Here is a 56944-nt window from a genome sequence, read left to right on the forward strand (position 1 = left end):
TCGCTGGATTTGCCATTCGATCCGCAAGGGCCGGAGTTCCAGGAATATCAGAACAAGTTTCTCCAGCACTCGCTGCAACACAACAGCTTTACGCTGGATGAGCTCAGCAAGGATGCCAGCGTTCCTGCCGATGTTCTGAGCCTGAGCCTTGTGCTTTTGCAACTGTCGCGTGATGAGCGTGCAGATGATCAAGCCGTTGTCGATACAGTCAACGAACTCTATCAAGCAATGATCGAGCGCTTGCCGGCGTATCGCCTCATGCGTCATTTCGATGTAAGCAATACGGATCTGAACGCGCAACTGAGCTTGAAAGGCAAAAGTCTTGAGGCTTTGGAAGCTGATCACAGCAAGCTTGAAACGAGCCACGCAGAGTTAAAATCTGATTATTCCAAGTTGAGCGAGCATCGACGCTGGCTTGAGACTCAATATGACTCTTTGACATCGAAGCTTTCCGAGTCAGAGGGATCGGTGCATAGTCTTGAAGCTGACTTGCGTCGTCATGCTTCCGGGCGGTTTTTGCTCAAGTCACTGGTTTCGCATATTGCCGAGCGATTCGGCTTGCGGTATCGAGGTGATAATCCCGCCGAGAGCGAGCTGTTTGATGCCGATTATTATCTGAGCACCTACGAAGACGTTCGTGCCGCAGGTGTTAATCCTTTGCAGCACTATCTGGAGCAAGGTTGGCGCGAAGGTCGTGATCCTTCGGCAGGTTTTTCCACCAAGGGGTATCTGGATCACTATCCGGATGTACGACTGCGACGTGTCAACCCGCTGATCCACTACCTTCGCCACGGATATTATGAAGGTCGCTCGATTTACGATGTCAAAGGTCGTAACTATCACCTTTCCCGTAAGGTCAGCCGCCACCGCGTTGTCGTGCAGTTGTTGAATCTGGTGTCGCAACAGCCGGAGTTACTGGGGCGCTTTGTCCGTGAAGCACGACGTGGTGGATTGCGTCATGCCTTGGCGATTGCTGCCCGCAAGCTCAAGCGCAGTCAGAAGCGACTTGCCCTGAGCCAGGTTTCCAAACAACTTGGCGATGCTGCATTGACTGAGTACGAAGTACTGAAAGTCGTGCCTTACTATCTGGACCCTTATCTCCCCGAGGCTCCAAAAACTGCTCCCGCAATGGTTGCCGTTCACCTTCATTTGAGCAGTGAGCAAATGTCCGGGGACTGGCTGGGATACCTCAAGAATATCCCTGTCGAGTTCGATTTGTATGTGTCCCGCACTGGCAGTGACAATTCCAGGTTTGACGATAAACCGCTGCGTGCTGCCGTGCATCTGTTGCGCCAATTGGTTGTTGATGTCGTCCCTGAGCACGCCGGCGCTATTGCATCGCTGATTGTCCAGTTCGGTGATCGCCTCAAGGAATACGACGTTGTCGCGCACTTGCATGACGACGCCGGCAACGACGACGGTTCGGGTGTCAAAGAGCGTCTTGATCTCCTCTGCGGCTCGCCTGCCAATGTCGGGCAGATTCTGCAATTGCTCGGTGGCGACGCTAAAGTGGTTTATCCCGTCGACATCCGAGCTGAGTCTGCGGACTACCATCAGGCTGGCTGGAGTGATGCCGGAAACGTGATTGCCACGGTTCTGGAAAAGTACACGGAAGTGGACGCCAAGAGTTTCCCTGGCGCGCAATTCCCACGTGCGGGTCTTTTCTGGGCGCGGGTCGGCACGATCAGTGATCTGTTACAACTGCCATTGCAGTTTGAGCATTTCGCAAATGCCGGCGACGCTGTTGCGCCGGACATGTTGAGCCGTACGCTGCAGCGCTTGGTGCTGGTTAATACAACAATCAGTGAAGGGCGTAATTATCAGTTGGAAGCGCCGCAGATTTCTCACGAGCCGCGCGACTACTACGAGCCGCAGGTTGATTACTCGGCCAGCATCAAACACGACACGGTCAAAGTACTGGCGTACTACCTGCCTCAGTTTCACCCAACGCCTGAAAATGACGAATGGCACGGAACCGGGTTTACCGAGTGGCACAAAGTTCGTTCGGCCAATCCGCTGTTCTTTGGGCATTATCAGCAACACGTTCCGCACGAGGACATCGGGTACTACCACCTCGACGGCCCGGCGCAGTTGCAGCAACAGGCTGAAATGATGCAAAAGTCCGGTGTTCATGGCCTGATTTTCTATCATTACTGGTTCACCGGCCGAATGATCCTTGAGAAGCCAGCGCAGATGCTGGTGGCCAATCCCGAGATCAACATGCCGTTTGCCTTTTGCTGGGCGAATGAAAACTGGACTCGCCGTTGGGATGGCAACGAGCAGGAAATTCTGCTCGGTCAGGTTTACTCGAAAGAAGATGCGCGTGGCTTCATTCGCTATCTCATTCCGTTCTTCAAAGACGAGCGCTACATCAAAGTAGACGGGCGTCCGATGCTGCATGTGTATCGTCCGTCGTCGATCGAGCATATCGAAGAATACCTGGAAGTCTGGCGCGAAGAGTGTGAGAGCGCCGGCCTGAAGGCGCCTTACATGGTGGCGACATTGACGCGTGGCGCGACGCAGCCTCAAGACCACGGGATGGATGCTGCGGTTGAGCGGGTGCTGCACGACTGGACAGCTGACGCTGTACCAGATACTCGCAACCAGTTGCGTCCGTACTGGCCTCTGGAAGGTAACGTCATTAACTACGGTGAAGTTGCCGACCATTACATGGCACAAGATCTGGGCAAGGATTTCACCCTGTTCCGGTCTTTGGTTCCGACGTGGGATAACACCGCTCGTTACGGCAACAGAGCCTATGTGCTGAACAACTTCACTACGGAAAAATTCCAGACGTGGATGGAGTTTTTGGTCGACTATTCCGAGCAAAACCTGGCGGAAGATCGTCGATATGTTGTCGTCAACGCCTGGAATGAATGGGCCGAAGGCGCACACCTTGAACCGGATACGCGCTTCGGTTACGGCTACCTCAATTCCATCGGTCGCGCGTTGTCCGGTCAGCCGTTTGCAGCGATCAGCCATTGTGTTCCTGCCACCGATTTGAAGCTCAACGTGGCTTTGACACCCGAGGCCCAGGCTCGTCTGGACGCCGAGCCGGAATCGGCTCGCAAGTTCCTTGCTTGCCTGGCCAGTTCGAGCGTGCTGCACAACTGCTCCGTCACCGCCGACAATGCCCAGCTCCAGCAGGTGTTGCAGGCGCAAGGCGTGAATACTCACGGCCACCAGCCCGCTGATGCCGAGTTCACGTTGGTGTTCAGTGACATCTGCCTGTTTCCTGCGACAGCCATCGAGTCGTTGCTGAAAATGGCGAAACGACACAAGGGCTACTCGGTGTCGGCCAGTGTGCGAAATGATCCGCTGTTCGTGCAGGGGGAGGGGACTGTCAACCTCAGCATCGATGCAAGTCAGGTGGCTTGCATGGAATTGCAACTGACGGCTCCGGCAGTCGGTTACAAAGTATGTTGTGAGGCCGCCTGTTTCCGTCTTCTGCCGGAGAGCGGCGTCCAGGGCGCAGCGCTCGATACGGTATCGACTATCGTGCGTTATCACCGTCGTGGCGACCGCGCTTCGCTGATCAATGCGCTACTGTCGTTGGTTGCCCAGTCCGGTTGCCGAGTGCTGCCGGTGCTGGCTATTCAGGACATGGATGACGAAGAAATTGCGCTACTGCAGGCGCAACTCGATCAACTGCCGTGGAGCGAGCATTGCGCGCCGCTGATTCGTCGTTACTTCTCGACAGAGCAAGCCCCGGATCTGCGTTCGCTGATGCTGAACGATGCACTGAAAGCTGTTGGCAGTGGTTATGCGGCATTTCTTGATTACGACGACATGTTGTTTCCGTGGGCTTACAGCTCACAGATCGAGCAGCTCAAGTCCAGCGGCAAGAACGCAACCTTTGCGCGGGTTTACTCCACCATGGTGGATTCGGCGACCGGTTGCATTGTCAAGCGTGACAAAATTTATGACTACGGTGAAACCTATCGCGATTTCATCGAGCATAACCATGCACCGCTGCACAGTTTCCTGTTGGATCTGGATCAGTGCGATCTGCAAGCCATCACCTACTTCGATGATATGAAGTACATGGAAGACTACTATCTGACGATGCAGTTGTTTACTCGCGACGGCACCGATTGGGCGTCGCTGCGCACGTGTGACTTTATCGGTGATTACATTCACCGAATTGGCTGCGACACGCATACGCTTGCACTGACTGACGAGCAACAGCGTCTCGACTTGCTCAGTAGTGAGTCTTATCGCATTTGCGAGGCCCGCATCAAGGCCTTGCGTGATCGTCTACTGCCCCACGTGTAGTGCAGGAGGCCCGCCAGTTCGCTGGCGGGCCTTGATCGTCTGATTGGAATAAGGTTAATCGAATGAGTAAGGATCTGGTTTTTCACGCTACTGCTGTCAGCGCCTCGGCAAGAGCCCAGGTGAAGGGGCAAAAGCCTGCAGTGATTTGGCTCACGGGATTGAGCGGCGCCGGAAAGTCGACGATTGCCAACGCACTTGAGCAGGCGCTGGTCGCCAAGGGGCGGCATACGTTCCTGCTGGATGGTGACAACTTGCGGATGGGTTTGTGCAAGGATCTTGGCTTCAAGGATGCCGATCGTGTGGAAAATATTCGCCGAGTAGCGGAAGTTTCCAAGTTGCTCGTCGACGCAGGTTTGATCGTGATTACTGCTTTTATCTCGCCTTTCCACCGCGATCGCGCCATGGCGCGCGACGTGATCGGCAGCGGCGAGTTTGTTGAGGTTTTCATCGACACATCGCTTGAAGAGTGTGAGCGACGCGATCCTAAAGGGCTTTATGGCAAAGCCCGGGCCGGAGAAATCAAGAACTTCACTGGAATTGATTCGGCCTACGAGGCACCTACGGCTGCCGATATTCGTATCAATACAGTTGAGGAAGACCTGGCGGCGTCCATTGCCCGAGTTGTGGATTACTTGGATAACAGGTTCATCCAATGAAAACGGTCGTCATCATCGGAGCCGGTTTCAGTGGAGCGGTGACCGCCGCGCAATTACTGCGGCAGGGCTCCCCGGATGTCCGCATTGTTTTGATCAATCGTTCTGGCGCAATGGCTCGCGGACTCGCTTACGGCACGAACAGCCCACTGCATCTGCTGAATGTGCCTGCGGGCAACATGAGTGCTTATGTTGATGAACCAGAGCACTTTTTGCGTTTTTGCCAAGCTCGGGATTCTGCTTACTCCGCATCCTCTTTCGTTCCACGCAAGATGTATGGCGATTATCTGGCTTCGGTTCTGGATGAGGCTGAGCGCCATGGTTTCGGCGATGTAGAGCTGGAGCGCGTGATTTCGGAAGTTGATAGCCTGAGCCCGAATGGTGCCGGCGCCATTGTAAAACTGGCCAACGGACAGCAGATCATTGCGGATCAAGTTGTTCTAGCCTTCGGTAATTTTTCTCCGCTTGACCCACCGGGATTCAACTCATCGTTGGGAGTTGAGCAATACCAGGCAGACCCATGGTCCGGCGTTGCGGGCTCATCCGGTGGATTGGATAGTCCGGTGTTGTTGGTGGGTACCGGATTGACAGCGCTCGATGTTGCATTGGGATTGTTGCAGCAAGGTCATCGTGGCCCCATTCACATGGTTTCCAGGCGCGGGCTGCAGCCCTTGCCTCACCGCGCGCAGCGTTCGGCTCTGGAAGTGCCGCTCAATATTGTTGAAAAACTCCTGCAGTTGCCTCCTACGGTAGCTGGATACATGCGGTTGATTCGCCAGGAAATTGCGACCTCACAAGTACACGGCCTGGACTGGCGTGATGCGTTGGCGTTGTTGCGCTCGATTACACCGGATTTGTGGGTTCGCCTGCCGAGTATCGAGCGTCGCCGCTTCCTGCGCCATGTTCAGCCTTATTGGGATGTTCACCGGCATCGGGTGGCGCCGGCAGCTTATCAGCGCTTCGATGAGGCTCAGGCAGCCGGGCAAATTCATTCCATGGCCGGTCGTATAAAGAGTGTCACTCGCCATACCGGTAGCCTGACAGTTGAGCTTCAGCTACGGGCTACAGGGCGTTTGGAAGAAATCAGCGTCGGCCGGGTTATAAACTGTACGGGCCCCAATACAAATTTGAGTCGTGTGAATGATACGTTGATCACTCAACTCAGAGTGGATGGACTGGTAAAGCTCGATCCTCTCGGGCTTGGGCTAAGCGTTGACGATCAACTATCGGTCATCAATGCCAACGGCAATGCTGTTCCCTGGTTGCATTACATAGGACCGATGCTCAAAGCCGACTTTTGGGAAGCCACAGCGGTCCCGGAATTACGGCAATACGCGAAGGCGCTGGCGGTGCGACTATCCGATCAGCTTCGTTAGGCGTTGAGTCTTTCCATGAAAAAGGGCCCGAAAGGGCCCTTTTTTATGCGTGTGTCTATTTAACCGCTATCGTTTGTTCTTGATCAGTCAATTTGACCGATTCCGGGCGCTTAAGAAGTTTGGCTTTCAGTTTCAAGGCCGGTTTTTCAATAATGAACCAGCAGGCGAGGCAGATGGGAATCGACGCCAGAAGAACGAACCAGAACAGTTTGAAGCCCAAGGGAATGAGCCCCAGGAGAAAAGCCCTGACCAGGCAGTGCGTCAGATAAAGTGAATAGCTGATGTCGATCTTCAGCTCCGGAAATTTAGGGCCGGCGATAGCGAATACCAACATTGCCGCAAAAGAGAAAAAGTCGATATACAACGAACTCTGGCGAACGACTGCGTTATACGGCTCGTTGAACGAAGCGGCGATAGCGGCAAGAAATACAAGCGTGGCGAGGACAGGATTGACTTTTTGCTTGATCAGCTCTTTGTATTTGTAGGCGATATTGCCGAGGAGGAAGGATCCTGCCAACAAAGCCCACATCGTGATAAACGATTTTGGCAGATAGATCGATGCGGCAATACACAGAGCGCAGAGAACCATTGGCAGGTATTTTATTCTGTAAAGGCCGCAAGATACCGCGATAAAAAGCGCTACATAAAGCACTTCCTCATACATCAGAGACCAGACGACGGCGTTCTCCGGTGGTGTGCCGAATGGCCACAACCAGTAGAGAATAGTCCTGAACATTTCCTGGCTGTCCCAGATCAGCGCGACGGCAAAGAAAGAGACGAAGAGCAGCGGAAGAACGCGAAGTGCTCTGCTGATGAAGAAGTGGAGGGCAGGTCGCCGCTCAAGGCTGGCGAACACTACGAAGCCGCTGATTGCAATAAACGCCGGTACCGGGTTGATGAATACCGAAGACGCGATACCGGTATGAATGGCAACTACTTGAATGGCAAAAAAAGTCCGTAGCCAGTCAAAGCTATTGTACTTTTCAAATGTGTTACTACTGATGCGGGACATACTATTTCTCTGAGGGAGCGAGGTTTTTTCAGTGTTGAACCGCGTTAGCAACTGATGGCTTTCTTCAATACATCCACCACTCGCTCCTGTTGGCTTTCAGTCAAACCTACCCAGAGCGGCAATCGAATCAATCGCTCGGACTGGCGATCGGTAACCTCGAGACTGCCACTGGCTCTACCGTAACGTTTCCCGGCCGGCGACGAATGCAAAGGGACGTAGTGGAAAACCGACCAGATATCGTGGCGCTTCAGCTCTTCGAGAACTGCCTGACGGTCAATGCTCGGGGCCAGCAGCACGTAATACATATGTGCATTGTGCTCGCAGTCTGCCGGGATGATCGGCCGCCGCAAAATACCCGCAGCTTCCATTGGCTCCAACAGCTCATGATACGTCTGCCAACTGTTCAGGCGCTCCTGAGTAATGCGATCAGCCTCTTCCAGTTGCGCCCACAGGAAAGCGGCAATCAACTCGCCGGGCAGAAAAGACGAACCGACTTCCTGCCAAGTGTATTTATCGACCTCGCCACGAAAGAAGCGACTGCGATCAGTGCCCTTTTCCCGAATGATTTCAGCACGCAGCGACAACTCAGGGTCGTTGACCAGGAGTGCGCCGCCTTCACCTGAGATCACATTTTTTGTTTCGTGGAAGCTGTAAGCTCCCAGATCACCGATGCTCCCCAGCGACCGGCCTTTATAACTGGCCATCACGCCTTGCGCTGCGTCTTCGACAACCATTAACTGATGGCGTCTGGCAATGGACATGATCGTATCCATTTCACAGGCGACTCCGGCGTAGTGCACCGGCGCGATTGCCCGGGTGCGGGGTGTTATCGCCGCCTCGATCAGACGCTCATCCATATTGAGCGTGTCTTCCCGGATATCGATGAATACGGGAACTCCGCCACGTAAAACAAATGCATTTGCAGTTGAAACAAAGGTATACGACGGCATGATGATTTCATCGCCGGGCTGTATATCCAGGAGCAAGGCGGACATTTCCAGTGCCGCGGTACATGAGTGAGTCAGCAGGGCGGTGCTGCATTTTGTACGCTCTTCCAGCCAACGATGGCAGCGTTTGGTGAACGGTCCGTCACCCGCCAATCGACCATTGAAATGGGCCTCGGCGATGTAATACAGCTCTTTCCCTGTCATATGAGGCCAGTTGAACTGGATGCGATCACTCATTCTTGTTTTCTCCTTCAACAACGGATCGTTAGTGATGATCGTTGCGAGACGTCTGGTTTAAGGCGGTGCTGGATCGGCTGGCGATCAGCCTCTGGCGGCGATGACCGTTCCAAGCACGATAAGGGCAATGCCTAATATTTTCTGTATGGAAATCGGTTCACTTAACAACCAGCCGCTTAGAAATAATACGACAACGAAGTTCAAGCTCATGAAAGGGTAAGCATGGCTCAAGTCAAACTTTGTCATGGCGGCCATCCAGGCCAGCGATGCTAGAAATGCGGCAATAAAACCGGAGAAAATAATCGGGTCAAATAACAGCAGGATGACAAACTTGAGTTTTTCAAATGACTCCGATGGCAGTGCGCCAAATTTGCCGATTCGCCATTTAAGTATAAGTTGCCCATAAACGGTGAATCCGATGGTGGCGAGGATATAGAGGTAGTCAACCAGACGGCCCATCAAATCAGTCCTTCCAGAGAGTCAATCTTCCCACCGATGCGCGAGCCAATAGTCAGGTTTTCATAAAAATAAGGGGTGAAGCCGGCCATTTTCATTTTGTTCTGTATTTTTCCAATGTCATATTCGACTCGATGCAGTTCAAAGCCGCTACGGTTGAGTATCGCAAACGACGCTCGTGGGTCTCCGTCGCGCGGTTGTCCCACTGAACCTGGATTGCAATAGGCTTTATCGTCTCCGGTCCAGAGGCATGGAACATGGGTATGGCCTGAAGCAAAGTACCGCCCTTGATGACGAGAAAAGTACTCGGTACTGGGTACCATGTATTCATCGAGGGGATCTATCCATCCACCGTGCACAATGTTCAAGTCGTTAATGCAGGCTTCAGGCTTCAACGACTGTAACCACTCTTTATTGGTATCGCTGATTACACTTCGCTGGTAGTCCAGACAGACATTCACACTGTTGGACCGAGGGCAACTCTCGCCCGTGGCGAGATACCAATCGTGATTTCCCATCAGCGTGAAGATTTTTCGCGCTTGTAATGTTTCGCAGCATTCGTTTATTTCGCAATAGTAGCCGCCGACATCACCCAGACAAATGATTTCTGATACGTCCATCTCATCCAGGCGCGCAAGCACCGCTGCAAGGGCAACATGGTTGCCATGGATGTCAGAAATGATCCCGATCATAAACCACATAGTCCTCAATGAATCGCGTTGCGAATCCCGTCCTGATGGAGGGTTGCGCGGGAGTCATGCCGTTCAGATAGAAATCAACGCACATGGCGGCTTCGTTATAGCCAAACGCAGTCCGAATGGAACTGGTAGAGGACACTCTGGGGTTGATTTCCAGAAGCTTCCACTCGATACCATCCCGCCGGAACTGTAAATTTGTCGGGCCGATCGGCTTGAACAGCATGCAGAGGCGCTCTACGACCTCATCCAGACTGTCAATTTGCACAATTCTGGCAGTGGCTGTCGCACCTTCCTTTGAAAGGTAACGTTGCATGCTGATCGACGCGCATACACTTCCGGAGCCGTCGCCAAATACGCCGACGGTAAACTCATCGTCATCCGTGCCTATCAGCGGCTGCGCCAGAACATGCTCGCCCAGTAGAGCACTATGCGCCTTGAAATCAGTTTCATCTTTAACCCTGACCAAGCCTTTGGAAGCATAACTGCGGCGAGGTTTCAAAATGAAAGGTACCTCCAGCAACGCGCACAGATCTGGATAATTCCCGGCGATGTAGCTCGGAATTCTTGAGGGATCCTTAAAGTCCAGCAGTGCCTGATGCATTGCCCACTTGTCGCGCGACAGGTCGATAAGTCTTTGATTGTTGAGTACGAACTGGCAGTTGAATTCGGCGATTTTGTTGCGTTCGTCGGACAATCGGTGGACGTCTTGTTCGATGCCGGGAATCACCAGGTCAACCCTGTGTCGCTCAATGATCTCTTCCAGCCACTCCAGGTAGTCCGGGCTATTGGTGAGCGGCGCCCGTTCAAATGCATCGCACCAGGCTTGGCCTACTGCGGTGGGATATATATCCGTGCCCACCAGGCGTATTTGCGGGTGCGAGGCCCTTAAAGAGCGAAGCATTCCGTAGCCCATGATTGCGCCGACGCCGGTGATCATGACAGTCGTCAAGAGTAAGTCTCCCTGTGAAGCTTGATGCGTCTGTAACCTTCCTCTATGCCAACGCGAGGTTGGTATTGAATCCTGGAATACAAGTCGAAGTCATGAATAGGAGGTAAGTCGAGCAGGTCCTGTCTATCAGGCCAGAATACGACGTTTCCCTTATCTGCTGTATCAAACGCTCGATAGGCGGCACCTGCCATTTCACTCAGCTTTACAGACTGCGTATTCGCGCAGGTAAACACGCCTGCCACGCGTTCCTGCAATACCCGCTTGATGATTTCTGTAAGGTCCGACAGGTGAATGTAGTTGCGCAGGGCATCGTGCGAGCCATACACCTCTACGGATTGGCCTGCCTGAGCCTTGTCAGCAATCATATACAGGAACTCTTGATGTGGCCGGCAGAGTGCTGCGTCATCGTAGACTTGCGACGGCCGCAGTACAGTTAAATCCATTCCTCGCTCAGCGCAGTAATATTGAGCGGCTTCCTCGCTGTGCCGTTTAGTCAGCGCATAAATGCCGTAGTAGGGGTCCCGCGAGGAGTAAGTGGAAAATACAGAGGACAGCAATACAAAGTGCCTGGCCTTCACGCTGTGGGCTAACGAGCAGGCCGAAAAGGTGCCTGATGCGTTGACCATTTCGGCACGGATATAGTCTTGGTCAGTCGAGCCGCCGAAATCGGCAGCAACATGCACAACGGCATCAAATTGTTCGTTGATTGCCGGTGGGGCGTCCAGCACACTCAAATCGAAAAAGATATCTGCGTCGCGACGTCCTGCCAGCTTGACCTCCACCCCTTGGGACGTCAGGAACTCTGCGAGTGCTCTGCCAATGACAGAAGTGCTTCCGACAATCAAAATTTTCAATGAGTCTCTACCTGGGCTTCAAACAGCAACCCACAACTGAGTTCTGGGTAGTCGATCCCTACCTCGCACATGGCATGAACGATTGCCGGCTCCAGCTGCAATGACAATAATTGACTGGTGGTCATCGGCTTCAGGAAAATACCCTCCTTGCGAACAACATCGTAGCCACAGGATGTAAGCGCGGAGGAGAGACTGTTTACCGAATAGAGGCGCTCATGGCCAAGTGCGAGGTCACCCTCACCCAATGCCATCATATCCCCCAGCAGCCCGGCGGCATGACCAAAGCGACGGTGCAAAGATTCGCCGTTGGGGACCGACACAAAGCAGCGCCCGCCAGGCGCAAGAAATTGCTTGAAACGCTGGAGAATCGCTTCCGGGTCACTCACGTGCTCAAGGATAAAACCCAGCACAATCACATCGAACTGCTGACCTGGCTCGAACGTCTCGAAGTAGGACTCCACCACCGTTGCGTTACAGTCCGGATACTGCTGGTGAAATTGTTCGATAACGGATGCCGACCCATCCACCACCACATGTTGCGAGAAAAACTTGGAAAAACGCTGTGTGGTGTATCCATGGCCTATACCTAGTTCGAGCAAACGATCCGAGCTTTTGCATAGGCGCATGATCCGCTCCGGATACCAGTTCAACATAATATTATTGTCGAACTCGAAGCCGAAGCCTTTGCCATAAGCAGACAGATACGTATCAAGGCGATTAGTCATGACGATTTCCTTTATGGAAGTTTCGGACAATATAAAGCGGGCGGCGTTTTACTTCATGGAAGATCTTCGCCACGTAGAGCCCTAGAATCCCGAGAAATAGAATGATGGTGCCGCCCAAAAACCATAGAGACAACATGATCGACGTGAAACCCGAGAGTACGATGTCAGGGTTTACCAGCTTTTGAATGAGCAGATACAAGCCATACAGCAACGACCCCAGCCAGATGATCAGACCGGTCGAAAATATCAGCGACAGTGGTGCGACGCTAAAGGAGGAAAAAGAGTCGGCGACTTGCAGCAGTTTTCGAGAAAGGCTGTAAGTCGACTTATGAATCTTCGGACGCGGTATTTTCGTCAACGACAAGGGGGTTTGTGTGAATCCTGCCCATGCAAACACACCGGCAAGATAGAGCACACGGTCGCCCACGCTCAGAAGCGCGTCGACGTACTGGCGAGTCATCAGTCGGCACGTCATTGGGTTATGCGGAATGCGTACATTCGACATGATATTCAACGTTGACCAGAAGGACTGTCCAAGAAAGTTGGATACCGGTGATGACACTCTTTCAAGTTGGATCCCATAAACAACGTCGGCTTGGTTTTCCTTCATTTTTTCGGCAAACAACGCCAACCACTCCGGCTGTTCTTCAAGGTCGCAGTCAAGCAGAAAAACATGTCCGCCGCGGGTATGTTCCAGTCCGGCGACGATTGCGGCGTGATGGCCAAAGTTTCTCGACAAGTCCACTACCTGGACGTGCTCGTCACCGCTCTGCAACTGAAGAGCCACTTGCAGCGAGTGGTCGGGAGAACCATCATTAACGAGGATGATTTCGTAGTCATCACCTGCCATCAGGCGCGCGGCCGAAGTGACACGCTGATAGAAATCCTCCAGAAAGGGGGCGGATCGGTAGAGTGTAGAGACAATGGAGAGTTTCATGGGTGGACATACCTCGTATAACGGTGAGCGTCCCTGTCGCAGTTGAAAGGCAGGCCAAATACCCAACCATTATGGGTGAAGTCCTCCCATAACTGCAGATGCTCTGGGCAGTCACTGTAATAAAGACAGGCAAGCTGTATGCGTGCGTTAGTTAATACTTTCGCATCTATTGGTTGTGTCGCAGACCTTCCAGAGTTACCACTGAAAAGAGGCATGATTTGATTGCAAATGGGCAATTTTTTCATGGGTTTTCCTTCCTGGCCTTATAAATTTCGTAGGCTGGGGAAGGCGAGTCCGGCAATTTCTCGAAGTGGTCGGTTATGTACTTATAAATAAGCGGATAAGTATTTTTGAAGCGTAGATCATCCCTGCCATCCAGAGCGAAGTCGAAAACGAAAGCAAAGGCTGGAGCGCTCGCTTGTATCCTGGAGATTTCTTCTCGTTGAAACTCGACTGAGCGTGGCCATAGAGCATAGATACTCCACATGGGCGCCTTTCTATTCAGCAGTGCGTAGGCTCCCGGCCAAAATGGTGTCACCAGAATGTTTTGCCCGTTGGCCGCGTAGGTCGAAGTCAACGTTCTGAGCAGTTCGATATCGTTGGCGGTGTTGCTGTCAACGCTCAGCGAGCTGTCCGATATATCAATGCTCACGCACCGGGCTTGATCGAGGCACTGTGCGCCTGGCTGATAGGCTGACATGATCCAGAGGCTGGAAGCGGCCAGGGTAAGGACAAGTGGCCATTTCAAACGGGATGTCTGAACAGAAATGAGGGTCAGGCAGGCGAGCAGAAATGGGAACAAGCCTTGGGCCAAATGACCGATGTCGGCGCGCGAGTAAGCATAGTGCGCGTAGGGTAATGTGAGAAACGCAGACGCTACGAAGGCAGGAGGGACCGAGAGTTTTCGAAATCGTTGCACCGTTACCCACAAAACCGAGCCGAATCCGAATGCCGGAAGAAGTATGAAGAAAACTCCCACAAGTGCTTGGCGTACCGATTCGACGAATGAATTTGAGGAGAAATCAACTTTCCAGGGCCACGGCACAGGTAAGGAAATATTGGTTGTTTTCATTTCGAAAATTAACCGGACACTGTCCAGAAACGCTGTGCCAAAACCTGGGATAAACAATGCCATCATGTAAATCGGCGAAAATCCGACGACTACGCCCAGACCCCAATAAAGGCCTGACTGAATAAAACCTCTTACGCCCGTGGTGCTAAGACTTAGCCAGATCAGGCATCCCAGACTGCCGGCAATGCCGTAAAGGCCGTGGTTTCTTCCAAAGAACGCGACCAGACCGACACATAGGCCCGCGACGAAGTATCGACCATGGCTCGGCTTTGCTATCAGAAATGACAACGCTCCTGTAAGAAATACCGACAGGGACAAGTCGAATATTTTGTGTCGCGGAAACATCCAGAGCGCAAGGATTATTCCAGCCACGACTAGAAAGCCAAGTGAGTATTTTGCGTAAGGCTTCATTGTTCGGGAGATAAGTAACAGCCCGACAAATATTCCAAGTACCTGGAAGCAATCAATCGCCAGCCGAAGCGCCATGATGCCGCTGCTTCCAACGGCTGTCATGAAAGCCGCTGACCAGTAATATCGGCCAGGGTCATACGCCATGAAGTCCTGGATTGGCACTTCGCCAAGCATTACACGTTGGGCGCCATACCAGAGAAAACCCTCATCCCACAGACTGAACCCGGTATGACCCTGCCAGAGAAACGCAAAGAGCACGATCACGGCCGCCAGCATGAGGGCGATGAAAGGTTCACACCATGTGTTTTGTCGCGTCGCGAGTGTCATCGGGTTTTCTGCACAAAAAACGCGTATTTTAATCGGTATGACGCCCGCTCTGTAGCTTTTTTTCGCCCCCAAGTATTCAGAAGGCCATCTGGATGAAAGGCCTGAGATGCATCATGAGCGCTTGGATCTGCTAAAGGGCAGGGGGTATTTCGCTCGATTTGGAGATATAAAAAAACCAGTCGAATTGACTGGTTTTTAGTTGGCGAGGCACGTATTCCACGTCTACAGCTTATGGGGCTCGATGAGGGCGTGTTGATGCATCGCTTCTTTGAGTAACAGGCAGATTAGCATGAGGCTGATAACGTCACCTGCGAGCAACACCCGGAAACCGGATTCATAGGCTGTAGGGGAAAGCCCAACCAGCGTAGTCGACGCTGTGTGCAACAAAAGTAAAAATACAGCCAGGCAAAAGCTCGCATTGGATGAAAAAATGCGTCTGATTATGTAGGTCGCACTCACAAGGGAAAGAATTGTTAGCGTATAGGAAGCAAAATATTCAAGGCCGAGGCCTGAACTCAAATACCGGATTGAAAATGAGTCGTTATTTGCAGTGCTCAGCAGATAAGAAAACAGACTGCCTTGGAAAACCCCTGCGATAGCAAGCAGAAATGCTGTTCGCTTGAACTCGAATTGTTTATTCAGCGTCAAAAGCGCCAGCAGTAAGGCAATTATTTTTGGGTAAAGGTTGCTTGCGTCCGTGTAGTGCGCGTTGAAAACGTCAAAGCCCGTCAACACTTTTCGCACGAAGGAGTAGTCGCCGAACTCCGGCATATAGCGCATCTCTGACGCCAGTCTCAGATAGTTTCCCGGCGCTGAGACAAGCGTTGCGAATCCCGTCAGGGCCACGAGTAACAGGCAGACCCGGTAGGCAAACGTTGTATTTCTGTCCCAGAGCAAAGTGACCAGAAAAAAGCCGAGCATCGAAAAACCGACCTGCTCTGACTGCGAGGCGATAAAGGCAAGCGGAATGACCAAATTCTTTTCTATCGTCGAAAAGGCGGACGGGCGCGCGAACACTGCACAGGAAAAGAGGCCAGCAGAAACAGGCAGGAGATAATTATAAAAACCGGTAACGTAGAAGGCGGTAGTGTCGAGAATGGAGTGATTGATTAGCAGTAAAAAAAACAGGCATAAAGGAATGCCATAGCAATAGTGAAGCTTGTCTGCAAAAAACGATTTCCATGTGGCATAGGCACACAGTAGCAGGCAGGTAGGGATCGCGAGCTTCCACAGGGTCGGGATGGCGATCGTGATAAACATGATCCCCTCAATGGCTATACGTCCCGTCCATGTGTGATAGCGTTCTGATAAATAATCCAATGGGGACATGCCCGACGTCGCAGCAGCGAGGAATGTGGCGTCGTCTGAGAAGGCTTTTATATCAAGTGAGAAAAACAGGCTGGCGTAAAACAACACCAGGAAGAAACAAAAGCCAATCAGATTGTAGGTGTTGGAATTATTTCGCAGAGCAGACATTTTCACCTCCGTAATGCATGACACCTTTAGAGTCTTCAAGGTAAAGTTTTACTGAAGTTCCAAAGTTTTCCTGGAGCTTGTAGCGAATGCCGGAGGCAGAAAAACCGTGCAGATGGTAGTCGCTTTTGATCTTCAAAAAATCACTCACATCTTTACGGTACAGGCGGCGGGTGGTCAGTTTTATTGAGCCTGCGGGCCCAGTGGCGAACAAGTGGATCTTGATTGTGTTATCGGGTAGATCCAGCAGTGCCCATCCGCTGATTGACAGCCAGAGTGAATTGATTTCACATTTGTCGAAATTGGCTTTGATTTGCGGGATGTAGTTGTCCTGGAGTGGAAGCGCTGCTCGATGCGTGGTGTTGTTCGATATAAAGAGCGCGCCGCCGATGACAATAGAAAGCGCGATAGCCAGTCCATACAGTAATGGAGGGAAGCGCAAAGCTATTTCCTGGATTTTTTCGACCAATGCGTTTGACACTTTACTTTCCTGTGATTAATGGCAGGACTTGGAGGCTTGTTTTTTTTCTGAGAAAACGAATTTTTTATTAAGGATGTAGAAAATAACGGTGTACGTGATCATGGCGAAAATTTGCGCAATCTTTGGGTTGATACCAAGCCACTGATAGCCGATGAGAAGTACTAGCTGATTGGCTGCAAATGCTATGCAAAACGCGACAATGAATTTCGGGATGGTGCTACGGTTGGTTGTCGATTGGTTGAATACGAAAACCTTGTTCAGCAAAAATGCAGCAATCAGCGCAACACCGTAACCGACTGTATTTGCATACGCCGGGCTCATATTAAGTAATGTAACAAGTAGCAGGAATACACCGTACCCAATAGCGGTATTGGCAACGCCGGCGAAAAGGTATTTGAGCGGTTGCATTATTTACGCGATATCCTATGCCGAAGGCAGGTCTTTGGTTAATTGATCGAATACCTTCAGCCCTGTGGGTTTGTCAGCGTGAGCTTCCAGTAATGCCCAGTAGGCGAGCGTGCCCTTTAGCTGTTCCAGGTTTCTTGGGCCGATGACAATGCCGGAGAGAACCGGGTTGACATAGGACGCGGCGAGAGCAAGTTCGTTGAGTGTCGTGGGTCTTGGATTGAATTCATGTGGTGAATTAATAAACTCCACAAGTTTTTCAGTGAACAACTCAGAGATATTGATGTTGCGTAACGCTATCGAGCTGCCGGTTTTCGGCGCTTCGCTCTTCAATCCGCCAAGATTTATGCCGTAAGCAAGATATTTGGCGTTGGGGAACCAAGTCTGGTAGGCCTCCCGGGCCTTTTGGGTCATGAAGTTTTCTTTAACCTGAATTATCCATTTCTCTGCCAGTGTCGGTTCGGCCTTGAAATACAGTTCCGGGTATTTGATGCCTGACAGACCGATAGCCAATCCTGTTTGATTTAATCGTGACAGGGTCTGGACGGTCTGCGCGATGCTGTCGCGGGCCTCATCCGATCGGTTGTCCCAGTGAACTGAAATACAGCACAGCGTGTCTGCGAACTGTTCCTGCAAAGAGCGGACTGCGTGCTCAATATCATCGGTGGACAGTTTTATGTCGGGCGAGCCCATGTTGTCTCTGGAGCCGATCTTGACGATCAACTTCAGATTCGATTCCCGATTGGATTTGACCCAGTCTGCAATCCAGCGAACTGCTAACCCGAAATCCGCAGCTTGCTTGTTAATTGGGTAGTTGGTGGCGGTGTCGACGAATTGGCCACCCTGCGCCAGGAAGTACTCCAGCAGAGCGTAGGCTTCGCTGCGGTCTATCCCCCAACCCCAAAGGGCTGTGCCTAGAACAAGCTGCTTGTTGTCCGGGGTGAAGTTCGGCATGTTCATGGCTTTTGCTTGTCGCTGTTAAGGCGTTGGCGCAAGGCAAATATTGCCTTGAGGTATTCGATCGTCAATTTTATTACTTTGACCTTCGAGTTTGGGTCGTCTGTCCAGGTCACCGGAATGTCCAGCACTCGATACTTCAAGTGTTCACCGGTGATCAGTACTTCGGTGGCAAAAAACCAGCCATCACTCTGTGCGCCGGTTTTCATCAGCGAATCAAGAGTGCTGCGTTGGAGAAATTTGAACCCGCACATGCCGTCACTGAATGAGGTGCCGAATACTAACTTGACGATCAGGTTGAAACCGAAACTGGTGACATTGCGCAGCGGTTTTCTACCGATGACCTTGGCGCCTTTTGCCAGGCGGGAGCCTGTGACGATATCCGCTTTGTTGGTTTTCAATGCTTCGAGTGCGGGCCGCAAGTGGCGCAAGTCTGTCGCCAGATCAAGATCCATGTAGCCGACGATGTCCGCAGTTGATTGAGACCAGGATGCCTTGAGGGCGCGGCCGACACCTCGTTGTTCCAGACGAAGATACTTGACGCCAGGGAGGGTCTTTTCCAGTTCGAGGGCAATTTCCTGTGTTCTGTCAGTCGAGCCATTGTCAGCCAGCACGATGCGGATGGGCCCCAGATCACTCAGGTTGTTGCTGATGTAGTCACAGGTCTTTCTGACTTGTTCGGCGAGCGTGCCTTCTTCATTCAGAACTGGAATGGTGATTTCAATGGGTGTATTCATTTTGCATGCTCTGAAAGAGTGTCGTCCGAACGGGAAAGGTTTTCTGTTTCAAGCTTTTCCAGTACGTCATAAATGTTGTCGATCTTGCCGCCAAGGATGGAGTAGCAACCTGGCAGTGATTCGTGTTTTTCAAACAGAATCGGCCTGCCGTCGTCCCCTTCGTTCTTGGTCAGAATGGTTTTGACTTCAAACAAGGAGTCTGCGTAATTGGAGTCAAGTACGGAAGGCAAGTAGCGTCCGATGTCACGGATCATGCGATCGACACGGGTATCTCGCGGGTATTTATCCAGCTTCTGATATGGATTGGTCCCGGGTTCGTCCGTCCAGTGCATGTGCGGGGTATAACGCACGTGCGATACGGTGTGTAAATTACGAGCCGGGAAGGGCATGATTGAAAAGAATGGCCCATCCATCACAGTAATACCTAAGTCATTCAGCGCCGGTGGCATCTGCATCAATGCCATTTCGGTGATTTCCTGTTTCAACCCTGTGCGGGTGCCTGGAAAGTCTCCGCCGAACTGATTCAGGCCGCTGTAAGTGCAATTGAACACGTACCGGCTATTGATCAGTTCTTTTTCTTTGCCGTGGGGCGCCAGAATGACGTTCAGCGACTGGTCAGCGCCTTGGCAGATGTCGATTGCCTGGGTTTGCAGGCGAACGTTGACGGCGCTCTCCTGTAGTTCGCGAAGAGCCCACTGCGCAAGCTTGGTCGAGTCGAAAGCATACTCTTCAACCAGAAATACTTCTTCAATCAGGCGCGGTTCAAACAGTGCTCGAAGCGCAGGGCTTGCCAGTTCTATTTTTGCACCGATCTCTCGGTAGAAGCGCTCAAATTGATTCGCGGTAACTTTCGAGTTACGCCGGGCAATCGCATAAAGTTTGGTGAAATCCTGTTTCACAGCCTCTGGCCAGTCCAGGACAAATTTCGGCAGGTTGATCCGGCTGCGATAGGCTGTCGTATAGCTGCGAGGGTAGTGATAGCCGTTATGGACGCGGGCCTGGTTGTTATAGGAGGCGCGGGAAAGCAGTGAAGATTCACGTTCAATCAGAGTGACTTGCTTCATGCCTCGCTGTTTGGCGAGGTAGACCGCAATCGCTGCGCCGTAAAACCCTCCGCCAATTACGACGGCATCCTGCGCATTGGTCGTCGACATCAGGCAGTCCGACCCGACACAGAAGGCGAAGCCGTCTTTTCTGCGGAGGCCACTTCCTCGATGTTCAGCTTTTCCCGACGAGTGATCCGGGCGCTGGTGAACTCTTGGGCGATATGATAAAGCGGGCCTTCATTCGACAGGCTGGTCATGTGCAGGATGTACTCCCCCAGAACCATCAGAACCAGCGAGATCAGAAAAAACATACCTGACTGCTGCAGGGAGAGGCTGATCCAGCCAGGGGCAATGTCTGTTTTCAACAGTCCGCTGGCGACCACGTAGAACGAATACACCAAGTTAGCCACCGCGCCAAACATCGACAGTGACGTGACGAGGCGCATGGGGGCCCGAGTGGTGGAGACAAGCAGCAACATGCCGCGATCGATACTTTCGCGCAGGCGTTTTTTTTCAGTCACGCGAGGTGTTGAACTATAGCTGAGGTTGTCGCGCGCGAATCCGCCCGTTGCCGGAAGATGTCGATAGGTGACTGCAGGCTGCGGGTGCTGGAGGATGAAGTTGATCACTCGTTTGCTAAGCAATCGATATTGCGGTGCTTCCGTCGACAGGTGGATGCCATTGAACGACTTGTAGGCCTTGTTGAAAATGGCATAAGCGGTTTCGTAGGCGAGACTCTGCGCAGGTTTCTGCTTGTTATTGGCGAAAACCACGTCAGCACCACTGACGGCTTTGTCGAGCATTTCAGGCAAAAAAGCGATGTCGTCAGCCAAGGGATCGATCACGACGACAAAGTCACCCAAAGCGTTTTCCAGACCTGCCCAGGCCGCGGTGTCTGCGTCAACTTCTTTGGTCAAGGCATAAACTTGCAAGTTGGGAAGTCCATTTTCCGCTGTCAGACTTTTGAGTATGGATATGCTGTTATCGTCAGACGCGTTATCAACAACAATCAGCTCATAATCGCTGACCAGGGTGGACATTCGTTCGACGGCATCTGCCAAGATACTTCCAATATGGTTGGATTGATTGCGTACTATAAAAACAACCGAAAGAAATACCGGGAAAAATACCATTTAAAGTCCTCCAGACGCCTGCAGCCAGCCGGCGTCCATAAATTCGAAAAAAAGCCCGCAATCTTAATCTGCACAGTGGGTTGCGTCACCTTTTTCGTGCATGGCAATTTGCTTTCCGCGCTTTTAAAAAAAGCATTGCAGTACCACGCTGCGGTGATTTCGCGGGATCCGGCCGGCGTGCATGGTGTACTCTTTGCCGTTTTAATTCCTTGAGGTCCGGGGAGTTGCCCATGACCCTTTACGTTTCGGAGTGATGCGCTCAATGACATTCTGGTGGCTCATGCCTGCGGCCTGTGGCCTTTCTTTTGCCTTGACGGCGGCATTGCGCCGATATGCCTTGTCTCGCAGCATGCTCGATGTGCCGAATGATCGCAGTTCCCACACGGTGCCGACACCACGAGGCGGCGGTGTCTCGATTGTCATCACATTCGTGTTGTCGCTTTTGGGCATGTGGCTGGGGGGCGTTATCGATACCGGGTTTTTCACCGCAGTTGCAGGGGCCGGTCTGTTGATCGCCTTGATCGGATTCATGGATGACCATGGCCATATTGCTGCTCGGTGGCGTTTGCTCGGGCATTTCATTGCCGCCGGCTGGGTGCTCGCCTGGACGGGAGGACTCGCGCCTGTGCAGGTGTTAGGGGCCACCTTCAACCTCAGTTGGATAGGTCATTTCCTCGCGCTGTTTTACTTGGTCTGGTTACTGAACTTGTACAACTTCATGGATGGCATCGACGGCATTGCCAGTGTGGAAGCGATTAGCGTCTGTGCGGGCGTGGGCTTGCTTTACTGGGGCAGTGGTCATGCGAGTCTGGCTTGGGGGACGTCGTTGCTGGCATTGTCGGTGTTTGGCTTTCTGTTGTGGAATTTTCCTCCGGCGAAGATCTTCATGGGGGATGCCGGTAGCGGGTTCCTCGGGATCGTCCTGGGGGCTTTGTCACTTCAGGCAGCGTCTGTCGATCCTCGTTATTTTTGGGCCTGGTTGATTTTACTGGGGATATTTATCGTTGATGCCACGTTTACCCTGCTCCGGCGCTTACTGCGAGGCGACAAGGTTTATGAGGCTCATCGAAGCCATGCCTATCAATATGCGTCACGCCAGTATGGGCGACATTTGCCGGTGACCGTGGCCGCGGCCGTGATCAACCTGCTCTGGTTGTTTCCGGTGGCATATTGTGTCGTCGTGCTCGGGTTGGATGGCTTGCTGGGGGTTGCTGTCGCTTACACCCCGTTAGTACTTTTGGCGGTGAAGTTCCACGCTGGAGAACTTGAAGTCAAAACCGTTGCTCGGTGACAGATGGACAAATTCAGTACGTTTTCGGATTATTCCGTACAATGGTCGCGGAAATAGCGGGTTAACGCGCCGGGTCGGTTGAGGTTTATGGATAAATTACGCGCCTTTTTGCTGGGCTTGCCACGCAGGCAGAAACGACTGATTCAAGTAGCCACAGATGTTTTTCTGGTCTGGGGCTCGCTCTGGCTCGCCTTTATCGTCCGACTCGGCATCGACGATATGTATAACCCGCTGAGGGCGCATTTCTGGCTGTTTGTCAGCGCTCCAATTATCGCTATTCCTCTGTTTATTCGTTTCGGCATGTACCGTGCCGTCATGCGCTACTTCGGCAACGATGCGCTGATTGCGATTGTCAAAGCTGTCAGTCTCTCTTCGCTGATCCTGGCGCTGGTGGTCTATTGGTACAGCAATCATGAAGCGGTTGTTCCGCGATCGATCATTTTCAACTATTGGTGGCTCAGTCTCGTCATTATCGGCGGCTTGCGCCTGTGCATGCGCCAGTACTTCATGGGCGACTGGTTCACGGCGGCTCAGCATGTGCCCTTCACCAACCGTGAAGACGGGCTGACCAAAGTCGCCATTTACGGCGCGGGTGTTGCTGGCAATCAGCTCGTCGCAGCGTTGCGAATGGGGCGAGTAATGCGCCCGGTCGCGTTCATTGATGATGACGCGAGTATCGCCGATCGTTCGATTTCCGGCCTGCAGGTGTACAAACCCAAACACATCCAGCAAATGATCGATGTGACCGGTGCGCAGGAGATTCTTCTGGCGCTGCCGTCATCGACCCGCGCGCGTCGCCGCGAGATTCTGAATCTGCTGGAAGGCTTCCCGCTCCACGTACGCAGTGTTCCGAACTTCACTGATCTGGCCAGCGGCCGCGTCAGGGTTGAAGACATTCAGGAAGTCGATATTGCCGATTTGCTGGGGCGCGATGCCGTGCCGGCGCAACCTGATCTGCTGGCGCATTGCATCAAAGGCAAGGTCGTCATGGTCACAGGGGCTGGCGGCTCCATCGGCTCGGAATTGTGTCGGCAGATTTTTGCCTTGGGCCCGACCACGCTGATTCTGTTCGAACACAGTGAATTCAATCTCTACAGTATTTTGTCCGAGCTGGAACAACGCGGCAGCCGCGAGTCGGTGCCAGTGCGGTTGTTGCCGATTCTGGGGTCCATTCGCCATCAGGAAAAGCTCCTGGATGTGATGAAAACCTGGCAGGTCGATACCGTTTATCACGCTGCGGCCTATAAACATGTGCCGATGGTTGAGCACAATATTGCCGAAGGTGTGCTCAATAACGTAATCGGAACACTCAACACTGCTCAGGCTGCCTTGCAGTCCGGCGTGTCCAATTTCGTCTTGATTTCGACGGACAAGGCGGTTCGCCCGACCAACATCATGGGCAGCACCAAACGCCTGGCCGAGCTGACCCTTCAGGCGCTCAGCCGTGAGGTCGCCCCTGTGATGTTCGGTGACAAGGCCAATGTCTCACGCGTCAACAAAACCCGTTTCACCATGGTGCGGTTCGGCAATGTGCTGGGCTCGTCAGGCTCGGTCATTCCGTTATTTCACAGCCAGATCAAGTCCGGTGGCCCGCTGACGGTCACCCATCCGAAAATCACACGCTATTTCATGACCATTCCCGAAGCCGCGCAGCTGGTTATTCAAGCGGGCTCCATGGGGCAGGGCGGTGATGTGTTCGTCCTCGACATGGGCGAGCCGGTAAAAATCGTCGAACTGGCGGAGAAAATGATCCATCTGTCCGGTTTGAGCATTCGCTCCGAGCGCAATCCACAGGGTGATATTTCCATCGAGTTCACCGGATTGCGCCCTGGCGAGAAGCTCTATGAGGAGCTGCTGATCGGTGACAACGTCGCTGCGACGCCACACCCGATGATCATGACCGCCAATGAAGATCACCTGCCCTGGGATGTCTTGAAGGTCCGATTGAGCGAATTGCTCGCTGCCGTCGAGCGGGATGACTATTCGCGAGTACGCCAATTGCTGCGCGAAACTGTCAGCGGCTACACCCCCGATGGCGAAATCGTTGACTGGATCTATCAGCAACGCCGTCTCGAGCCCTGATTGTTTCACATCCTGTAACGATCGCATTTTTGACATGTGCCCCTCATGACCTACGTTTGGAGAGCAGCTTCGGAAAAGCTGCTTTCTCAAATGATGATGGAGCGTCACTTATGCGTACCGGTTATTTCTACTCGTTGATTTTTGCCTTGCTCACCAGCGCCTCGATAACGGCGATTGCAGCGCCTACTACCACGCCGGAGTTACCGAAGGCGCCTCTGGTGACTGACCTGGCCGCTACTTCCCAGGTCGCAAAAATCGATCTCAACGACGCCGACGCGGCAATGTTGCAGAAAGAGCTGTCCGGGGTCGGTGAAGCCAAGGCGAAAGCGATTGTTGCATATCGAGAAACAAATGGGCCGTTCGCATCCGTGGATGAATTGCTGGAAGTGAAGGGGATTGGCAAGGCGATCCTTGATCGCAATCGTGAAAAGCTGGAAGTGAACTAAGCTGATTTTTCCACGCCATGAGGCCGGTCATTGACCGGCCTTTTTTGTTGCAGCTGTTTGAAGCAGGTCGTAATGGGGCATGAAGACGTTCGTCGGACGATAAAAAATTACGACTATCATATCGGCTTTAGATTATGCCTATAATAAATTGTCGGCACAGATTGTCATGTCCTGTGCGGCTTTCTCATTTCGAGCATTTTCAGGAGTACTGGCATGAATTCCGCAAAATCCCAAGGCACGGCTGTGGTGACCGGCGCATCGTCCGGTATCGGTGCGATTTATGCCGAGCGACTGGCCGCACGTGGTTTTGATCTGCTGTTGGTGGCGCGTGATCAGGAGCGTCTGGATAAGGCTGCAAGCCAATTGCGCGAAGCCCATGGTGTGCAGGTCGAGGTGCTCAAAGCGGATCTGACGCAAAAGGACGATGTGCTCAAGGTCGAACAGCGTCTGCGTAGTGATTCGAGTATCAGCCTGTTGCTGAACAACGCCGGTGTTGCCGCCGACGGTCTGTTGGCCAACGCCGATCTGGATCAACTGGAGCGCTTGATCCAGTTGAATATCACCGCAGTCACGCGTCTGGCTTCTGCCGCTGCAGCCGCTTTCGCCAAGGCCGGGCGGGGCACGATTATTAACATCGCCTCGGTGGTGGCGCTGTTTCCGGAACGCTTTAACGCCACTTACAGTGCCAGCAAAGCCTACGTGCTGAGCCTCACCCAATCGCTGAACGCCGAGCTTGAGGGCACCGGGGTTCAGGTCCAGGCCGTATTGCCGGGGGTTACCCGCACTGAAATCTGGGAGCGCTCCGGAATCGACGCCAGTGGTATTCCGGCGGAAATGGTCATGGAAGCCGGTGAGATGGTTGATGCAGCGCTGACCGGCCTGGATCAGGGAGAGTTGATCACCATTCCGTCACTGCCCGATGCCGCTGATTGGGAGGCATTCGTCGCCGCGCGCCATGTCATGGCTCCGAACCTTTCGCATAGTTCGGCAGCCCAACGTTACAAGTAAGGCCAATCCATTGATCAGAGGACACCACGGTATGGATCAGCGTCGAGTAGTCGTCACGGGGATGGGCCTGGTTTCACCCTTGGGCAGTGATGTCGAAGTGGTCTGGCAACGACTGTTGGCCGGGCGCTCAGGTTTGCGTCATTTGCCGCAGGCAGTGGTCGCTGATCTGCCGACGCGCATTGGGGGCAGGGTGCTGAGCCTGGAAGAGGATGCCGAGGCGGGTTTCGATCCGGATCGCGCCACACCACCCAAAGAACAGAAAAAGATGGATCGTTTCATTCTGTTCGCCATGGAGGCGGCACGGCAGGCGCTGGAGCAGGCTGGCTGGCATCCCGCGCAAGCCAGTGAGCAGGAACGCACTGCAACGATTATCGGCTCCGGTGTCGGCGGCTTCGGTGCGATTGCCGACGCCGTGCGCACCACCGACAGTCGCGGTCCACGACGTTTGTCACCATTCACCATTCCATCGTTTCTGGTCAATCTGGCGGCCGGACACGTGTCGATCCAGCACGGTTTGAAAGGTCCCTTGGGCGCACCCGTGACGGCATGTGCCGCCGGGGTTCAGGCGATTGGCGATGCGGCACGGCTGATTCGCGCCGGCGAAGCGGATATTGCTGTGTGCGGCGGGGCAGAAGCGGCGATTGATCGGGTCAGCCTCGCCGGGTTCGCTGCCGCACGGGCGCTGTCCAGCGGCTACAACGACACCCCCGAACGTGCTTCACGCCCCTTTGATAGCGGGCGCGACGGTTTTGTCATGGGCGAGGGCGCCGGCCTGTTGGTCATCGAATCTCTGGAACATGCCTTGGCCCGGGGCGCTCGGCCTCTGGCTGAACTCGTCGGGTATGGCACCAGCGCTGACGCCTATCATCTGACCGCCGGGCCCGAAGATGGCAGCGGTGCGCGCCGGGCGATGGCGTTGGCATTGACTCAAGCCGGAGTAAACCCGGATCAGGTGCAACACCTCAACGCTCACGCCACTTCCACGCCGGTGGGTGATCTGGGGGAGTTGGCAGCGATCAAGAGTGTGTTTGGTCAGGACAACAAGATCGCCGTTACTTCGACCAAGTCAGCCACCGGGCATTTGCTCGGTGCTGCCGGCGGGCTGGAGGCGATCTTCACGTTGTTGGCGATTCGCGATCAAGTGGTGCCGCCGACGCTCAACTTCGACAACCCGGATCCGGCTACCGAGGGCGTGGACATTGTCCATGGTCAGGCAAGGCCGATGCCGATTGAATACGCGCTGTCCAACGGCTTCGGTTTCGGCGGTGTGAACGCCAGCGTACTGTTCAAGCGCTGGCCGGATCAGTCCTGATCCTGTTTCAGATGAGCGCGTGTGACGTCGAGAATCCGCTGGGCCAATTGCGGGTTCTCGACACTGCGTGCGAGCACCAGCGCGCCGACCAGGGTGGCCATTATGACGATGCTGCGATCGGCGGCGCTCTCGCCACCCAGAGTGTTTTGCACTTGTTCCAGGCGGGCGTTGAGCACGCCGTCGGTGGTCGGGCTTGGCTGACCGCGCAAGCCGAGCTCGGAAGACATGGTGGGCAGCGGACAGCCTTCATGAGGCGAGGTGTAGTGCCATTCGGACAGGTAACTGTCGATGAAGGCTTGCAGTGGCAGCGCTTCGGAAAACAACATCGCGCAGTGTGCATCAAGTTGTTCCCCTGCTTCCTGCAGGGCCTTCTCCACCAACTCGTCCTTGGACTTGAAGTGCGAATAGAAGCCGCCATGGGTCAGACCTAGCGCTTTCATCAAGGGTTGCAGGCCCGTGGCGCCAATTCCGTCCTTGCGAAATCGTGCCGAAGCCTCCTTGATGATGCGCTGATGAGTCTGGGCTTTATGGTCCTGCGAGTAACGCATCTGAAACTCTCTCCGCAACAAGGCCACCATCTTAACCACGGAAAATTAAATGGTGACTGTACTTCTACTTCTAAAAAGCATGCAGATAAGTCCAAAGCGTCGAAAAAACACAAACCCCGCCGATTGGGCGGGGTTTGTTTCAGCGGTCTTGCGCTTCTTTGGCATCCGCTTCGGCATTGCGCTCAGCGATGCGTTTGCGTTCTTCATCGGTCAGTTCGACCTTGTTGGCGGTGTCTCGCAACATCATCAGACCGCCAACGATCGAGCCGATTGCAACGACCAGAATCAACCAGGCATACCAGGGCATAACGGCTCTCCTTAATGGCAGATCGACCGACGAGGATTTCGTCGTGCGATGCTGCTTACCACTTTTGAGCGAAGCGACTTCGCAGTGGTTCCATTCTAGGCCCGATATCCCTGCTGCACCTTAATTCCCTGTAGGAGCTGCCGCAGGCTGCGATCTTTTGATCTTGTTTCTAAAAAAACAAAGTCAACAGATCGCAGCCTTCGGCAGCTCCTACATGAGGGGTTACTGGCCCGTGAGCATGGCGTCGGCCGGGGCGTTGGCGCGCAACTGGCCGGTGAGCAGGAAGTAGGCGAATCCCACGGCCATGAAGCCGAGGAAAATCAGCCCGATCAGGGCGTTGAACCACGCCATGGCGATCAGGCACACCACCGCCAGCACCAGCGCGATCAGCGGAATCAACGGATAGCACGGCGCGCGAAAGGTGCGCTCCAGGTTCGGTTCGGTTTTGCGCAATTTGAACAGGCTGAGCATGCTCATGATGTACATCACGATCGCGCCGAACACCGCCATGGTGATCATCGCGGCGGTGAGGGTCATGCCGCCGAGGTTGATCAGGCCGTCGCTGTAGATCGCGGCGATGCCAATGACGCCGCCGGCAATGATGGCGCGGTGTGGCGTCTGGAAGCGCGAGAGTTTCGCCAGTGAAGCCGGCAGGTAACCCGCGCGGGCGAGAGCGAAGAACTGGCGCGAGTAACCGAGAATGATCCCGTGGAAGCTCGCCACCAGGCCGAACAGGCCGATCCACACCAACATGTGCAGCCAGCCGGAGTTGTCGCCGACCACGGTTTTCATGGCCTGCGGCAGTGGGTCGTTGATGTTGGCCAAGGTGCGCCAGTCGCCGACGCCGCCGGCGAAGAACATCACACCCATCGCCAGTAAAACCAAAGTCAGAATGCCGCTGATGTAGGCCTTGGGGATCGTGCGTTTCGGGTCCTTGGCTTCTTCGGCAGCCATCGCTGCACCTTCGATGGCCAGGAAGAACCAGATCGCGAACGGAATCGCTGCGAACATCCCGGCGATCGCTGGCGCACCGAACACATCGGAACCGGCCCAGCCATTGAGGGCAAAGTTGCTGAAGCTGAAGGCCGGAGCCACCACGCCCATGAACACCAGCAATTCGGCGACGGCCAGCACGCAGACGATCAATTCGAAGGTGGCTGCCAGCTTCACCCCAAGGATGTTCAACCCCATGAACACGATGTACGCGCCGACCGCCGCGTGTTTCGGATCGAGTGCCGGAAATTGCACATTCAGGTACGCGCCGATGGCCAGCGCAATGGCCGGGGGCGCAAAGACGAACTCGATCAGCGTCGCCAGCCCGGCAATCAAACCACCTTTCTCACCGAAGGCACGGCGGCTGTAGGCAAACGGCCCGCCGGCGTGGGGAATTGCAGTGGTCAGTTCGGTAAAACTGAAAATGAAGCAGGTGTACATGGTCGCGACCATGAACGAGGTCACCAGGAAGCCCAGTGTGCCGGCGACGCCCCAGCCGTAACTCCAGCCGAAATACTCACCGGAAATCACCAGCCCGACGGCAATGCCCCACAGGTGCAACGTGCCCAGCGTGGGTTTGAGTTGTGTGTTCATGCGCTTGCTCCCTGAACGGTTTGGAAAGCTCGGGGGAGAGCGTGTGCAGTGGGCGTGCCATTGCGCTGAAACAAGTCGTAATGAGTTGAAAGCTGTCGTATCGGGGATGCTCAAGTCGCAGCGCCAACGAATCTGTGCGCCATCTAGGTGCGATGCCGATAGGGCCGCCGTCATCGCGGGCAAGCCCGCTCCCACAGTGATCTCGGTCGTTCACAAATATTGCGTACACCCCAGAAACCTGTGAGAGCTGGCTTGCCAGCGATGAGGCAGGTGCAAACACCGCCGTAAAGCCCGCATAAACCCACTCTTTACGCTTTCTTTATGCCTAGCCAACCCCCTCGGTCTCGTTCCTTTACAGCCTCCTTTCCGACAATCACTCCACACGCGGCAATACGCCGTAACACGGAGATCTTCCATGAGCGTTCTGGACGGGGTGTCACTGCTGCTGGCAGTGGGGCTGTTCATTTATCTGTTGGTTGCGCTGTTGCGCGCGGATCGGAACTAGGAGCGGCTATGCACAGTTATGACTATTGGCTGATCCTCGCGTTTTTCGCGGTGGTCTTGCTGCCAGCGCCGCTGCTCGGGCGCTTCTACTACAAAGTGATGGAAGGTCAGCGCACCTGGCTGACGCCGATTCTCGGCCCGGTCGAGCGCGGTTGCTACCGCATCGCCGGGGTCGATCCCGAGGTTGAACAGAGCTGGCAGAAATACACGCTGGCGCTGCTCGCGTTCAACCTTGCCGGTTTCCTGCTGCTGTTCGCGATCCTGTTATTCCAGGATCACTTGCCGCTCAATCCGCAGAACCTGCCGGGCCAGGAATGGACGCAGGCGTTCAACACCGCGGTCAGTTTCATGACCAACACCAACTGGCAGTCCTACAGCGGCGAAGCGACCCTCAGCTACCTGAGCCAGATGGTCGGCCTCACCGTGCAGAACTTCGTCAGCGCCGCCACCGGCCTCGCCGTACTGGTTGCGCTGTGCCGTGGCATCGGGCGCAAATCGACGAAAACCCTCGGCAACTTCTGGGTCGACATGACCCGCGCCACCCTCTACGGCTTGCTGCCGCTGTGCCTGTTGCTGGCGCTGTATCTGGTCTGGCAGGGCGTGCCGCAAACGTTCGCGCAGTACGTGAATGCCGTGACGATGCAGGGCGTTGATCAAGTCATTCCCCTGGGCCCGGCCGCGAGTCAGATTGCGATCAAGCAACTGGGCACTAACGGTGGCGGCTTCTTCGGCGTCAATTCAGCGCATCCATTCGAGAACCCGACCGCGTGGAGCAACCTGTTCGAAGTCACCTCGATCATTCTGATCCCGGTGGCGCTGGTGTTCACCTTCGGCCATTACGTCAAAGACCTGCGTCAGAGCCGCGCGATCATCGCCTGCATGCTGGCGCTGTTCCTGATCGGCGGCGCGACCTCGCTGTGGGCTGAATACCAACCGAATCCAACCCTGAACAATGCTGCTGTTGAGCAGACCGCTCCGCTGGAAGGCAAGGAAGTGCGCTTTGGCACCACCGCCACCGTGCTTTGGTCGGTGACCACCACAGCGGCGTCGAACGGTTCGGTCAACGGCATGCACGACAGCCTCAACCCGCTCAGCGGCATGGTCGCGCTGGTCAACATGATGGTTGGCGAGGTGATCTTCGGCGGCGTCGGTGCCGGGCTTTACGGCATGTTGCTCAACGTGCTGATCGCGGTGTTCCTCGCCGGTTTGATGATCGGACGTACCCCGGAATACCTCGGCAAGAAACTCCAGGCGCGTGAAGTGCAACTGCTGGTGGTGACATTGCTGGTGATGCCGGTCGGCGTGCTGGTGCTCGGCGCCATTGCCGCCACTTTGCCGGGCCCGGCGGCGACTATCAGCAACCCCGGCCCGCACGGCTTCAGCCAGTTGCTTTACGCCTACACCTCGGCAAGTGCCAACAACGGCTCGGCGTTCGGTGGTCTGAGCGCGAATACGCCATTTCACAACTTGATGTTGGGGCTGGGCATGTTGATCGGTCGCTTCGGTTACATCCTTCCAGTTCTGGCCTTGGCCGGCAGTCTGGCGATGAAGAAAACCGCACCGATCGGCCAGAACAGCTTCCCGACCCATGGCCCGCTGTTCGTGACCCTGTTAACCGTGACCATTTTGCTGGTGGGCGGCCTGACCTTCCTGCCAACCCTGGCGCTCGGCCCGATTGCCGAACACTTGAGCATGGGCTTCTAAGGAGCTGAATGATGAATATGCCCGCAATCAAACCCGCTGCCGTCAAGGCGCCGGAACAGGCGAAAACCGCGATCTCGGCCCTGTGGCGGCCGGCGCTGGTGCAAGCTTTCGTCAAGCTCGATCCGCGGCAATTGAAGCGTTCGCCGGTGATGCTGGTGGTCGAACTGACCGCGATTTTCACCACCGTGCTGTGCTTCATTCCGGATGCCGACGTGCCGACCTTCGTCGCCGCACAAATCGCTCTGTGGCTATGGTTCACCGTGCTGTTCGCCAACTTCGCCGAGGCCTTGGCCGAAGGTCGCGGCAAGGCCCGCGCCGACAGCCTCAAGGCTGGCAGCGAAGGCCTCAGCGCTCGACGCAAACAGGCCAATGGCAGCTTTCAGGTCGTGCCTGCGGCGAGTCTGCGCAAAGGTGATGTGGTGCGCGTCGAAGCCGGGGAAATGATCCCTGGTGACGGCGAAGTCATCGAAGGCATCGCCGCGGTCAACGAAGCGGCGATCACCGGTGAATCGGCGCCGGTGATTCGCGAGTCCGGCGGCGACCGTTCGGCTGTCACCGGTAACACCCGACTGGTGTCCGACTGGTTGTTGGTGAAGATCACCGTCAACCCGGGCGAGTCGACTCTGGATCGCATGATCGCCCTGGTCGAAGGCGCCAAACGCCAGAAAACCCCGAACGAAGTGGCGCTGGATATTCTGCTGATCGGCCTGACTCTGATCTTCCTGTTGGTGGTCGTGACCCTGCAACCGTTCGCCCATTTTGCCAACGGCAGCCTGCCGCTGGTGTTTCTGGTAGCGCTGCTGGTCACGCTGATTCCGACCACCATCGGCGGTCTGCTGTCGGCGATCGGTATCGCCGGCATGGACCGTCTGGTGCGCCTCAACGTGATCGCCAAATCCGGCCGCGCCGTGGAAGCAGCGGGCGACGTGCATGTGCTGCTGCTCGACAAGACCGGCACCATCACTTTCGGCAACCGTCGGTGCAGCGCGGTGTATGCCGCGCCCGGTGTGAACGGTCGTGAGTTGGCGGAAGGCGCGCTGTTCGCCTCGCTGGCGGATGACACGGCGGAAGGCAAATCCATTGTCGAGTACCTGCGCGGTCTGCATCCACAGGCTGAGCCGGCGCTGGAAACCCTGACTGCCGTGCCGTTCAGCGCTGAAACCCGCTTGTCCGGCGTCGACTATCAAGGTCGTGTGTATCGCAAAGGCGCGGTGGATTCGCTGCTGAGTTTCCTTGGCCAGAAACGCTCGGATCTGGCTCCGGAGCTGTCGCGGGAAATCGACAAAATCGCCCAGAGCGGCGGCACGCCGTTGCTGGTCTGTGCTGACGGCAAACTGCTCGGCGCGATCCACCTCAAGGACGTGGTCAAACCGGGTATCCGCGAACGTTTTGCCGAACTGCGCAAACTGGGAATTCGTACCGTGATGGTCACCGGCGACAACCCGCTGACGGCTGCCGCAATTGCTGCCGAAGCAGGCGTTGATGACGTTCTCGCTGAGGCGACTCCAGAGAAAAAACTCGCGCGCATTCGTCATGAGCAAAACGACGGGCGTCTGGTCGCCATGTGCGGTGATGGCGCCAACGATGCTCCGGCACTGGCCCAGGCTGACGTCGGTATGGCGATGAACGACGGTACACAAGCGGCGCGTGAAGCCGCGAACATGGTCGATCTCGACAGCGACCCGACCAAGCTGTTGGACGTGGTGCAGATCGGCAAGGAACTGCTGGTGACGCGCGGTGCCTTGACGACGTTTTCGATCGCCAATGACGTTGCCAAATACTTCGCGATCCTGCCGGCGCTGTTTGCCTCGATCTACCCGCAACTCGGGGTGCTGAACATCATGCACCTGAGCAGTCCGCAGAGCGCGATTCTCTCGGCCATCGTCTTTAACGCGTTGATCATTGTTGTGCTGATTCCGCTGGCCTTGCGCGGTGTACGCGTGCAGGCGGCGAGTGCGGCGGCGTTGTTGCGACGCAATCTTTTGATCTACGGGGTGGGCGGGATTCTGGTGCCGTTTGTGGGGATCAAGGCGATCGACATGTTGCTCACGGCGTTGCATTTGGTTTGATTCTTGAAGAGCCCCTCACCCTAACCCTCTCCCGGAGGGAGGGGGGACTGACCGAGTGGTTTGTGAGAGCTGCACCGACCTGAGCTATCGAGTCGAACTCAGGTCTCCAAGAGCACGAAGATCGGCTCCCTTTCCCCCTCGTCGCCTTGGGGAGAGGGCTGGGGTGAGGGGGAAACGATGCCCCTGACACCCCACAAAATTTTGCCCAACGAATTCGAGGATTTTGAAATGTCCACAATGATACGTCCCGCCCTCAGCCTGCTGGTGCTGATGACCCTGGTCACCGGCGTTGGCTATCCACTGGTGGTGACCGGTGTCGCGCAAGTCGCGTTCCCCGCTCAAGCCAACGGCAGTCTGGTTCACGATGCCGATGGCAAGGTGCGTGGCTCATCGCTGATCGCCCAGGATTTTGTCGGCGATGCGTGGTTCCATCCGCGTCCCTCCGCCGGTGCGTTTGCCACTGTTTCCAGCAGCGCGAGCAACCTCGCGCCGAGCAATCCGGCACTCGCCACGCGGGTGATCGACGATGCCAATAAATTGCAGGTTCCGGGGCAAGGTCCGGTGCCGCTGGCGCTGCTGACGACTTCGGGCAGCGGCCTCGATCCACACTTGCCACCGGCGGCAATTGCCTATCAACTGGCGCGTGTCGCGGCGGCGCGTAATCTGCCGGTCTCGACCTTGCAGCAACTGCTCGATGCGCACATCGAACAGCCGCTGGTGGGGCCGCCGGTGGTCAATGTGCTGGAGCTGAACATGGCACTGGAAAACCTGTAGAAGATGATCGTTCCCACGCTCTGCGTGGGAATGCATCAATGGACGCTCCGCGTCCGCTTTGGTGGGACGCAGAGCGTCCCGGGCTGCATTCCCACGCAGAGCGTGGGAACGATCATCAGGAAGAGAGAGCATCAAGCATGAGCGACTCCGGCCGCGCCGACGCACTGTTAGCAGACCTGCCCCGCGACGGCCGTGGCCGCCTCAAGGTGTTCCTCGGCGCCGCCCCCGGTGTCGGTAAAACCTACGCCATGCTCCAGGCCGCCCACACGCAACTGCGCCAGGGCGTGAAAGTCCTCGCCGGGGTCGTCGAAACCCACGGCCGCGCTGAAACCGAAGCGCTGCTCGGCGGCCTGCCGCAGCAACCGCTGGTGCGCTCGGAATACCGTGGCGTGATGCTCGAAGAAATGGACCTGGACGGCATTCTGGCGGCCCGACCGAAGCTTGTACTTGTCGATGAACTGGCCCACAGCAACGCCCCCGGCAGTCGTCACGCCAAGCGCTGGCAAGACATTCAGGAACTGCTCGCCGCCGGCATCGATGTGTTCACCACGGTCAACGTCCAGCACCTCGAAAGTCTCAACGACCAGGTGCGCGGCATCACCGGTGTGCAGGTGCGCGAAACCCTGCCGGACTGGGTGCTGCAAGAAGCCTACGAACTGCTGCTGATCGACCTGCCGCCGCGCGAATTGCTCGAGCGTTTGCGTGAAGGCAAGGTCTACGTCCCGGAGCAGGCACGCGCGGCCATCGACGCATTTTTTACCCAGACCAACCTCACGGCATTGCGCGAACTGGCGATGCAAACCGCCGCTGCGCAAGTCGATAACGATCTCGCTCAAGGCTATCGCCAGCTTGGTCAGGCAGCGCCGGCGGTGCGCGGTCGATTGTTGGTCGGCGTCGATGGCGATGCGCAGGCCGAACGTCTGGTGCGTCACGCCAGTCGCGTTGCCCAGCGTCGGCATCTGCCGTGGAGCCTGGTGCACGTCGACAACGGCAGCGTGCGCGACGAGCAATCACGCCTGCGCCTGCAAAGCGCGCAACAGTTGGCCGAACGCCTCGGCGGTGAAGTGGTGTTATTGCGCGCCGGTGAAGTGGCGAAAACCCTGATTCAGCACGCGACTGAACGCCGTGCGAGTCTGGTGCTGGTCGGCCAGTCGCGGCCAAGTTTGCGCCGTCGACTGTTCGGCGGTGGCTTGGCCGCGCGTCTGTTGCGTCAGGCCCATGGCCTGGAAATCAACGTCCTCGACAACGATCATGAACACCCGCAATCGCGTCCGCGAAACCCGCTGACACTGGTGTGGTTCGACTATGCGCTGGCGCTGGTCGCCACGCTGCTGGCCAGTGCCTTGGCGTGGGCGGTGTCGAGTGTGTTGCCGCTGCCGAACATCTCGCTGGTGTTCCTCGCCGCGGTGTTGCTGGTGGCGGTGCGCAGCAGTCTGGGCCCGGCCCTGGCGTGTGCGGCGCTGTCGTTTCTGACGTACGATTTTCTGTTCATTCCACCGAATTTTTCCTTCAGCATCCAGCGCGAAGAAGACGTACTGACACTGCTGTTTTTCCTCTTGATGGCGGCGCTCACCGGCAACCTCGCGGCGCGGCAGCGTCGGCAATTGCAGGCGTTGCGCGACACCCAGGAAGAAACCAGCGAGCTGCTCGATCTGTCGCGCAAACTTACCGCCGCGACCGATCGTCAAGCCGTGGTCAGTGCCGCCGCGCAGCACCTCAACGGCTGGAGCGATTTGCAACTGTGCCTGCTCAATCGTGACGGACAGGGCGGCTGGAAGGTTGAAACCGGCGGGCCGCTGCAGTTCACCGAGTCTGAGCGTGCCGCCGCTGACTGGGCCTGGCAACACGATCAACCGGCGGGTATGGGCACCGGCACATTACCGTTTGGGCGTTGGTGGTGGTGGCCGCTTTCCGTCGAGGACGGGCCGCTGGCGCTGCTCGGTGTCTGCGCTAAAGAGGGCCAGACCTTGAGCGGCCAGCGTCGGCGTTTGCTGACTGCGCTCAGTCAGCCGCTGGCGCAGGCACTGGCCCGCGCGCAACTGGCGGATGATCTGGAGGCGGCGCGCCTGCATGGCGAAACCGAACAATTGCGCAGTGCGCTGCTGGCATCGGTGTCCCACGACCTGCGCACACCGTTGACGGCCATGCGCGGCAGTATCGACAGCCTGTTGGCGCTCGGCGAAGCCATCCCGCTGGAAGATCGCCGCGAGCTGCTTGAAGGCACTCGCGATGAAGCCGAACGCCTCGACCGCTATATCCAGAATCTGCTCGACATGACCCGCCTCGGCCACGGTGCTTTAAAGCTTGCGCGGGACTGGGTGTCGCCGGCCGACATTGTCGGCAGTTCGCTCAACCGCCTGCGCGCGGTGCTGGCGCCGTTGCAGGTCAGCACCGAGGTGCCGGCCGAGTTGCCGTTACTGTTTGTGCACGCGGCGCTGATCGAACAGGCGCTGGTCAATGTGATGGAAAACGCTGCACGTTTCTCACCGCCTCACGGTCGTCTGGCGTTGCGCGCCGGGGCCGATGACAGCGAGATTTTCTTCTCGGTCAGCGACGAAGGGCCGGGCATTCCCGAAGACGAGCGGGCGAAGATTTTCGACACGTTCTACACCGCCGCGCGCGGTGATCGTGGCGGCCAGGGCACGGGCCTCGGCCTGGCGATTTGTCAGGGCATGGTCGGCGCGCATGGCGGGCGCATTACTGTTGCTGACGGCATCGAAGGACGCGGTACATGTATCACCTTACACCTGCCGCTGCAGGCGCAACCGGGGATGGACAATGAAGCCTGATGCCGACTGCGCTACTCTCTTGCCAATCTTTTGTATCGATGTGAATTCATGAGCCAGACCGCGACCATTCTGGTCATCGACGACGAACCGCAGATTCGTAAATTCCTGCGCATCAGCCTCGCCTCGCAAGGCTACAAAGTGCTGGAGGCCGGCACCGGTGCCGAGGGCCTGGCGCAGGCAGCGTTGAACAAACCCGACCTGCTGGTGCTCGACCTTGGCCTGCCGGACATGGACGGCCAGCAAGTGCTGCGCGAGTTTCGTGAATGGGCGACGGCACCAGTACTGGTGTTGTCGGTGCGCGCCAGCGAAGGGCAGAAAGTCGAGGCACTGGATGGCGGCGCCAACGACTATGTGACCAAACCATTCGGCATCCAGGAGTTTCTCGCACGGGTCCGCGCGTTGTTGCGTCAGGCACCTGCTGGCGAGGCGCAACAGGCAGCGTTGAATTTCGGCCCGTTGACTGTGGACCTGGCCTATCGGCGGGTGTTGCTCGACGGCGTTGAAGTGGCGCTGACCCGCAAGGAATACGCGGTGCTGGCGCAACTGGCGCGGCATCCGGGACGGGTGATCACTCAGCAGCAATTGCTCAAGGATATCTGGGGGCCGACACACACCGAGGACAGCCATTACCTGCGGATTGTGGTGGGGCATTTGCGGCAGAAACTGGCGGATGATCCGACGCGGCCACGGTTTATCGTGACCGAGGCGGGAGTGGGGTATCGGTTGTTGGAGGTGTGAGTGAAGGTCGACGCCAAGGCGCCGCCGTCTGTCGGGACTGTCATTTCTGTCAGGTGCTGCGGCGAAGTGGCTACTGTTAGTTTTCAAGCTCAACTTAGCCCCGAAGTGTCTGGAGAGCCTGATGTCTACGCACAATGATGGATACCAGCGGATTGATGCCGATACCTACAACAACTGCGCCCGCGAGGCGCAAACCCATGGTGGGTTGCCCACCCTGAGCGCCGCGCGCGAACTGCAGAAGCAATTCGCAGGTCAATGGAATGTCACCAGCGGTTACATCTGGACGACTGAAAAAGCTTCAAGGGTGCCCGATGAATCGCCGGCGCTTGGCCACGAGTCGGGGACCAGCTACGTGGTTATCGACATGCAGAATGGTGTTGAGAAGAAGTTTGACGGCAATATGCGGGTTCAAAGCTACTACAAGTCCGGCAGCTAAGATTCAAGCATCAAAGCCCTGCACCAATCGCTGGCGCAGGGTTGCAGTATCAACCCTGCTCACTTTCATACCGATCCAGCGTATCGCTGGCAATCTCGCGCCCCAACGCGATCAACTCCGGCGCCTTGTAGAACTCGAAAAACCGGCATACCCGCTTCGGCACGTTGATCAGGATATCCGGCGGATAACCGGCGATCTTGTACTGCGCCAGCGATGTCTGCATGACCTCGAAACTCTGGTTGATCAGGTCCAGCAACGAGGCCGGTCCGACGTTATCGATAATGAAGGAGCCGGTGGCGGATTTCGGTGCGCCTTCACGCTCGGGCGCGGCGGCCGGTTGCTGGTTTTCCGGTTCGACACCCTCCAGCCACGGGTTGATATCCGCCGCCTCGGCGCGCAGCGCTTCCTGTTCGAGCTTCAGCAACTGCTCGGCCTGTGTACGGCGAAACGGCATCTTCGAACCGAGCGAACTGATCAGGCTGTCAAAGCGTGAACGGAACGCGGCGGGGCGCTGGATCACCGGCAGTTTGTAATGGCGCTGGTTGGTCGAGTTGAGGTTGACCGCGATGATCAGGTCACAGTGGCTGGACACCACCGGCACAATCGGCAGTGGGTTGAGAATGCCGCCATCGACCAGCATGCGGTTGCCTTGCATCACCGGGGTGAACAGGCTGGGGATTGCCGCCGAGGCGCGCATGGCCTGATGCAGACAACCTTCCTGAAACCAGATTTCCTGCTGATTGGTGAGGTCGGCGGCGACGGCGGTGTAGGGGATGCGCAGGTCTTCGATGTTGATCTCGCCGACGATCTTGCGGATCTGCCCGAAGACCTTTTCGCCACGAATGGCACCCAGGCGAAAGCTCACATCCACCAGGCGCAACACGTCGAGGTAATCGAGGCTCTCGATCCAGTTTCGGTATTCGTCGAGCTTGCCGGCGGCATAGATCCCGCCGACCACTGCGCCCATCGAGCAACCGGCAATGCAGGCGATGTCGTAACCGCGTTTTTCAATCTCTTCAATCACCCCGATATGGGCATAGCCCCGGGCACCACCGGAGCCCAGCACCAGTGCGACACGCTTTTTCATCCAGCTTCCTCCCGACAAGGTTCCACAATGCACCCATCGACGGGCAGGCTCAATCGCCGAGGTCGTTCAGTGCGCCAGTGACGTCGTTTTTTCGCAACGGCGTGACCCTTCAGCGCTATCCTTTCGCCAACGCAGTTTCACATGCGGGCAAGGCACTTTTTCCCGGCCTGACCGTCTTACCTGCACGACTGATGACCTAACGTTGAGGTGTAAGTGATGAAAGCCTGGATCTGTGTGCCGTTGATGGCTTTGGCATTGGCCGGTTGCGCCGGCAAGACCGCGTACCGCGACAGCTGCGGCAGCCAGCTCGACGCCGCCTGGCATGAACTGGACCTGGCCAAGGCTGAAGGCTTTGCCGGCACCGTCAGCTATTCCAAGGCGCTGTCGTTGTTGACGGCGGCCAAGACCCAGCAGCAATTCGAGGGTTTTGAAGGTTGCAGCAGTAAAGCCGAGAAGGCGCGCTTCTACATTCGCGAATCCCGCGCCGGACGCTAAGCTGCTGACCTGAGGCAAGGATGCTGCGCGGTCGAACCGCCAGACTCATCCCCCAGGGCATTTGAATCAGGAGCATGTGATGTCTGCGTTGGTTGACCGTTTGGTGGCTCATGTCCTGAGCCTGGAGGTGCGACTGCTGGCTTGTCAGGCGCGGATGACGGCGCGCACTGATCCTGAGGCGCTGCACGATCTGCGCACCACGGTGCGGCGCCTGCGCAGTCTGTTGCGGCCATTGCGCGGTTTGCCGGGTGTCGAGCAATTGGAGGACGCGGCGTCGGCGGTGGGTCAATTGACCACGCCGTGGCGCGATCGTGAAGTGCTGGCCGCGTACCTGCTCGAGCACGCTCAGCCCGAAGCCGCGCAACGGCGTATGGCGCAGATGGCTGAGGCCTACCCGGCGCTGGCCGCCAGTGCCGAGGTGGCGTCGCTGTTGATGATTCTCGACGCCTTTCCACGCTTTTTGCGCGCCTCGCAGCGCCAGGGTTTGCTCAAGGGCCTGGATAAACGCATCGAAAAACGCCTCGGCAAACAATGGAAAAAACTCGACGCGGCCTTGCACGATCCCGCCCACGACCGTCATCGCCTGCGCCTGTTGATCAAGCGCGTGCGCTACGGCATCGAAGCCTATCCAGAGCTTGATCGTCTGCCTGCGGCGGCGTTGCCACGCTTGAAGGCCGCGCAAGGTGCGTTGGGCGACTGGCACGACTGCTGGCAGTGGCTGGCGAAAGCCGAACACGAAGCGGATCTTGAGCCTTGCGTCGCGACATGGCAGGCAACCATGATCAAGGCCGAAATCAAAGCCGACCGCGTGCTCGAAAAACTCAGCGCAGCCTGCTTCAAATCCTGAGCAACCTCCACCCCCTGTAGGAGCTGCCGAAGGCTGCGATCTTTTGATTTTGTCTTTGAAAAACCACATCAAAAGATCGCAGCCTTCGGCAGCTCCTACAGGGAGGGTGTCTGATCTGTCAGCGCATTTGACCGGAATAGACGCTGCGGTGCTGTGCCGGGCTGGTTAAGATCCCTGCATTCCTTTCTCGTTTTCTGAGGTTGCCATGCGCTTTTGCGATCTGCTCGATGCCGTCCGCCGTGATCCGCACGTGACGATTCCCGCCGAATGGGCGCAGGGTCGTGCCAGTTTCGGTGGCCTGGTCGCCGCGCTGCAATACGAAGCCATGCGCGCCAGAGTGCCGGCGGATCGACCGGTGCGTTCGCTGGCGATCACTTTTGTCGGCCCGGTCGAGCCCGAAGTCCCGGTCAGTTTTGAAGTTGACGTGTTGCGCGAAGGCAAAGCGGTCAGCCAGGTGCTGGGCCGCGCCATGCAGAACGGCCAGGTGGTCACGCTGGTACAAGGCAGTTTTGGCGCCTCGCGGCCCTCGGAAGTGGCGATTGCCGCAGAGCCGGCCCCTGAGATGAAGCATTGGGACGACTGTCAGGAACTGCCCTATATCAAAGGCGTGCTACCGGAATTCATGCGTCACCTGGGCATGCGCTGGACCATCGGCGGTCTGCCGTTTACCGGTAATCCGTCGCGGGAGATGGGCGGTTGGGTACGATTGCGTGGGGATGTGAAGGAAGAACCGGTCACCGAGTCGCACATTCTGGCGTTGGTGGACGCGTGGCCGCCGTCGTTGCTGCCGCACCTGAAGAAACCGGCCATGGGCAGCACGCTGACCTGGACCATCGAATTCGTTCAGCCGTTACGTGAGTTGAGCACGCTGGACTGGTGCAAGTACCGCGTTGAAACCGAGTACGCCGCTGACGGCTACGGACATGCCGCCGCGAAACTGTGGAGTGCGCAAGGCGAGTTGATCGCCATGAGCCGCCAGACTGTCACGATCTTCGCCTGAATCAATGCCGGCGATGGCGTTCACGCCAGGCGCGCCACCAGCCGCCGCTGAGCAAGAACCGTGGAAAGGTCAGAAACTGTTCGACCAACAAGCGTGATACGGCATCTTTGCGATCACTGAACGGCTCGGAGGCTTGCGCCTCCAGGCTGTGGCCGTGGCGCTGCAGACCCAGCGCCGCAACGATACCGATCACGCCGATGGCGACACTGGCCAGGCTCAGGCTGAACACCCCGGACACGATCAGCAGAAACGCCACGATGAACAGCGGCACGGCAATCAGGTGCAGCGCCAGGTTGGTCGGATGCTGATGATTGCCCGGGTACGCGCGCCATTGCCACGCGGGAAGGTTGGGGTGACGTTTGCCCATGTTGACTACTCCTCGATCCTTGTTGAACACATGGCTGAAGAATAGGCCCGGGCAAGGAGGGCGGCGAATCAAGGTTGGCTATTGAAGCGATAGGCGTCATCGCAGGATTTGATGTCGTTTCAAATGCCGCCATCGCGGGCAAGCCCGCTCCCACAGTGATCTCCAGTGAACACCGGTTGTGTGAACACCCATGAAACCTGTGGGAGCGGGCTTGCCCGCGATGAGGCCGTCAGAGTTTCAGCTGCCCAATCGCCTTGCTCAACTCCCCCGCCAACGTCGCCAGTTCATTACTGGTGGTCGCCGAATCGACCGTCTGCTGCACGGTGTTCTCGGTCACATCACGAATACTCACCACCGCCCGATTCATTTCCTCGGCGACCTGGCTCTGCTGCTCTGCCGCGACGGCAATCTGCGTGTTGCTTTCGCGCATCTGCGCCACCGCCCCAGTGATTTCCGCCAGTGCTGCGCCAGCCTCCTGCGCTTGCTGCACGCAGTCGTCGGCCTTGTACGAACTCTCCTGCATGAAATCCACCGCATCACGCGTACCGGCCTGCAACGCCGACACCATGGTGGTGATTTCATCGGTCGAGGCCTGCACGCGTTTCGCCAGGTTGCGCACTTCATCGGCGACCACGGCAAAACCACGGCCCATTTCACCCGCGCGGGCGGCTTCGATGGCGGCGTTGAGGGCCAGAAGGTTGGTCTGCTCGGCGATGCTGTGAATCACGCCGACCACACCGTTGATCTTCTGACTGTCTTCGGCAAGGCGCTGGATCATTTCGGCGGTCTGCTGCACGCCGCTGGAGAGCCCGGCAATCGAATGCTGCACCCGCGCCACCACTTGCTGGCCGCTGCCGGCGAGGCCATCGGCGGTCTGCGACAAATCCCGAGTGGCGCCCGCGTGTTGGGCGATGTGGTAAACCGTGGCGGTCATTTCATTGATCGCTGTGGCGGCCTGATCGGTTTCACTTTGCTGGCCGAGCATGCCGTGGCGCACCTCGTTCATGCTCGACGCCAGCCGCGCGGCGCCGACATCCAGTTGCCGCGCCGTGTTGGCGACGGTGCTGACCACGCGTTGATAACCGGCCTGCATCGCGTTGAACGCATTGGCCATCTGCCCGACCTCATCTTTGCCGACCAAGGGGACGCGGGCGGAGAGGTCGCCGCTCTTTTCAACGTGCAGCATCACGTCTTTCAAGGTGTTGAGCTGGCTGAGCAGAAAACGGATCAGCAACTGCGAAGCGCCGAGCATCGCCAGCATCAGAATGAACACCGCCACCGCGTAGTTGGCAAATCGCTCGCCGAAGACCTGCGTCAGGCTTGGGCCATAGGCGATCACCGCGACTTGCTGGCCGTCGGCGCGGCTGAACACTTCAGCGCCCATCAGCGGATTTTCGCCCAACACTGGCATTGGGTTGATGTCGTTCCAGCCATGGCTGTCGGTGATCTCCAGCAGCGGCTGATCGTTGAGGCGCGGCGCTTCACCGTGCTTGAACGTCAGCACGTGATCGGCCTTGGGCAACGCTTGCCCGGCTGGCCAGGCCATGAGTATTTGCGCCTGGGCTTGAGCCGAGGCTTTGGAGGCGTGACTGCGCGCCTGCTGCTCAAGCTGCACGGCGTACAGCACCAGCAGCAGGGTCGTGACGAAGGCGACCGCGTTGACCGCCCAGAATTTGTATTTCAGCGAGATATTGCTAAGCCAGGCACCCATGGAGGTCTTCTCTGATAGCGGAAACAGCATTGGCAAGGTGCCAGCATTGTGCCGCTATCCAGATATGAAGAACTTGATGCACATCAAAAGACCCCCATCCTGCCACTGTAGGAGTGAGCCTGCTCGCGATGGCGATGGATCAGTCACCGCGATGTTGAATGAGCTGTCGCCATCGCGAGCAGGCTCACTCCGACATTCAGTTTCTGGTGTGTCAGGGGAGTACGGGGAGGTTGTAAAACGCGCGAGCGCAAGCAGTGGTGTGCGCCGCCAGATCGTCTTCGGATTCACCCCGATGCAAGGCCACCTCACGCAGCACTTCAGTCAAATACGCCGGCTCATTGCGACCGTTTTTCGGCTTCGGCCGCAACGTGCGCGGCAGCAAATACGGCGCATCGCTTTCCAGCATCAATCGCCCACGCTTGATCTCTTTGACCAGCGGGTGCAAATGCGTGCCTCGGCGCTCATCGCAGATCCAGCCGGTGATGCCGATGTGCAGATCCAGATCGAGGTAGCTGAACAACGCCTTTTGCTCGCCGGTAAAGCAATGCACCACAGCGGCCGGCAATTGATCGCGGAAGTCTTTGAGTATCTCCAGCAGACGCTGGCTGGCGTCGCGCTCGTGCAGGAACACCGGCATTTGCAGTTCGACGGCCATGGCCAGGTGTTCTTCAAGAACCTTTTCCTGCTGCGCGCGCGGCGAGAAATCGCGGTTGAAATCCAGCCCGCATTCGCCCACCGCGACCACGTTGGTTTCCTTCAGCAAACTGCGCAGACGCCGGGCACTGTCCGCGTTCCAGTCACTGGCCGAATGCGGATGAATACCGGCAGTGGCGAACAGTCGCTGTGCAGAGTCGTCCAGTTGCTGACACAGCTCCAGCGCCTGTTCGCTGCCCTCGACGCTGGTGCCGGTCAACACCAGTTGGCAGACCCCGGCGGCATAGGCGCGATCAAGCACGGCCTGGTGTTTGTCGGCGAAACTTGGGTTGGTCAGGTTGACGCCGATATCGATGAGTTGCATGGTTGCTACCTCGGGCCGAAGGCCGGAAAGCATACCAGAGCTGTAGATTCATAAGAAAAGCCAAGAACTACAACGAGTTATAGCTGTCTTTTGATGCCGCGACGCAGCCCGGTTTGGCAAAGATGCCATCACTGTGCCAGTCTCTCGCACTTTGCCAGCGCTCAGGCGCTCTGTTTTCGTCGGTGATTGACGCCGTTCAGCGGTGGACTCACCCCGTATTCTTTCCGGAGAGTGGATGATTCGTCCCTCGGTTTTGTTGCTGTTGTGTGGATCGTTGCTGCTGCCGATGACGGCGGTTGCGCGCCTGCCCGGGCCGCTGCAGGCAGTACCGGCCACCAAGGTCCGTGATCTTTCGGAGATTCGCAGCAGCCGCGTCCTGCGGGTGCTGGTCAACCAGAGCCGCAACAGCTCCGGCGAGGTCCAGGGCCAGGCCATCGGTGTCGAATACCATCGCCTGCGCGCCTTCGAGCAATACCTCAATGGCCACGCCCGCGATGGCCAGGAAATCACCCTCAAGATCATTCCCAAAGCCAAGGATCAACTGCTCGGCGCGCTGCAACGTGGCGAGGGTGACCTGGTCGCGCCAGGCGAATTGCTCGACCTGCAAGCGGGTTTCGCCGTGGCCAGCAGTGAGCCGATCGCCAGCAACGTGCCGTTGGTGCTGGTGGGCATCAAAGGCGAGCGCCGTTACACCAAGGTCGAACAATTGGCCGGCAAGACCCTTGCGTTGCCAACGGGCAGCGCGGCGGGGGAGGCGGTCAGTCAGATCAACCAGAAACTGGCGCTGCACAAGCTGGCGCCGATCAAGATCGAATGGGTCGACCCGACGCTGGCGGTCGAGGATGTCCTGGAGATGGTGCAGGGCGGTATTTTCCACCTGACCATCGTCGAGCAACCGATTGCCGAGCGCTGGGGCAAGATCCTGCCGAAATTGCGCTTTGACCGACAAGTGATGATCAGCGAGCCGGGCGAGGAATACTGGTTCGTGCGCCGCGATGCGTCGATGCTGCGGGCAAGCATCGACCGCTTCCTGACTGGCTACAAAAAGCCTTCCAACGAAGATGCGGCGTTTTTGCGCATCTATCGGCGTCTCTATCAAGTGCACTATCCCTTGGCCAAGGCTGACCGCCAGCGTCTGGAAAAACTGCGCCCGACCCTGCAAAAACATGCCGATGCACAGAACATGGACTGGCTCAACCTGGCGGCGCTGGCGTTCAAGGAGTCGGCGCTGCAACCCAATGCGCGCAGCGGCAGTGGCCCGACCGGGCTGATGCAGATCACTCCGTCTGCGGCGCAGCGGGTCGGCGTCAACAATATCCAGAATCTCGATGCGAATGTGCAGGCCGGGGCCAAATACCTGGCGATGATCCGGCGCAAGTTCTTCAACAGCCCCAAACTCAATGAACGCGAGCGCATGGCCTTCACCCTGGCCGCGTACAACATCGGGCCGGAGCGGGTCCAGGGCATGCGCGCCGAAGCCCGCAGGCGTGGGCTGAACCCTAATCAATGGTTTTTCCAGGTCGAGCGCATCGCCATGGAGCAGGTGGGAATGGGCGCCGTCAGCTATGTTAATAGCGTGAACAAATACTATTTGGCGTTCGACCGGGAGCGAGAGTCGTTGGAGCCCCGGGGACAGAAAGTTGTCTCACGCAAATGATCAAATAAACTGATTGTTATGGCGGAATATTTGCGCTTTTAACATGAAAATAACTGATTAATATAGCGGCCAACCAACACACATCACTTCTCGCAAAACAAGGAATGCCCCATGAGCTCTCTGATCAACAAGGTTCTGTTCACCCGTGCCGGCTACGGTCTGACCATTCTGCGCATCGCCGTCGGCGTGATCTTCGCCGCCCACGGCTCGCAGAAACTCTTCGGCCTGTTCGGTGGTTACGGTCTGGCGGGGACCGCGCAATACATGGACAGCATCGGTCTGCACCCGGGTTACGTTATGGCCACGCTGGCCGGCGGTACCGAGTTCTTTGCCGGTCTGGCGCTGATCATCGGCCTGCTGGTTCGTCCGGCGGCATTGGGTTTGACCTTTCTTTCGCTGGTGGCCATTTTCACCGTGCACATCGGTAACGGTCTGTTCATGGCCAACAACGGTTACGAATTCGCCCTGGCCCTGCTCGGCGGCAGCCTTGCGGTGCTGATCGAAGGCGCTGGCAAACTCTCGGTGGATCGCGCCATCGCTGGTTGATCCGCAGCTTCAGACAAAAAAATGCCCGTATCGCGAGATACGGGCATTTTTGTTTTTCTGCTGTGTGATATTGCCGCCGTCAGATCAACCGCGGCGACGCAGGGCATCGATACGCGCTTCCAGCGGCGGGTGGCTCATGAACATGCGAGCGAAACCCTGCTTGATGCCACCGTTGATGCCGAACGCATTCAGGGTGTCGGGCATGTGCACCGGCAGACCCTGTTCAGCGCGCAGGCGTTGCAGTGCGCCGATCATTGCGCTGGTGCCGGCCAGGCGGGCACCGGCTTCGTCAGCGCGGAATTCGCGTTTGCGCGAGAACCACATGACGATCGCACTGGCCAGTATGCCCAGTACCAGTTCGGCGAAGATGGTCGCCACGTAGTAGGCAATGCCCTGACCCTCTTCGTTCTTGAAGATCACCTTGTCGACAAAATTGCCGATGATTCGCGCGAAGAACATCACGAAGGTGTTCACCACACCCTGGATCAGCGCCAGGGTAACCATGTCACCGTTGGCGACGTGGCCGATTTCGTGGGCCAGCACGGCTTTCACTTCATCGGGCGAGAAACGCTCGAGCAGGCCCTGGCTGACCGCGACCAACGCGTCGTTCTTGTTCCAGCCGGTCGCAAAGGCGTTGGCCTCGTAGGCCGGGAAAATACCCACTTCGGGCATCTTGATCCCGGCTTCGCGGGACAGTTGCTCAACGGTTTGCAACAGCCATTGCTCATGCCGGGTCCGTGGCTGGCTGATGATCTGAGTGCTGGTGCTCATCTTCGCCATCCACTTGGAGATGAACAGCGAGAACAACGAACCGGCGAAACCAAAGACCGCACAGAAAACCAGCAGCTGATTGAGATTGAGATCAATCCCGTTGGCCGCCATGAACCCGTTGAAGCCGAACAGGCTCAGGGTGATGCTGGCTATCAGCACGACCGCCAGGTTAGTGGCCAAAAACAGCAGGATGCGCATCATGGTTGTAGAAATCTCCTCAAACTAAAGATGTAGCGTACTGCGGGGTATATAAGGTGCTGCACCGGGCTATTCAACTGAGTGACTATTTCAAACTGTGTCCTACAGCAGATTCTGCGCTGCGCGGTGTATTTCCCACGGCTGACACGGACAGGGACGACAGATAGCCGCGACCCGCCGCCATTACGTCAGACGTTTGTGGGCGGTATGAATCGCAAGTGTAGAAGGCGGGTGAGGGCGGGGGAGGTAGATGTGTTGCTGAATCAGACAGTGCGCAACGTTCGGGCCGTTGCGCACTGCTGGCCAATTACTGGCGGTACGACTTGAGGAAGTTGCCGATGCGGCCGATGGCCATTTCCAGATCATCGACGCGCGGCAGGGTGACTACGCGAAAGTGATCCGGCCACGGCCAGTTGAACGCGGTACCTTGCACCACCAGCAGCTTCTCGGAGAGCAGCAGGTCGAGGACGAATTTTTCGTCGTTGTGGATCGGGCAGACCTTCGGGTCGATCCGTGGGAACGCGTACAGCGCGCCCATCGGCTTGACGCAGCTGACGCCTGGAATGTCGTTGAGCAATTCCCAGGTGCGGTTGCGCTGTTCCAGCAAGCGCCCCTGCGGCAGCACCAGGTCATTGATACTCTGATAGCCGCCGAGTGCAGTCTGGATCGCATGCTGGCTCGGCACGTTGGCGCACAGGCGCATGTTGGCCAGCATGTCGATGCCTTCGATGTAGCTCTGGGCATTGTGTTTCGGCCCGGAGATGGCGATCCAGCCGGAGCGGAAACCCGCCACGCGGTAGGACTTCGACAGGCCGTTGAAGGTCAGGCACAGCAGATCCGGCGCCAGCGACGCGGTGCAGATGTGCACGGCATCGTCGTAGAGAATCTTGTCGTAGATTTCATCCGAGAACACCACCAGGTTGTGCGCGCGGGCGATTTCCAGCATGCCCAGCAGCACTTCCTTCGAATACACCGCACCGGTCGGGTTGTTCGGGTTGATGATCACCATGGCTTTGGTGTTCGGAGTGATCTTGGCCTTGATGTCGGCCAGGTCGGGGAACCAGTCGGCGCCTTCGTCGCACAGGTAATGCACGGCGTTACCACCGGCCAGGCTCACCGCTGCGGTCCACAACGGATAATCCGGGGCTGGCACCAGTACTTCGTCGCCGTTGTTGAGCAGCGCCTGCAGCGACATCACGATCAGCTCGGACACGCCGTTGCCCAGGTAAATGTCTTCGATGCCGACACCTTCGACATTTTTCTGCTGGTAGTACTGCATCACCGCCTTGCGCGCGCTGAACAGACCTTTGGAGTCGCTGTAGCCTTGCGCGGTCGGCAGGTTGCGGATCACGTCCTGAAGAATTTCCTCCGGCGCCTCGAAACCAAACGGCGCCGGGTTGCCGATATTCAGCTTGAGGATGCGCTGGCCTTCCTCTTCCAGTCGTTTGGCGTGCTTGAGCACCGGGCCGCGAATGTCGTAGCAGACGTTGGCGAGCTTGTTCGATTTGCTGAACTGCATGGCGATGTGATCCCGAAAATGAACGATCCAGACGGCGGATGGACAACCGTACTGGGATTCCTGTGTCTTGCCACAGGCGGAGGTCTTGAGCCGCAGCGCCCAGAATCCGTTTGAATGCGCCCGGTCTGGCTGCCAGACTGGCACGTGACGAGGCGCAATCATACGTGCCGCCCGATCCGTGGAAAAGGTACAGATCGGGCTTTTTCAGCCGCTGAGGTGTGATGATGGAAAAGTTGGAAAAAACCCTGGAAGAATGGAAAGCCATGCTCGACCCGCAGCAATACGAGGTTTGCCGCCTCAGTGCGACCGAGCGACCGTTCTCCGGCAAATACAACGCCACCAAAACCGACGGTGTCTATCACTGTATCTGCTGCAATGAACCGTTGTTCGATTCCACGACCAAGTTCGACTCCGGTTGTGGCTGGCCGAGCTTCTACGCGCCGATCGGCGAGAGCGCCATGACCGAAATCCGTGACACCACCCACGGCATGATCCGCACGGAAGTGAAGTGCGCCCGCTGCGATGCGCACCTGGGCCACGTCTTCCCGGACGGCCCACCGCCGACCGGCCTGCGTTATTGCATCAATTCGGTGTGCCTGAACCTCGAACCACGCGAATAACCGGTATCCCCTGTAGGAACTGCCGAAGGCTGCGATCTGTTGATGTTGTTTTTAAAGACAAGATCAACAGATCGCAGCCTTCGGCAGCTCCTACAGGGGGGATTTGATTAATTAAATTGCACACAATTTAATTGCTCGCTATGTTTGGCTTTTCCCGATTTTTACGCGGAGCACCACGCCATGAGCGACAACCTGCTGAACATCCCGTGCACCACCATCAAGGGTGAGCAAAAGACCCTGGCCGACTTCGCCGGCAAAGCGGTGCTGGTCGTCAACACCGCGAGCAAGTGCGGTTTCACCCCGCAATACAAAGGTCTTGAACAACTGTGGCAGACCTACAAGGATCAAGGCCTGGTGGTGCTGGGCTTTCCGTGCAATCAGTTCGGTAAGCAGGAACCAGGTAACGAGGGCGCGATCAGTGAATTCTGCGAGCTGAATTTCGGCGTCAGCTTCCCGCTGTTCAAGAAAATCGACGTCAACGGTGCCGACGCGCATCCGCTGTTCGTGCAACTGAAAAAACGCGCACCGGGCGTGCTCGGCTCCCAGGGCATCAAGTGGAACTTCACCAAGTTCCTGATCGGCAAGGACGGCCAGTTGGTCAAGCGCTTCGCCCCGGCCACCAAGCCGCAGGACCTGAGTCGCGAGATCGAAGCCCTGCTCAAATGAACAGCCTGTCGGTCGATTCAATGAAGCTCGACAGCCAGTTGTGCTTCAAGTTGTACGCCGCCTCCCGCGCGGTAATTCGTGCCTACAAGCCGATGCTCGATCAACTCGGCCTGACCTATCCGCAATACCTGGCGATGCTGGTGTTGTGGGAATGGCAGGACAGCGCGCCCGAGCAACCGACGGTCAAGGCCTTGGGCGAGCGGCTGGCGCTGGATTCCGGCACGCTGACGCCGCTGCTCAAGCGGCTGCAACAGTTGCAACTGGTGCAGCGTCAACGCTCGCTGCGTGACGAGCGAGAAGTGCATCTGAGCCTGACATCGGCGGGGCTTGCACTGCGCGAGCAGGTCGGGCCGCTCAAGGCCCGATTGCTGTGTGACAGCGGCGTCGATCTGGATCGGCTCAACGATTTGCGCGACGGCCTCGATCATCTGTTGGGGCAAATCAAAGCGCTGTCGTAGTCGGGATCCACAGATCGAGCAGCGCCGCCAGTTCTTCGCGGCGAAACGGTTTGGCCAGGTAGTCGCTCATACCGGCGGCCCGGCAACGCTCGCGCTCCTCGGACATGGCGTTGGCGGTCAGCGCGACAATCGGCAGATTCGGCCAGCGCCCGCTCTGGCGGATCTGCCGGCTCGCTTCGTAGCCGTCCATCACTGGCATGTTGCAGTCCATCAGCACCAGGTCGAATTGGTGAAACTCCAGTTGATCCAGCGCTTCGGCACCGTGGGCTGCAACCACGACATCGCAGCCGAGTTTGCCGAGCATGCCTTTGGCGACCAGTTGATTGACCGGGTTGTCCTCGACCAGCAGCACCCGCCCGCGTCGCAGTGATGGCGAGGTTTCAAGGCGCGCGTCGTTGATCGTGGTGACGTCCGGTTGCAATGTTCTGCGCAGGTTCTGATACAGCGCGTTGCGTGCCAGCGGTCGCGCCTGTTGTTGCAACGGTGCGAGCGCTGCGGCTTCTTCGCTGGGCAGGAAGCTGCCGTAGGCCGTGACCAGCAGAATCGGCGCGCTCATTGTCGGGCGCAGGCCGAACAGGCATTCCGGGCAGTCGGTGATCAGCACGTCCGGGCTCAGGCCGAGCAGCGAATCGTCAATCGTGCGCTGCTCATATTCCAGCCCCCACGCCGGCAGCAAGCTTTTGAGTAGCTCGGCCAGGCCACTGCTGCCCGCGGTGATCGCGAGGACTTTGCCGTGCAGCGGTGCCGGCGCGACGGCGCGCGTGTGGCAGGGCAGCGGCAGTTCGGCGCAAAACTGGCTGCCGAAACCCGCTTCGGAACTGATCGTCAGCCGCCCCTGCATGGCTTCGCAGAGGTTATAGGTCAGCGCCAGACCCAACCCGGTGCCACCGTACTGACGGGTAATGCCGGCGCCGGCCTGAGTGAACGGCTGGAAGATTTTCACCTGGGCGTCCTGCGCGATGCCGATCCCGGTGTCGCAGACTTCGATGCGCACGCCGTCCTTGATCGCTGACAAACGCACGTCGACTCGCCCGAAACGGGTGAATTTCAACGCGTTGGACAGCAGGTTGCTGACGATCTGCCGCACCCGGGTCGGATCGCCCAGCACCAGCGCAGGGAATTGCGGATCGACCAGGCAGGTCAGTTCGACACTCGGCGCCGCGTTTTGTGACAGCAGATTGGCGGTGTCTTCGACCAGTGAGCCGAGATCGAATGGAATGTGCTCAAGCTCCAGTTGCCCGGCGTCGAATTTCGACAGATCGAGAATATCGTTGAGCAACTCCACCAGCACTTTGCCCGAGTCATGGGCAATCGACAGTTGTTGCTGCTGCTCGGCATTCAACGGGCCATCCAGCGACAGCGCGATCATTCCCAGCAGGCCGTTGAGCGGCGTGCGGATCTCATGGCTCATGTTGGCCAGAAACGCCGAACGCGCTTCGGCCATGTCGAGGGCGGTGCTGCGCGCGACTTCCAGTTCCTGATTGGACTGGCTGAGCCGGGCATTGATGGCTTTCAGTTCGGCGGTCCGCGAGGACACGATGTTTTCCAGCTGGCCGAGATAGTCGGTCAGGCGGTTTTCGGCGTTGCGCCGTTGCTGGATTTCCGTGGCAATGTTTTCGAACTGTTGATTGGCGACCTTGACCAGCACGCCGATCTCGTCGTTGGCGTGCCCGCCCGGGCATTCCAGCGTGGTCGGCTCGGCGCTGCGCGGGTCGCGCCCGCTGAGCTCGCGGATCACCCGCACCAGCGGCTTGGTCAGCATCACATAGAACAGCGCGAGCAGAATGCCGGTGAGGATCAGGCTGCGGGCGAAACCGTTGAGCAGGGTGATTTCCGCACGGCGCAAAAAGCGACTGCCGAAAGCATACGTGTCGACTTCCAGGCTCAAGACACCCAGTGATTCGGCAGGCAAGTGATCGAGATAGAGGCGGTCCTCGAACTGGCGCTTGGCGCCGAACAGAAAATCGCTGATCACCCGATAGCCGCTTTGCAATTCCGGGCGTTTGACGCTGGCCAGCACGGTATTGTTGTTGTCGGTCAGTTGCGCGGAGATGATCGCCGGTGAGCGCAGCAGGCCGAGCGTGAGCTCCTGCGCCAGTTCAGCGTCGATGTTGTAGGCGATGCGTGACGCCGGATTGTGACTGATTTCCAGCAAAGACAGGATTTCACGGTTGATGGAGGCGTCTTCGCTGGCATAATCGATGCCGATTTGCAGCAGGCTGAGCAGCGTGCCCAGAATGAACCCGACCAGCACAGTGAGCTTGGCTTGCTTGTATGACAGCCGGTGGGTGAATTTGATATCCATGGGGTGTTGAACCACTTCCGTTTCCTTTCGCTGCTCAAGCATAGTCGATCATGTAGGGCTACCGAGGTTCCCGAATCGCCTTGTAACAAGGCCTGAGGCGGTGGATTGAAGTCTGTGTGACGTCGCTGGATCGCCATCATCACTGTGAACGTGCCCGAGGAGAAGACGTGGATTCCCGATTGAATGCTTTTCTTGAACGTGCCGAGTCGGTCCTGGCGCGGATCGAACCGTTGTTGCCGGCACCCCGTCCGGTGATCGACTGGGGCACTTGCCTGGCCGCACGCTGGCAGCGTGACGGCCGCAGCGGTTATCTGCTGCCGCTGGAAGTCAGCCTCGACATGCGCCTGTCCGACCTGATCGGCGTCGACCGTCAGCTCGAACAACTGGGCCGCAATACCCAGCAATTCCTTGACGGCATGCCGGCCAACCACGCCTTGCTGTGGGGCTCGCGCGGCACCGGGAAGTCCTCGCTGGTGCGCGCACTGCTGGCCGAGCACGCTGCGGCGGGCCTGCGCCTGATCGAGATCGAGCGCGATCACCTGGCAGACTTGCCGCGTGTGGTCGAGCAGATCGGCAAATTGCCGCAGCGCTTTGTGTTGTTCTGCGATGACCTGTCGTTTGAATCCGGCGAAGGCGATTACCGCGTATTGAAAAGCGTGCTTGATGGCTCGCTGGAACAGGCACCGGACAACGTCTTGTTGTACGCCACCTCGAACCGCCGCCACCTGGTGCCGGAGAAGGAAAGCGACAACGAAAACTGGAAACGCGTCGACGGCGAATTGCACCCAAGCGAAGCGGTGGAAGACAAAATCGCACTGTCGGATCGCTTTGGCCTGTGGTTGTCGTTCTACCCGTTTACTCAAGAACACTTCCTCGACGTTGTTGAACACTGGATCGGCCAGTTGGCTGCCAAAGCCAACCTGAGCTGGCAGCGCGACGAAGAGCTGGACATCCTCGCCGTGCGTTGGGCCACCGGCCGCGGCAATCGCAATGGACGTTGCGCGTACCAATTCGCCCGTTACTGGGTGGGACTGAAATTGTTGGAGCACAAGGCATGATTGATTTGCAACAAAGCGGCCAAGGCCTCGAAGGCTATGGCATGTTGGCCGCACAACTGGAATCGCTGCTGGCGGACGAACGCGATTTCATCGCCAACGCCGCGCAGTTTTCGGCGTTCCTGTTCAACCAGCTCGATGACCTGAACTGGGCGGGTTTCTACCTCAACCGCAACGAAGAACTGGTGCTCGGGCCGTTTCAGGGGCAGATCGCCTGTGTGCGCATTCCGTTCGGTCGTGGGGTGTGTGGCGCTGCTGCTGCAACCCTGCAAACGCAACGGGTTGAAGACGTTCACGCGTTTGCCGGCCATATCGCCTGCGACAGCGCGTCGAACAGCGAGCTGGTGGTGCCACTGGTCAAGGGCGGTCGCCTGATCGGTGTGCTCGACCTCGACAGCCCGAAGCTGGCGCGTTTCGGCGCCGACGACCAAGCCGGTATCGAGCAACTGGCGGCGATCTTCCTGCGCCTGACCGACTGCTGATCACCCTGAAAGGCCAGCCTTGCGTAGCAGGCTGGCCGGCTCCACCGCATCGATCTGCTGTGGATCGAGAAAGCGCGTGGCGTATTGCAGGTACACGCCTTCGTTGATGAACAGCCCGAACAGCTCGGCATCGATGTGCGCCTCATGGCTCATCGTCGCCATGATGTTCAACGCTTCGCTCAAGGATTTGGCCTTCTTGTACGGCCGGTCCGCCGCCGTCAACGCTTCGAAAATATCGGCAATCGCCATCATCCGCGCCGGCAGGCTCATCTCTTCGCGCTTCAAGCGTTTTGGATAACCGCTGCCGTCCATTTTTTCGTGATGACCGCCGGCGATTTCGGCGACGCTGTCCAGGTGCCCGGGGAAGGGCAAATGGCTGAGCATCAGGATCGTCTGCACCATGTGGTGATTGATGATGTAGCGTTCTTCGCGCGTCAGCGTGCCGCGACTGATGCTCAGGTTATACAGCTCGCCGCGATTGTATTTGTAGCGCGGCACATCCAGTTTGAAGCCCCATGGATTGTCTTCGGGAATCACCTCGCCGGGATCGCGTTCGAGCAGGTGCTCGGGCTTGTCCGTCAGGAGGTTTTCGCGGACCGGCAACGTCGGTGCCGGCGTGCGTGCCTGACGACGGTTTTCCTCCCATGACACACCCAGACGGTCGTCCAGGGTACGCATCCAGGTGCGTTGGGCCAGCTTATTGAGTCGCAGTAGATCGGCTTCGGCCATCGCCTCGCTGCCCAGATTGCAGCGCGCAACAAATGCGAAGTCTTCGTCCAATGCCGTCAGCGTGGCGTCGCGCCGTTCGCTCAGTTGCGCCTCGTCACCGCCGTTGGCCAGCGCTTGCCAATAGCTGATCCAGGCATCGCGCTTGAGGACTTCGAAACGCGTGCGGATCTCGTGTATGCGGTCGTTGATGGTTTCCAGTTTGGTGGCTTTGTCGACCACGTACTCCGGCGTCGTGACCTTGCCGCAATCGTGCAGCCACGCGGCGATATGCAGCGCCTCCCACTCATCCTCACTGGGCTGGTAAGCCTTGAACGCAGGCGCCTGGCTGGCAGCAGCGGCTTGGGCAAGCATCAGCGTCAGTTCCGGCACTCGCTGGCAATGTCCGCCGGTGTAGGGGCTTTTGGCGTCGATGGCGCCGGCGAGCAATTGAATGAACGCATCCAGTAACTGTTTCTGTTTGGCCTGCAAGCGCTGACTTTCAATACTGACGGCCGCGGCGCCGGACACCGCTTGCAAAAAGGCGATACGGTCAGGCAGCAGTTTTTCCAGATCGGCCGCGTTGCCGCTGTCGTTCACCAGCAGGACCAACAGGCCGATGGTTTCATTGTGTCGATTACGCAGACGGATACCGATCAGGTGCACGCGCGGCGACGACAT

The 56944-nt window shown here is 57.1% G+C and carries 53 protein-coding genes (2 of these 53 only partly in view); 26 read left to right on the forward strand and 27 right to left on the reverse strand.

Annotated elements, in window-relative coordinates:
• The 3 genes from PMI37_RS30925 to PMI37_RS08235 form a co-directional block, all read left to right on the forward strand.
• A protein-coding gene (locus tag PMI37_RS30925) for a glycoside hydrolase family 99-like domain-containing protein (protein ID WP_008079797.1) crosses the window boundary here: on the forward strand, positions 1 to 4275 show its 3' portion. It extends 594 nt beyond the left edge of the window; only the last 4275 of its 4869 coding nucleotides appear in the window; its start codon lies beyond the left edge, outside the window; the stop codon is at positions 4273 to 4275.
• A gap of 62 nt (positions 4276 to 4337) precedes the next feature.
• Positions 4338 to 4931, forward strand: coding sequence for an adenylyl-sulfate kinase (gene cysC / locus PMI37_RS08230; RefSeq protein ID WP_008079798.1), 594 nt, complete (start codon positions 4338 to 4340; stop codon positions 4929 to 4931).
• Positions 4928 to 6304 (forward strand): FAD/NAD(P)-binding protein, encoded by a 1377-nt coding sequence (locus PMI37_RS08235; protein WP_008079800.1) that lies wholly within the window; start codon positions 4928 to 4930, stop codon positions 6302 to 6304. Before cysC ends, PMI37_RS08235 begins: the two co-directional genes overlap by 4 nt.
• A 55-nt stretch (positions 6305 to 6359) precedes the next feature.
• On the opposite strand, the gene PMI37_RS08240 is transcribed toward PMI37_RS08235, so the two are convergent.
• From PMI37_RS08240 to PMI37_RS08315, 16 genes are all read right to left on the reverse strand, one after another.
• The gene (locus tag PMI37_RS08240; RefSeq protein WP_008079802.1) at positions 6360 to 7316 is read right to left on the reverse strand and encodes an acyltransferase family protein; all 957 of its coding nucleotides are present in this window, start codon (positions 7314 to 7316) and stop codon (positions 6360 to 6362) included.
• Between the two features lie 44 nt (positions 7317 to 7360).
• Complete coding sequence (gene rffA, locus PMI37_RS08245; protein WP_008079804.1) at positions 7361 to 8500, reverse strand: dTDP-4-amino-4,6-dideoxygalactose transaminase; 1140 nt, start codon at positions 8498 to 8500, stop codon at positions 7361 to 7363.
• 84 nt (positions 8501 to 8584) lie between these two features.
• On the reverse strand, positions 8585 to 8959 hold the full coding sequence (locus PMI37_RS08250) for an EamA family transporter (RefSeq protein ID WP_008079805.1): 375 nt from the start codon (positions 8957 to 8959) through the stop codon (positions 8585 to 8587).
• On the reverse strand, positions 8959 to 9648 hold the full coding sequence (locus PMI37_RS08255; protein WP_008079808.1) for a metallophosphoesterase family protein: 690 nt from the start codon (positions 9646 to 9648) through the stop codon (positions 8959 to 8961). The genes PMI37_RS08250 and PMI37_RS08255 overlap by 1 nt, the downstream gene beginning before the upstream one ends.
• Entirely contained in the window at positions 9629 to 10603 is a 975-nt protein-coding gene (locus PMI37_RS08260) for an ATP-grasp domain-containing protein (protein ID WP_008079809.1), read from the reverse strand. The genes PMI37_RS08255 and PMI37_RS08260 overlap by 20 nt, the downstream gene beginning before the upstream one ends.
• Positions 10600 to 11457, reverse strand: a complete 858-nt coding sequence (locus PMI37_RS08265) for an NAD-dependent epimerase/dehydratase family protein (RefSeq protein ID WP_008079810.1) — start codon at positions 11455 to 11457, stop codon at positions 10600 to 10602. The genes PMI37_RS08260 and PMI37_RS08265 overlap by 4 nt, the downstream gene beginning before the upstream one ends.
• Positions 11454 to 12182, reverse strand: coding sequence for a class I SAM-dependent methyltransferase (locus tag PMI37_RS08270; RefSeq protein WP_008079811.1), 729 nt, complete (start codon positions 12180 to 12182; stop codon positions 11454 to 11456). Before PMI37_RS08270 ends, PMI37_RS08265 begins: the two co-directional genes overlap by 4 nt.
• Positions 12175 to 13119, reverse strand: coding sequence for a glycosyltransferase family 2 protein (locus PMI37_RS08275; RefSeq protein ID WP_008079812.1), 945 nt, complete (start codon positions 13117 to 13119; stop codon positions 12175 to 12177). The genes PMI37_RS08270 and PMI37_RS08275 overlap by 8 nt, the downstream gene beginning before the upstream one ends.
• A gap of 241 nt (positions 13120 to 13360) precedes the next feature.
• Positions 13361 to 14929: a hypothetical protein gene (locus PMI37_RS08280; RefSeq protein ID WP_045123061.1), complete on the reverse strand. Its 1569-nt coding sequence runs from the start codon at positions 14927 to 14929 to the stop codon at positions 13361 to 13363.
• Positions 14930 to 15151: 222 nt separating this feature from the next.
• The gene (locus PMI37_RS08285; RefSeq protein ID WP_008079817.1) at positions 15152 to 16405 is read right to left on the reverse strand and encodes a hypothetical protein; all 1254 of its coding nucleotides are present in this window, start codon (positions 16403 to 16405) and stop codon (positions 15152 to 15154) included.
• Entirely contained in the window at positions 16386 to 16883 is a 498-nt protein-coding gene (locus tag PMI37_RS08290) for a hypothetical protein (RefSeq protein WP_008079819.1), read from the reverse strand. The genes PMI37_RS08285 and PMI37_RS08290 overlap by 20 nt, the downstream gene beginning before the upstream one ends.
• 15 nt (positions 16884 to 16898) lie before the next feature.
• Positions 16899 to 17291, reverse strand: a complete 393-nt coding sequence (locus PMI37_RS08295) for a GtrA family protein (protein WP_008079821.1) — start codon at positions 17289 to 17291, stop codon at positions 16899 to 16901.
• Positions 17292 to 17306: 15 nt separating this feature from the next.
• Entirely contained in the window at positions 17307 to 18248 is a 942-nt protein-coding gene (locus tag PMI37_RS08300; protein ID WP_008079822.1) for an aldo/keto reductase, read from the reverse strand.
• Positions 18245 to 18982: a glycosyltransferase gene (locus PMI37_RS08305; protein ID WP_008079824.1), complete on the reverse strand. Its 738-nt coding sequence runs from the start codon at positions 18980 to 18982 to the stop codon at positions 18245 to 18247. Before PMI37_RS08305 ends, PMI37_RS08300 begins: the two co-directional genes overlap by 4 nt.
• Positions 18979 to 20136 carry an FAD-dependent oxidoreductase gene (locus PMI37_RS08310; RefSeq protein ID WP_008079831.1) on the reverse strand — a complete coding sequence of 386 codons (1158 nt, stop codon included), beginning with the start codon at positions 20134 to 20136 and terminating at the stop codon, positions 18979 to 18981. Before PMI37_RS08310 ends, PMI37_RS08305 begins: the two co-directional genes overlap by 4 nt.
• Positions 20136 to 21161 (reverse strand): glycosyltransferase, encoded by a 1026-nt coding sequence (locus tag PMI37_RS08315; protein ID WP_008079833.1) that lies wholly within the window; start codon positions 21159 to 21161, stop codon positions 20136 to 20138. The genes PMI37_RS08310 and PMI37_RS08315 overlap by 1 nt, the downstream gene beginning before the upstream one ends.
• On the opposite strand from PMI37_RS08315, the gene PMI37_RS31965 reads away from it, so the two are divergent.
• The 6 genes from PMI37_RS31965 (at position 21102) to fabF (ending at position 27300) form a co-directional block, all read left to right on the forward strand.
• Positions 21102 to 21374 carry a hypothetical protein gene (locus PMI37_RS31965; protein WP_162130774.1) on the forward strand — a complete coding sequence of 91 codons (273 nt, stop codon included), beginning with the start codon at positions 21102 to 21104 and terminating at the stop codon, positions 21372 to 21374. The two genes, PMI37_RS08315 and PMI37_RS31965, sit on opposite strands and share 60 nt — an antisense overlap.
• Positions 21375 to 21423: 49 nt before the next feature.
• The gene (locus tag PMI37_RS08320; protein ID WP_008079835.1) at positions 21424 to 22452 is read left to right on the forward strand and encodes an MraY family glycosyltransferase; all 1029 of its coding nucleotides are present in this window, start codon (positions 21424 to 21426) and stop codon (positions 22450 to 22452) included.
• An 87-nt stretch (positions 22453 to 22539) separates the two neighbouring features.
• Positions 22540 to 24534 (forward strand): polysaccharide biosynthesis protein, encoded by a 1995-nt coding sequence (locus PMI37_RS08325; RefSeq protein WP_008079838.1) that lies wholly within the window; start codon positions 22540 to 22542, stop codon positions 24532 to 24534.
• Positions 24535 to 24644: 110 nt separating this feature from the next.
• Positions 24645 to 24980: a ComEA family DNA-binding protein gene (locus PMI37_RS08330; protein ID WP_008079851.1), complete on the forward strand. Its 336-nt coding sequence runs from the start codon at positions 24645 to 24647 to the stop codon at positions 24978 to 24980.
• A gap of 213 nt (positions 24981 to 25193) precedes the next feature.
• Positions 25194 to 25988, forward strand: coding sequence for an SDR family NAD(P)-dependent oxidoreductase (locus PMI37_RS08335; RefSeq protein ID WP_008079858.1), 795 nt, complete (start codon positions 25194 to 25196; stop codon positions 25986 to 25988).
• A 31-nt stretch (positions 25989 to 26019) separates the two neighbouring features.
• Positions 26020 to 27300, forward strand: coding sequence for a beta-ketoacyl-ACP synthase II (gene fabF, locus PMI37_RS08340; protein ID WP_008079864.1), 1281 nt, complete (start codon positions 26020 to 26022; stop codon positions 27298 to 27300).
• Here fabF and PMI37_RS08345 read toward each other — a convergent pair.
• The 3 genes from PMI37_RS08345 to eat all read right to left on the reverse strand — a co-directional run bounded on the left by PMI37_RS08345 (position 27291) and on the right by eat (position 29742).
• The gene (locus tag PMI37_RS08345) at positions 27291 to 27848 is read right to left on the reverse strand and encodes a TetR/AcrR family transcriptional regulator (RefSeq protein ID WP_008079866.1); all 558 of its coding nucleotides are present in this window, start codon (positions 27846 to 27848) and stop codon (positions 27291 to 27293) included. The genes fabF and PMI37_RS08345 overlap by 10 nt on opposite strands.
• Positions 27849 to 27987: 139 nt before the next feature.
• A complete protein-coding gene (locus PMI37_RS31190) occupies positions 27988 to 28155 on the reverse strand; it encodes a DUF2897 family protein (RefSeq protein ID WP_008079868.1) in 168 nt (55 codons plus the stop codon).
• A 222-nt stretch (positions 28156 to 28377) separates the two neighbouring features.
• Positions 28378 to 29742 carry an ethanolamine permease gene (eat, locus tag PMI37_RS08350; protein WP_008079870.1) on the reverse strand — a complete coding sequence of 455 codons (1365 nt, stop codon included), beginning with the start codon at positions 29740 to 29742 and terminating at the stop codon, positions 28378 to 28380.
• 415 nt (positions 29743 to 30157) lie between these two features.
• Here eat and kdpF point away from each other — a divergent pair, with 415 nt between their 5' ends.
• The 7 genes from kdpF (at position 30158) to PMI37_RS08380 (ending at position 38756) form a co-directional block, all read left to right on the forward strand.
• A complete protein-coding gene (gene kdpF, locus PMI37_RS31195; protein ID WP_007899818.1) occupies positions 30158 to 30247 on the forward strand; it encodes a K(+)-transporting ATPase subunit F in 90 nt (29 codons plus the stop codon).
• An 8-nt stretch (positions 30248 to 30255) separates the two neighbouring features.
• Positions 30256 to 31950, forward strand: a complete 1695-nt coding sequence (kdpA, locus tag PMI37_RS08355; protein WP_008079879.1) for a potassium-transporting ATPase subunit KdpA — start codon at positions 30256 to 30258, stop codon at positions 31948 to 31950.
• A gap of 11 nt (positions 31951 to 31961) precedes the next feature.
• Positions 31962 to 34019, forward strand: a complete 2058-nt coding sequence (gene kdpB, locus PMI37_RS08360; RefSeq protein WP_008079880.1) for a potassium-transporting ATPase subunit KdpB — start codon at positions 31962 to 31964, stop codon at positions 34017 to 34019.
• A gap of 228 nt (positions 34020 to 34247) precedes the next feature.
• Positions 34248 to 34793, forward strand: coding sequence for a potassium-transporting ATPase subunit KdpC (kdpC, locus tag PMI37_RS08365; protein WP_045123069.1), 546 nt, complete (start codon positions 34248 to 34250; stop codon positions 34791 to 34793).
• Between the two features lie 137 nt (positions 34794 to 34930).
• A complete protein-coding gene (locus PMI37_RS08370) occupies positions 34931 to 37582 on the forward strand; it encodes a sensor histidine kinase (protein ID WP_045123062.1) in 2652 nt (883 codons plus the stop codon).
• A gap of 48 nt (positions 37583 to 37630) precedes the next feature.
• Positions 37631 to 38320: a response regulator gene (locus PMI37_RS08375; protein WP_008079883.1), complete on the forward strand. Its 690-nt coding sequence runs from the start codon at positions 37631 to 37633 to the stop codon at positions 38318 to 38320.
• A gap of 121 nt (positions 38321 to 38441) precedes the next feature.
• Entirely contained in the window at positions 38442 to 38756 is a 315-nt protein-coding gene (locus PMI37_RS08380) for a hypothetical protein (protein ID WP_008079884.1), read from the forward strand.
• Positions 38757 to 38805: 49 nt separating this feature from the next.
• Here the strand turns inward: PMI37_RS08380 and PMI37_RS08385 are convergent, their stop codons facing one another.
• The gene (locus PMI37_RS08385; RefSeq protein WP_008079885.1) at positions 38806 to 39843 is read right to left on the reverse strand and encodes a patatin-like phospholipase family protein; all 1038 of its coding nucleotides are present in this window, start codon (positions 39841 to 39843) and stop codon (positions 38806 to 38808) included.
• A gap of 216 nt (positions 39844 to 40059) precedes the next feature.
• Between PMI37_RS08385 and PMI37_RS08390 the strand changes: the two genes are divergently transcribed.
• The 3 genes from PMI37_RS08390 (at position 40060) to PMI37_RS08400 (ending at position 42185) form a co-directional block, all read left to right on the forward strand.
• On the forward strand, positions 40060 to 40338 hold the full coding sequence (locus PMI37_RS08390) for a hypothetical protein (protein ID WP_008079886.1): 279 nt from the start codon (positions 40060 to 40062) through the stop codon (positions 40336 to 40338).
• A 79-nt stretch (positions 40339 to 40417) separates the two neighbouring features.
• Positions 40418 to 41185: a CHAD domain-containing protein gene (locus tag PMI37_RS08395; protein WP_008079887.1), complete on the forward strand. Its 768-nt coding sequence runs from the start codon at positions 40418 to 40420 to the stop codon at positions 41183 to 41185.
• Between the two features lie 205 nt (positions 41186 to 41390).
• Positions 41391 to 42185, forward strand: coding sequence for an acyl-CoA thioesterase (locus tag PMI37_RS08400; protein ID WP_008079888.1), 795 nt, complete (start codon positions 41391 to 41393; stop codon positions 42183 to 42185).
• Between the two features lies 1 nt (position 42186).
• Here PMI37_RS08400 and PMI37_RS08405 read toward each other — a convergent pair whose 3' ends face one another.
• The 3 genes from PMI37_RS08405 to PMI37_RS08415 all read right to left on the reverse strand — a co-directional run bounded on the left by PMI37_RS08405 (position 42187) and on the right by PMI37_RS08415 (position 45281).
• Positions 42187 to 42552: an Mpo1-like protein gene (locus PMI37_RS08405; protein ID WP_008079889.1), complete on the reverse strand. Its 366-nt coding sequence runs from the start codon at positions 42550 to 42552 to the stop codon at positions 42187 to 42189.
• 229 nt (positions 42553 to 42781) lie between these two features.
• On the reverse strand, positions 42782 to 44263 hold the full coding sequence (locus PMI37_RS08410) for a methyl-accepting chemotaxis protein (RefSeq protein WP_008079890.1): 1482 nt from the start codon (positions 44261 to 44263) through the stop codon (positions 42782 to 42784).
• 211 nt (positions 44264 to 44474) lie between these two features.
• Positions 44475 to 45281, reverse strand: coding sequence for a TatD family hydrolase (locus PMI37_RS08415; RefSeq protein ID WP_008079891.1), 807 nt, complete (start codon positions 45279 to 45281; stop codon positions 44475 to 44477).
• A gap of 235 nt (positions 45282 to 45516) precedes the next feature.
• On the opposite strand from PMI37_RS08415, the gene PMI37_RS08420 reads away from it, so the two are divergent.
• The gene (locus PMI37_RS08420; protein WP_008079892.1) at positions 45517 to 46938 is read left to right on the forward strand and encodes a transglycosylase SLT domain-containing protein; all 1422 of its coding nucleotides are present in this window, start codon (positions 45517 to 45519) and stop codon (positions 46936 to 46938) included.
• A 111-nt stretch (positions 46939 to 47049) separates the two neighbouring features.
• A complete protein-coding gene (locus tag PMI37_RS08425; protein WP_008079893.1) occupies positions 47050 to 47484 on the forward strand; it encodes a DoxX family protein in 435 nt (144 codons plus the stop codon).
• Between the two features lie 84 nt (positions 47485 to 47568).
• Here the strand turns inward: PMI37_RS08425 and htpX are convergent, their stop codons facing one another.
• Together htpX and PMI37_RS08435 are read right to left on the reverse strand one after the other, a co-directional pair.
• Complete coding sequence (gene htpX / locus PMI37_RS08430; RefSeq protein WP_008079894.1) at positions 47569 to 48456, reverse strand: protease HtpX; 888 nt, start codon at positions 48454 to 48456, stop codon at positions 47569 to 47571.
• A 304-nt stretch (positions 48457 to 48760) separates the two neighbouring features.
• Entirely contained in the window at positions 48761 to 49972 is a 1212-nt protein-coding gene (locus PMI37_RS08435) for a pyridoxal phosphate-dependent aminotransferase (protein WP_008079895.1), read from the reverse strand.
• A 224-nt stretch (positions 49973 to 50196) separates the two neighbouring features.
• On the opposite strand from PMI37_RS08435, the gene msrB reads away from it, so the two are divergent.
• The 3 genes from msrB (at position 50197) to PMI37_RS08450 (ending at position 51716) form a co-directional block, all read left to right on the forward strand.
• On the forward strand, positions 50197 to 50592 hold the full coding sequence (msrB, locus tag PMI37_RS08440) for a peptide-methionine (R)-S-oxide reductase MsrB (protein WP_008079896.1): 396 nt from the start codon (positions 50197 to 50199) through the stop codon (positions 50590 to 50592).
• Between the two features lie 180 nt (positions 50593 to 50772).
• A complete protein-coding gene (locus PMI37_RS08445) occupies positions 50773 to 51258 on the forward strand; it encodes a glutathione peroxidase (RefSeq protein ID WP_008079897.1) in 486 nt (161 codons plus the stop codon).
• A complete protein-coding gene (locus PMI37_RS08450; RefSeq protein ID WP_008079898.1) occupies positions 51255 to 51716 on the forward strand; it encodes a MarR family winged helix-turn-helix transcriptional regulator in 462 nt (153 codons plus the stop codon). Before PMI37_RS08445 ends, PMI37_RS08450 begins: the two co-directional genes overlap by 4 nt.
• Here PMI37_RS08450 and PMI37_RS08455 read toward each other — a convergent pair.
• On the reverse strand, positions 51700 to 54021 hold the full coding sequence (locus PMI37_RS08455) for a hybrid sensor histidine kinase/response regulator (RefSeq protein WP_045123063.1): 2322 nt from the start codon (positions 54019 to 54021) through the stop codon (positions 51700 to 51702). The two genes, PMI37_RS08450 and PMI37_RS08455, sit on opposite strands and share 17 nt — an antisense overlap.
• A 167-nt stretch (positions 54022 to 54188) precedes the next feature.
• Between PMI37_RS08455 and PMI37_RS08460 the strand changes: the two genes are divergently transcribed.
• On the forward strand, positions 54189 to 55079 hold the full coding sequence (locus PMI37_RS08460; RefSeq protein ID WP_008079900.1) for an ATP-binding protein: 891 nt from the start codon (positions 54189 to 54191) through the stop codon (positions 55077 to 55079).
• Positions 55076 to 55558 carry a GAF domain-containing protein gene (locus PMI37_RS08465; protein WP_008079901.1) on the forward strand — a complete coding sequence of 161 codons (483 nt, stop codon included), beginning with the start codon at positions 55076 to 55078 and terminating at the stop codon, positions 55556 to 55558. Before PMI37_RS08460 ends, PMI37_RS08465 begins: the two co-directional genes overlap by 4 nt.
• Here the strand turns inward: PMI37_RS08465 and PMI37_RS08470 are convergent, their stop codons facing one another.
• Positions 55559 to 56944: the final stretch of an HD domain-containing phosphohydrolase gene (locus PMI37_RS08470; RefSeq protein ID WP_008079902.1), read on the reverse strand. The gene runs 1572 nt beyond the window's last position; only the last 1386 of its 2958 coding nucleotides appear in the window; its start codon lies beyond the right edge, outside the window — the gene reads right to left on this strand; it ends in the stop codon at positions 55559 to 55561.

This window comes from Pseudomonas sp. GM80 (assembly GCF_000282515.1).
Classification (GTDB): domain Bacteria; phylum Pseudomonadota; class Gammaproteobacteria; order Pseudomonadales; family Pseudomonadaceae; genus Aquipseudomonas.

What these genes read in the sequence shown, in the direction of transcription:
- cysC (WP_008079798.1), top strand. Translation starts at nt 4,338, where the DNA reads ATGAGTAAGGATCTGGTTTTTCACGCTACTGCTGTCAGCGCCTCGGCA.
- PMI37_RS08235 (WP_008079800.1), top strand. Translation starts at nt 4,928, where the DNA reads ATGAAAACGGTCGTCATCATCGGAGCCGGTTTCAGTGGAGCGGTGACC.
- PMI37_RS08240 (WP_008079802.1), bottom strand. Translation starts at nt 7,316, where the DNA reads ATGTCCCGCATCAGTAGTAACACATTTGAAAAGTACAATAGCTTTGAC.
- rffA (WP_008079804.1), bottom strand. Translation starts at nt 8,500, where the DNA reads ATGAGTGATCGCATCCAGTTCAACTGGCCTCATATGACAGGGAAAGAG.
- PMI37_RS08250 (WP_008079805.1), bottom strand. Translation starts at nt 8,959, where the DNA reads ATGGGCCGTCTGGTTGACTACCTCTATATCCTCGCCACCATCGGATTC.
- PMI37_RS08255 (WP_008079808.1), bottom strand. Translation starts at nt 9,648, where the DNA reads ATGATCGGGATCATTTCTGACATCCATGGCAACCATGTTGCCCTTGCA.
- PMI37_RS08270 (WP_008079811.1), bottom strand. Translation starts at nt 12,182, where the DNA reads ATGACTAATCGCCTTGATACGTATCTGTCTGCTTATGGCAAAGGCTTC.
- PMI37_RS08275 (WP_008079812.1), bottom strand. Translation starts at nt 13,119, where the DNA reads ATGAAACTCTCCATTGTCTCTACACTCTACCGATCCGCCCCCTTTCTG.
- PMI37_RS08280 (WP_045123061.1), bottom strand. Translation starts at nt 14,929, where the DNA reads ATGACACTCGCGACGCGACAAAACACATGGTGTGAACCTTTCATCGCC.
- PMI37_RS08285 (WP_008079817.1), bottom strand. Translation starts at nt 16,405, where the DNA reads ATGTCTGCTCTGCGAAATAATTCCAACACCTACAATCTGATTGGCTTT.
- PMI37_RS08295 (WP_008079821.1), bottom strand. Translation starts at nt 17,291, where the DNA reads ATGCAACCGCTCAAATACCTTTTCGCCGGCGTTGCCAATACCGCTATT.
- PMI37_RS08300 (WP_008079822.1), bottom strand. Translation starts at nt 18,248, where the DNA reads ATGAACATGCCGAACTTCACCCCGGACAACAAGCAGCTTGTTCTAGGC.
- PMI37_RS08305 (WP_008079824.1), bottom strand. Translation starts at nt 18,982, where the DNA reads ATGAATACACCCATTGAAATCACCATTCCAGTTCTGAATGAAGAAGGC.
- PMI37_RS08310 (WP_008079831.1), bottom strand. Translation starts at nt 20,136, where the DNA reads ATGTCGACGACCAATGCGCAGGATGCCGTCGTAATTGGCGGAGGGTTT.
- PMI37_RS31965 (WP_162130774.1), top strand. Translation starts at nt 21,102, where the DNA reads ATGGTTGGATTGATTGCGTACTATAAAAACAACCGAAAGAAATACCGG.
- PMI37_RS08315 (WP_008079833.1), bottom strand. Translation starts at nt 21,161, where the DNA reads ATGGTATTTTTCCCGGTATTTCTTTCGGTTGTTTTTATAGTACGCAAT.
- PMI37_RS08320 (WP_008079835.1), top strand. Translation starts at nt 21,424, where the DNA reads ATGACATTCTGGTGGCTCATGCCTGCGGCCTGTGGCCTTTCTTTTGCC.
- PMI37_RS08325 (WP_008079838.1), top strand. Translation starts at nt 22,540, where the DNA reads ATGGATAAATTACGCGCCTTTTTGCTGGGCTTGCCACGCAGGCAGAAA.
- PMI37_RS08330 (WP_008079851.1), top strand. Translation starts at nt 24,645, where the DNA reads ATGCGTACCGGTTATTTCTACTCGTTGATTTTTGCCTTGCTCACCAGC.
- PMI37_RS08335 (WP_008079858.1), top strand. Translation starts at nt 25,194, where the DNA reads ATGAATTCCGCAAAATCCCAAGGCACGGCTGTGGTGACCGGCGCATCG.
- fabF (WP_008079864.1), top strand. Translation starts at nt 26,020, where the DNA reads ATGGATCAGCGTCGAGTAGTCGTCACGGGGATGGGCCTGGTTTCACCC.
- PMI37_RS08345 (WP_008079866.1), bottom strand. Translation starts at nt 27,848, where the DNA reads ATGCGTTACTCGCAGGACCATAAAGCCCAGACTCATCAGCGCATCATC.
- PMI37_RS31190 (WP_008079868.1), bottom strand. Translation starts at nt 28,155, where the DNA reads ATGCCCTGGTATGCCTGGTTGATTCTGGTCGTTGCAATCGGCTCGATC.
- eat (WP_008079870.1), bottom strand. Translation starts at nt 29,742, where the DNA reads ATGAACACACAACTCAAACCCACGCTGGGCACGTTGCACCTGTGGGGC.
- kdpF (WP_007899818.1), top strand. Translation starts at nt 30,158, where the DNA reads ATGAGCGTTCTGGACGGGGTGTCACTGCTGCTGGCAGTGGGGCTGTTC.
- kdpA (WP_008079879.1), top strand. Translation starts at nt 30,256, where the DNA reads ATGCACAGTTATGACTATTGGCTGATCCTCGCGTTTTTCGCGGTGGTC.
- kdpB (WP_008079880.1), top strand. Translation starts at nt 31,962, where the DNA reads ATGAATATGCCCGCAATCAAACCCGCTGCCGTCAAGGCGCCGGAACAG.
- kdpC (WP_045123069.1), top strand. Translation starts at nt 34,248, where the DNA reads ATGTCCACAATGATACGTCCCGCCCTCAGCCTGCTGGTGCTGATGACC.
- PMI37_RS08370 (WP_045123062.1), top strand. Translation starts at nt 34,931, where the DNA reads ATGAGCGACTCCGGCCGCGCCGACGCACTGTTAGCAGACCTGCCCCGC.
- PMI37_RS08375 (WP_008079883.1), top strand. Translation starts at nt 37,631, where the DNA reads ATGAGCCAGACCGCGACCATTCTGGTCATCGACGACGAACCGCAGATT.
- PMI37_RS08380 (WP_008079884.1), top strand. Translation starts at nt 38,442, where the DNA reads ATGTCTACGCACAATGATGGATACCAGCGGATTGATGCCGATACCTAC.
- PMI37_RS08385 (WP_008079885.1), bottom strand. Translation starts at nt 39,843, where the DNA reads ATGAAAAAGCGTGTCGCACTGGTGCTGGGCTCCGGTGGTGCCCGGGGC.
- PMI37_RS08390 (WP_008079886.1), top strand. Translation starts at nt 40,060, where the DNA reads ATGAAAGCCTGGATCTGTGTGCCGTTGATGGCTTTGGCATTGGCCGGT.
- PMI37_RS08395 (WP_008079887.1), top strand. Translation starts at nt 40,418, where the DNA reads ATGTCTGCGTTGGTTGACCGTTTGGTGGCTCATGTCCTGAGCCTGGAG.
- PMI37_RS08400 (WP_008079888.1), top strand. Translation starts at nt 41,391, where the DNA reads ATGCGCTTTTGCGATCTGCTCGATGCCGTCCGCCGTGATCCGCACGTG.
- PMI37_RS08405 (WP_008079889.1), bottom strand. Translation starts at nt 42,552, where the DNA reads ATGGGCAAACGTCACCCCAACCTTCCCGCGTGGCAATGGCGCGCGTAC.
- PMI37_RS08410 (WP_008079890.1), bottom strand. Translation starts at nt 44,263, where the DNA reads ATGGGTGCCTGGCTTAGCAATATCTCGCTGAAATACAAATTCTGGGCG.
- PMI37_RS08415 (WP_008079891.1), bottom strand. Translation starts at nt 45,281, where the DNA reads ATGCAACTCATCGATATCGGCGTCAACCTGACCAACCCAAGTTTCGCC.
- PMI37_RS08420 (WP_008079892.1), top strand. Translation starts at nt 45,517, where the DNA reads ATGATTCGTCCCTCGGTTTTGTTGCTGTTGTGTGGATCGTTGCTGCTG.
- PMI37_RS08425 (WP_008079893.1), top strand. Translation starts at nt 47,050, where the DNA reads ATGAGCTCTCTGATCAACAAGGTTCTGTTCACCCGTGCCGGCTACGGT.
- htpX (WP_008079894.1), bottom strand. Translation starts at nt 48,456, where the DNA reads ATGATGCGCATCCTGCTGTTTTTGGCCACTAACCTGGCGGTCGTGCTG.
- PMI37_RS08435 (WP_008079895.1), bottom strand. Translation starts at nt 49,972, where the DNA reads ATGCAGTTCAGCAAATCGAACAAGCTCGCCAACGTCTGCTACGACATT.
- msrB (WP_008079896.1), top strand. Translation starts at nt 50,197, where the DNA reads ATGGAAAAGTTGGAAAAAACCCTGGAAGAATGGAAAGCCATGCTCGAC.
- PMI37_RS08445 (WP_008079897.1), top strand. Translation starts at nt 50,773, where the DNA reads ATGAGCGACAACCTGCTGAACATCCCGTGCACCACCATCAAGGGTGAG.
- PMI37_RS08450 (WP_008079898.1), top strand. Translation starts at nt 51,255, where the DNA reads ATGAACAGCCTGTCGGTCGATTCAATGAAGCTCGACAGCCAGTTGTGC.
- PMI37_RS08455 (WP_045123063.1), bottom strand. Translation starts at nt 54,021, where the DNA reads ATGGATATCAAATTCACCCACCGGCTGTCATACAAGCAAGCCAAGCTC.
- PMI37_RS08465 (WP_008079901.1), top strand. Translation starts at nt 55,076, where the DNA reads ATGATTGATTTGCAACAAAGCGGCCAAGGCCTCGAAGGCTATGGCATG.